We start from the raw sequence: 56893 nt of genomic DNA on the forward strand, positions 1-56893 counted from the left end.
GCGCACTTCGCTGATTAAGAGTTTCTTCCGCATGTCAGATACAAAGTATATTTTGGCAAGTTCAAAAATAGACTGCCAATACTTTCGGAACGATTAATATTCAGGGCCTTATCGAGGATCGACACCAATGGTACCCACGCTGGATCCTGGTGTACCGCGAAACGCTGCAGTGCCGGACCAAATCCGGGGTCACCGCTAAAGTGCAGATTGCTAAGCTGCTGCTCTTCAATTAGCCATTGCGCTACCGAGCGGTTTCCCACATAGGCGTCCACCTCACCCCAAGAGAGTTTTTTCAGCGCCTCCAGCGTATTGGAAACAGGCAATAACTCAATCTGCGGATGGCCTTGCAGTTGCTTCATGGTGGAGAAGCCATTCTCAATGGCGACTTTGCGCCCATAGAGATCCTCAATGGTGTGAATTGCCTGCTCATCCTTGCGTGTGACTATGGCCTTCATCACCGTAAAAAACTCACTGGTAAACCAGAGATCCCTGGCGCGCTCCTCTGTTTGTACAATCGACATGCCGAGTTTGAGTTCACCCGAGCTGACCCTGGCCAGCATCTGCTTGAAGGTGGGGCCAGGATGAACCCGAAACTCAACCTTGAGACGTTCGCCAATCAGTTCGAGGTAGTCATGGGCAATACCGCTGTGCAGCCCCTGCTGATTCATGAAGTCAATTGGCGGCCAGGCCCCATCCACTCCAATCTCGATCACAGGATGCCGATCCAGCCAGGCGCGTTCTTCCGCGTTCAGTGTCAGCTGCGGCATCGATATCCTGCCGCTGTCCCGCCCCGCCCCCCAGCGATCGGCGATCACCTGAAACTCCTGGGGGCTGATCTGCTTCAGTCCCGCATCAATCAGATCCAACAACTGCGCATTGCCCTCACGCACAGCACCACGATAGTCGCGAGAATAGAAGGGCCGATCTGAGAGACGGCGAAATGGGTTCGGCTCACCTGTCTTTGCGAAAAAATGACTTAGATTGGCGGCGGGGGAGATAAACGCCTTCACCCGGCCCTCAAGGGCCGCTTGGTAGAGTGTCTCAAAGTTATCGAAGAGCACCAGTGAGACCCCTTTGAGGTGCTCTCTGGCGTAGCTATGGGTAAATCCTTTGGGCACACCGATGACAAACCCTTCGAGATCCGCCTCCGTTTTCACTCCGAGGATGTTTTTGTGCAGGTAGAAGAAGTATTCGATCCCGATGGTGGGCCGGGTGAACTCATAGAGCTGATCCCGTTGTGCCGAGTAGAACATGCCGGCATGCAGATCGGCCTCGCCACTGCGCACCATCTCCAAAGAGCGCTCCCAGCTAGTCTGTTTGAAGGCTACCGGGATGCCGCTCTTTTGCGACCAGAGCCGCCAGATATCGGGCAGAATGCCGGCGGCCCTGCCGTCAGCATCGGTAAATTTGAAGGGCGGGGTGCCGGCATTGTAGACCACCACCAGCGGTCCGGATGTGGGTGAATCCATCTCTGCGACGGCCCAGGTATATTGGCAAGCCAGCAACCACAATAACGCGGACACCACCCTCCCGATCCAGACCTGGCCAGCCGCTATTGCTGTCATGCCCACTTATACTCGCTGAATCGCACTCTGCACCGTTTCAATCTCTCACAAGCTATTCACTCAAAAATCGTAGTTGAAGATCAGCCGCAGGTCATTCCTTGGTTACCTCAAACAAGCCCGTGTACTCCCCAGCCCAGCTAAAAAAATAATCCGCCAATCACGCAAACAACGCGACTATTGTGTAAACCCGGTTATGCCACTTCAGCCCGTTATCCGACACTCTTATTCGCGTTCATCTGAGTGTTTTGCGGACTGAATCCCTGCCTTTATCGATATTGATGCTCACCCGGATTTCTTCCAAAATAGGCGGGCTTCAACGGCAGAGCTTTTTCGAGTCGCACCGCTTGAGGCGGTAGTTTATCCAAATTGAATTAATCTTCGGTTTCTAAGCTAGAATAGCGGCGATCATCCTATAGATAAGTTCGAGCTGTTGATGCGTTTGCCCTATTTCATACTGTTCTGTCTTGGCCTGAGCTGGCTCCAGACATCCGCTGCGCTGACATTCTCACTGCCACCCGAGGGCGAGGATCTGGTCGGTGAACTCATCGAGCTCAAGACCCGTTACGAGGATACCTTTTCCGATATTGCGCGAGGCCACGACATGGGGTTCCGCGAGGTCAGCCAGGCCAACCCTGGAGTTGATGCCTGGCTACCGGGCGAGGGTACAGAGATCTTTGTCCCACAACTATTTATCCTGCCCGATGTTCCCCGCGAAGGGGTCGTCATCAACCTGGCAGAACTGCGCCTCTACTACTACCCCAAGGATCAGGCGCAGGTAATCACCTATCCGCTCGGCATCGGCCGGGAAGGCTGGGGCACACCGGAGGGCGCTACCCATGTGATCAGGAAACGAGCCCACCCATCCTGGTATGTGCCTGAATCGATCCGTCAGGAGCATCAGCAGATGGGCGATCCTCTGCCTGAAGTCATGCCGCCCGGCCCCGATAATCCGCTCGGGGAGTATGCCGTCTACCTCGGCATGCGCGGCTACCTGCTGCACGGCACCAACAAGCCCTATGGGGTCGGCATGCGAGTCAGCCACGGCTGCATCCGCCTCTATCCAGAGGATATCGAGGAATTTTTTCGGCAGATTCCAGTGAATACGCCGGTGCGGATCATCAATCGTCCTTACAAGGCGGGCTGGCGGGATGGGCAACTCTACGTCGAGGCGCACCCCCCACTCAATGAACAGATAAAAGTGGAAGGGCGAAACCACACCGGCCTGGTGACGGCGATGATCACCAAGCTAGGAGAGGACCGGAGACAGCCTGACTGGGACATCCTGCAGACCATCGCAAGAGATCAAACCGGCATCCCGGAGATCGTGCCACTCAGCGAGCTGCCCGGCGACAACTGATCTGCTGCAACTGCGTTGTTTCTATCGGGCAAGAGAAAACCCCGGAGCCTGATGACATCCGGGGTTCTTTCGCTCCGTTTCACCCCACGGGGGTCAGCGGAAATAGCGGCCTTATTTTGCCATCGCCTTCTCAGACATGCGGCTGCAGCGCTCGCTGCACTTACGCGCCTCAGCAGCAGCCTCATTTGCCGTAGCCATCGCCTTGTCCGCAGTCCCCTGGGCCGATGCAGCATCCAGCTCAGCTGTCTTGGCAGCCTTATATGCAGCATCTGCAGCATTCTGAGCAGCCTGTGCCTCCTTCCGCACCTCCTCAATCTGAGCGGTGGTTGCACAACCGGCCAGCAGGCCCAGGCTCAGAATCATGGCGGAGGCTTTCAGCATCTTGGTGGTTTTCATCTCTTTCTATCTCTCTTTTTCCGTGGAAAAACTGGGCGTTCGGTCACAAATCTTGATCCAAAAACCCAATAATTTCAATGCCAGATCGTAAATCTTTTTTAACTTGCATTAGATCTGCAGATCTATCAGGACTCACCAAATCACAGTACGTCCCGAACCTCGTGGATCACTCGCGCCAGTGACCTGGCCACTACGGCGATCCCAATAAAGCGCCTGCATATTGCCATACTCACGCTCCAGGCGGTGAAGTATATGGCCCATACTCTGCAATTCAGTCACAGTTTTGTCGTCAAACGCACCAGCCTCATACTCTACCCGATCCGGCAGGTACTGATGATGAAATCGCGGCTGGCGAACCCATTGCGCAATCGGCTGACCATCGGCCAGCTCCAGAATCGCCAGCAGCACCATACTGATGATGCGCGAGCCTCCAGGCGTACCCAGCATTGCCACGCCAGCATCACTCTCAACAAAGGTGGGTGACATGCTCGACAACATCCGTTTGCCTGGCGCGATGGCGTTCGCTTCACCGCCGACCAGGCCATAGACGTTGGGCACTCCGGGGCGGGCCGAAAAGTCGTCCATCTCATCGTTGAGCAACACTCCAGTGCCGGCCGGCACAAAGGCCGCACCAAACGGATAGTTGATGCTGAGGGTCGCCGCGACCCGGTTGCCCTCCCGGTCGATGATCGAAAAATGGGTGGTATCAGCGCCCTCGGTAGCCTTTGAAACCGGCTGCGGGGTACTTGGCGTAGCACGCTCAAGCTGAATATCCCGCGCCAGCCCGGCGGCATACCAGGGGTGAGTCAGCGCCTGTAGCGGCATATCGACAAAGTCCGGGTCGCCCAGATAGTCGGCGCGATCCCGGTAGGCCCGGCGCATCGCCTCGATCATCAGATGGACCCGCTGCACCCGAGGCAGGTCGTCGATCTGAAATCCCTCGAGGATATTGAGCATGGTCACCAGCACCACCCCTCCAGATGAGGGCGGTGCCGCACTGATGATCTTGAGCTCACCATAACGGCCGCGGATCGGCTCGCGCTCGACCACCTGATATTGCTGCAGATCCTGCAGGCTCCAGATGCCACCCGCGTCGCGCACCCCTTTGACTAAACGCTGGGCGAGTTCGCCCGCATAGAAACCATCTCGGCCTTTGTCGGCCAACAGCTGCAGGGTGCTGGCCAGGTCAGGCTGGCGGATCAGCTCACCCTCGGCCGGGATCTCCCAGTCGTGCAGAAACTGCCCAGCCGCCGCCGGTGAGCTGCGCAGGGCATCCAGACGCCACTCAGCCATGCGCCGATAGTGCCGGTCCACCGGAAACCCATTCCGCGCCAGACGGATCGCCGGCGCCAGCGATCGGCTCAGTGGCAGGCGGCCATAGTGTTCGGCCAGATGAACCAATGCCGCGGGCTCGCCGGGAATCCCCGCCGCCAGCGCCCCGTCGATGGAACGCCCCGGCACTACCTCGCCTGCCTCATCCAGGAAGAGATCCCGGTGGGCCGCCAGCGGCGCCCGCTCGCGCCCATCCAGCATCACCTGCCGGCCATCGCTGGCCCGCTGCAGCAGCCAGAAGCCGCCCCCGCCGAGACCAGAACTATAGGGTTCCACCACCGCCAGCGCAGCACTCACCGCAACCGCAGCATCGAAGGCATTGCCGCCAGCTTCGATAACCTCACGCCCCGCCTCGGTGGCAAGCGGGTGGGCGCTGGCAATGCCCGCCGCGTTGGGGGCGGCTCCCTGCACACTGCCACTGACCAGCAGTAAAAAGAAAAGGCCCCACATGGAGGCCTTCCTGCAGAAGATCATGAGCCAACTAATGCCAATCACTCTTCGCCAGTGATCCGCTGATATTTGGCATAGAGCTCTTCCTGGGTCTCTTCGTGCTCCGGATCTTTCGGAATACAATCTACCGGGCAGACCTCGACACATTGGGAGGTATCATAATGACCGACGCATTCGGTACAGAGATCGGGGTCGATCTCGTAAATCTCGTCACCCTGGGTGATCGCACCATTGGGACATTCGGGCTCACAAACGTCACAGTTGATACATTCATCGGTGATTATCAACGCCATTATCACTTCTCCTCATTCAAAGACATCTGCCCGATTCTAGCAGCCTGCCAAACACTAAATAAAACCCATCAAACAGGGAAACCACCTTGCCCTGCCTGAAATCATTCCACGGTATTGAAACGCCGCTCCAGCGCCGTCTGTACTGCCGGCGGCACAAACTCGGAGGTATCGCCACCCAGGACCGCAATCTCCTTCACCAGGCTCGACGAGATGAAGGCGCACTGTTCCGCCGGGGTGAGAAACATCGTCTCCAGGGTCGGCGCGAGGCGCCGATTCATACTCGCCAGCTGGAATTCATATTCAAAGTCCGACACCGCACGCAACCCCCGCAGGATCACGTCGCCCCCTTGAGCCTGCACGAATTCCACCAGCAGGTTGTTGAACGGCTTCACCTCCACATTGGCACAATCCGCGAACACCGTTTCGGCCAACTCAACCCGCTGTGCCAGATCAAAGGCCGGATGTTTGCCGATATTGACTGCAACCGCAAGGATCACCTTGTCAAATAGTTTCGAGGCCCGCTCCACCAGATCACAGTGGCCATTGGTAATCGGATCGAAAGTTCCAGGATAGACGGCGATCGGCATCGATTTGAGTACTCAATTGGGGGCAATGATAGTAACAGAATTGTTTTACCGGAATGACATATATCATCCGCCATCCTGCCGAGGGCGGGCCAGCCCGAAACAGACTTGGCCGGCACGCTTCTCCCGCAGCAGTTCCCAGCCGTCGGGCGGTGCGAGCCCACGCCCAGCATCATCCTCCAGATAGATCCTCGCCCCCTCAGCCAGCCAGCCATTTTCACTCAACAGCCGGCAACACTCCGACAGCAACTGCGCGCCAAAGGGGGGATCAAGAAACACAATATCGAAGGGGGTAGCTGCACCACGCAGCCAAGCCAGGGCATCAGCGCGCATCACCGAGACGACCTCGCCGAGCCGCAACAGCTGCCGGCTCTGCTCCAGCTGGGCAACCGCCTGGGGTGCGCTGTCGAGCATCACCACCTGGCTGGCGCCACGGGAGGCCGCCTCCAGCCCCAGCGCGCCGCTGCCGGCAAACAGATCAAGACAGCGCGCCCCGGGAATCAGCGGCTGCAGCCAGCTAAACAGGGTCTCGCGCACCCGATCCCCGGTCGGCCGCAAGCCAGGCAGATCGGCAAACGGGAGCCTGCGTCCCCGATGCAAACCGCCGATGATGCGCACCTGATTGGCGGCAGAACGCCCCCGCGCCCTCATCTGACACAGATCGCAAATAACATTACGAGCCCTGCCGTCCTACCCGTACCGTGACCAGGCGATCGGGGTGGATGCGACGACGAAACGCATCGCGCACCTGCCTGACGGTAACCGCTTCAACCTTGGCAGTGACGCTGTCGAGATAGTCGAGCGGCAGATCGTAGAAGCCGATCACCGCCAGATACTCAACGATCTTGCTGTTGGAGGCGATGCGCAGCGGGAAGCCACCGGTAATGTTCTGCTTCGCCGCCTTCAGCTCCGCCGCCGTGGGGCCCTCTGACACATAGCGCTTGAGGGTATCGAGCAACACCTGCTGCGCCTGATCCGCCTGAACGTTCTTGGTCTGTAGACCGAGCTGGAAGATGCCGCTCTGGCGCATCGGCAGGAAGTAACTGTAGACGCTGTAGGAGAGACCGCGCTTCTCACGCACCTCCTCGCTGAGAATCGAGACCAGCCCGCTGCCACCCAGCACATGATTACCCACATAGAGGGCGAAGTAGTCGGGATCGCCCCGCTTCATGCCCGGCTGCCCCAGGTAGATATGACTCTGGGAAGAGGGAAACTCGATCGACTCCAGCTGCACCTGGCCGATCGGCGCCACCTCGGGCAGCGCCGGCGCGGGCTCGCCTTCGGTCAGACCGGCGGTGACCTGCTCGGCGATCTGTTCCGCCTGCGCTCGGTCCACCGCACCGACGATGGCGACCACCGCATTGCGCGCCACATAGAGCCGCCGATAGGTCGCCAGCAGATCCGCTCGGGTCAGCGCCTTCACCGAGGCCTGACTACCCTCCACCGGATGGGCATAGGGGTGATCGCCAAACACCAGCCGGTAGAGCGCCTTCTTGCCGATAGCCCCCGGCGACTGCTCATCCGCCAGCAGGCTCGCCAGGGTCGCCTGGCGCTCCCGTTCCAGATCTTCCGGCTCGAAACGCGGATTTGCAACCACCGCCGCCAGGGTCTCCAGCCCGGTGGCGAGGGGCTTGGCGTCGGTCAGACTGCGCAAGGCCACCCAGGCCATGTCGCGCAGCGAGCCCACTACCAGCTCCGCCCCCACGTTCTCCAGCCGCTCGGCGATCTGATCGGCGCTCCACTCACCGGCGCCCTCCCCCATCAGGGTATTGGTCAGGCTGGTGACCCCTGGCTTGCCGCCATCCCGCGCACTGCCGGCATCAAACACCAGTCGCACATCCACCATCGGCAGCTCCGGTGCCGCCACAAACAACACCCGGGCACCCTTGCTGGTGTGCCAGCTCTGGATCGTCGGCCCGGCCTGCAACTGGGCTACGAACAGCAGCAGCGACAAAACTAGCCAGAATTTTCTCTTCATTCCATTCACGCTTCGACTCCTCGTTTAACCACCGTGACGCCCGCCAGCAGCCGCCCGCGGGCGGCGCTGCTTGCCATCCAGCGGCAGCGGATCGAGCACCGCCACGCTGAGGTTGTCGTCAATCAGATATTTCTGCGCCACCTGCTGCACCTGCTCGGCGGTGACCTCCTTGAGGCGAGCCACATACTCATCCCCGAGCCGCCAGTCGAGCCCTACCGTCTCCAGCTGACCCAGCAGCATCGCCTGGTAGAAAATCGAATCCTGCTCGTAGACCTTGCCGGCGATCAACTGGTTGCGCACCCGCTCCAGCTCCGCCTCGCTGACCCGCTCACTCTTGAAACGCTCCACCTCGGCACGCAGTTGCTGCTCCAAGGTCTCCAGCGAACCGTCCGGGGTCGGCGTGGCATCCAGCATCAACATGCCGGAGAGTCGACTGAAGGCGCTGTAGCTGGCATCCACCGAGGCTGCCACCTTGCTGCCGCGCACCAGATTGCGCTCCAACCGGGCGCTCGAGCCGCCATCCAGCACATGCGCGAGCATCTCCAGCGCGTAGGCCTCCCAGGCACCTTCGGCGCTTGCCAGCACCGGTGTCTTGTAGCCCATCAGAATGTAGGGCTGGCGCGCCGGCGCCTTCACCTGCAGCCGTTTGATGCCGCGCTGGGGCGGCTCGCTGCGCGGCTTGAGGGGGCGGATTTGCTCCGGCTTGAGCGGGCCAAAGTGTTGCTCAGCCAGGGCGAAGATCGCTTCTGGCTGCACATCGCCGACCACCACCAGGGTGGCGTTGTTGGGTGCATACCACTGACGGTACCAGGCGTGTAGATCATCGATCTGCATCGTCTCCAAATCGCTCATCCAGCCGATCACCGGAATCCGGTAGGGGGAGACCTGATAGGCGGTGGCCTTGAACTGCTCGTAGGTGAGTGACTGCGGCTTGTCCTCGGTGCGCATGCGCCGCTCCTCCTTGACCACCTCGACCTCCTTGAGGAACTCCGCCTCCGGCAGGGTTAGGTTGCGCATCCGGTCTGCCTCCAGCTCGAATGCCACCGGCAGGCGGTCACTGGCCAGGGTCTGGAAATAGGCGGTGTAGTCGCGCCCGGTAAAGGCGTTCTCCTGCCCGCCATTGGCGGCGATGATGCGCGAGAACTCCCCCGGCGGATGTCTCTCGGTACCCTTGAACATCATGTGTTCCAACACATGGGAGACGCCGGTGATGCCGCCATGCTCATAACTAGAGCCGACCTTGTACCAGACCTGGGTAACGGCGATGGGGGCACGGTGATCCTCCTTGACGATCACCTTCATGCCGTTCTCCAACAACCGTTCGTGAACCTCTGCCTGCAGCGGCGCCACGACCAGGCTGCCGGCAAAAAAACCAATCAACAAGGCTCTCTTCATCTTCTCTCCCGAATGTCTGCCCGGTAGATAAAACCTCGGACGCGGCAGGAAAAAGCCCCCCCACTGCGCTACTCGAACCGGAGAAGAAGGGGCAAAACCCCTTCTCAACATTCTGTTAAAAAACCAAATTCCTGTTTTACTTGCCCCCACGGGCTTGTAAAAATAGCCGATCAACGGGCGGGAACCCGGTGCCGCGGCATTGTTTCAGAGGCAATCTGGAATGTCCAAGCGGCAGCAGACTGTATAGAGTCTGTCACTGGCGCCGAGTTCCATATGGAGCCTCTGGATGGGTCTGGGCGAGCAGAATGTGGCCCGCAAGACTCCCGTCCATGATTTATTCAGAGGCTCCCAAACAGTAGCGGGAACGGTTTATGTTTGGATTCGGAAAGAAAAAAGCTGAGGCGCAAAGCACCGAAGCAGTCGTGGAACAGCGCGAAAAGGGGCTCTTTTCCCGCCTCAAGGAGCGCCTCTCCCGCACCCGCAGCAACCTGAGCGATGGCCTCGCCAACCTACTGTTGGGGCGCAAGGAGATCGACGATGAGCTGCTGGAGGAGCTGGAGACCCTGCTGCTCACCGCCGACGTCGGCGTCGACGCCACCAGTCGCATCATCGATGACCTCGCCGGGCGGGTAAAGCGCAAAGAGCTGAGCGACCCCGAAGCACTCAGCCGCATTCTCAAGCAGCAGCTGCTGGCGATCCTTGAATCCTGCGCGACCCCACCACCGCTCCCCCCCCCGGGCCGGCCGCTGGTAGTGCTGATGGTCGGCATCAACGGCGCCGGTAAGACCACCACCATCGGCAAACTGACGCGGCGTCTGAAACACGAAGGCCAAGAGGTGATGCTGGCGGCGGGCGACACCTTCCGCGCCGCCGCAGTGGAGCAGCTGCAGAGCTGGGGCGAGCGCAATCAAGTACCGGTGGTGGCGCAACATACCGGCGCCGACTCCGCCTCGGTGATCTTCGACGCCCTGCAGGCCGCCACCGCTCGCAACATCGATGTACTGATCGCCGACACCGCTGGGCGACTGCACACCAAGACCAACCTGATGGATGAGCTGGCAAAGATCGCCCGGGTGCTGAAAAAGATCGACCCTGAAGCCCCCCACGAGGTACTACTGGTGGTGGACGCCGGCACTGGCCAGAACGCGGTCAACCAGGCGCTGCAGTTCAACCAGACTGTGAACCTCAGTGGGGTGGTGATCACCAAGCTCGACGGCACCGCCAAGGGCGGCGTGATCTTCGCCATCGCCGACAAACTCAAGCTGCCGATCCGCTTCATCGGCGTCGGCGAGTCGGTGGAGGATCTGCGCGAGTTCAACCCGCAAGAGTTTGTCGACGCGCTCTTCGAGCGGTAGGCGGATGAGGAGCCTCTTCGCATGGCGATGATCCACTTCGACAACGTTACTAAACGCTACCCCGGCGGTCACGATGGCCTCAACAACGTCACCCTGCGGGTCGAGGATGGCGAGATGGTCTTCCTCACCGGCCACTCCGGCGCCGGCAAGAGCACCCTGCTAAAACTGATCGGTCTGCTGGAGCGCTCTAGCCGCGGCCAGGTGCACGTCAACGGACGCAATCTAAACCGGCTGCGCTCACGCCACATCCCCTACCACCGGCGCGAGGTCGGCATGATCTTCCAGGATCATCGCCTGCTGCCCGACCGTACCGTATTCGACAATGTGGCGCTGCCGCTAATCGTCACCGGTCTCGGTCACAAGGAGATCGGCCGCCGGGTGCGCGCCGCGCTGGACAAGGTCGGGCTGCTGCGCAAGGAGCGAGCGGCCCCGGTCACCCTCTCCGGCGGCGAGCAACAGCGGGTCGGCATCGCCCGCGCGGTGGTCAGCAAACCGCCGCTGCTGCTGGCCGACGAGCCCACCGGCAACCTCGATCCGGAGCTCTCACGGGAGATCATGGATCTGTTCACCCAGTTCAACCAGGTCGGCGTCACGCTGATGATCGCGACCCATGATCTCGACCTGATCGCGCGCATGGGGCGCCGTATCCTGACCCTCAGCAACGGCCATCTGACCCGCGACAACCGCCGGGAGCTGTACTGATGGCCCGCCCCCGCAATCTGCAGTTCAAGCGTCGCAGCCGCCTGCGCCTAGACACTTGGCTGCTGCGCCATCTGCAGGTGGCGATCAGCTCGCTCGGACGCTTGCTGCACGCCCCTCTCGCCACCCTGATGACCTCGGCGGTAATCGGCATCGCACTGGCGTTGCCGATCGGCCTGCATGTGCTGCTGAACAACCTGGAGGCGCTCAGCGGCAACTGGGAGAGCGGCGCCAGCATCTCCCTGTTCCTCAAGCAGGAGATCAGCGACCAACAGGCGCGCACGCTGCAGCAGCGGCTGGCACGCCACTCGCGGATCGCCGAAATCCGCTTTGTCTCCAAGGCCCAAGCACTGGCGGAGTTTCGCCGCCTGAGCGGCTTCGACGAGGCACTCGACACGCTGGGCGGCAACCCACTGCCGGCGTTGCTGATCATCCAACCAAACATCGACCAAGCCACCGCAGAGCGCGCCCAGCGGCTGCTGCAGGAGTTGAAAAAGCTGCCTGAGGCCGACATCGTTCAGCTCGATATGCAGTGGGTCAGGCGACTGCAGGCGATCACCGAAATTGCCCAGCGCGGGGTGCTGGTACTGGCCGGCCTGCTCGGTATGGCGGTGCTGCTGATCATCGGCAACACCATCCGGCTGGAGATCCAGAACCGTCACGGCGAGATCGAGATCAGCAAACTGATTGGCGCCACCAACGCCTTCATCCGCCGCCCGTTTCTCTATACCGGACTCTGGTACGGGCTGTTTGGCGGCATCATCGCCTGGCTGCTGGTCGCCAGTTCCATCGGCCTGCTGAGCAGCCCGGTGGCAGAGCTGGCACTGCTCTACGAAACCGCCTTCAGCCTTTCCTCAATCGACTCGCTGATGGTGTTGAATATCTTCAGCGGTAGCGCCCTGTTGGGGCTGCTCGGCTCCTGGGTCGCGGTGGGACGCCACCTCAGCGCCATCGAACCGACTTAGTCCACGTAGTTCAGATCCTTACGCGGGAACCCTTTTGCCTCCTGTTGGTCTTATTCATCAGAAATTGGCACTCTCCCGACATGAGTGCTAACATGATTTAGCAGTAAACTACTGGGGTATTAGATGACTAAGGAACTCACCATTCCCATCGCTCTGCCGACCGGCAGTTTCGACGCCTATGTCGGCGCAGCCTATCAGCTGCCGATGCTGAGCGCAGAGGAAGAGCGCTCGCTGGCGCTGCAGCTGCGCGACCAGCAGGACCTGCAGGCTGCCCGCATGTTGGTGATGTCCCACATCCGCTTTGTCATCCGTATCGCCCGCGGCTACTCCGGCTACGGCCTGGCATTGCCCGATCTGGTACAGGAAGGCACGGTCGGCCTGATGAAGGCGGTAAAACGCTTCGACCCGGATGTGGGCGTGCGTTTGGTCTCCTTCGCCGTGCACTGGATCAAAGCGGAGATCCACGAGTTCATCCTGCGCAACTGGCGCATCGTCAAGGTCGCCACCACCAAGGCACAGCGCAAGCTCTTCTTCAATCTGCGCAGCAGCAAGAAGCGGCTCGGCTGGTTCTCCCGGGAAGAGGTCGAGGGTGTGGCCGAAGATCTGGGGGTAAAACCAGAGACTGTGCTACAGATGGAAGCGCGTCTCGCAGCCCGGGACCTTGCCTTCGATGGCCCAAACAGCGATGACGAAGATGCACCCGCCACACCGGCGGGATTCTTGCCGGATCACAGCATGGAGCCCTCGGCTCAGCTGGAGTCGACAGACAGCGCCGCTCATCTACAAGAGCAGTTGGGCACAGCCCTCGAATCACTGGACGAACGCAGCCGGGAGATTCTGCAGGCACGCTGGCTGAGCGAAAAGAAGGCGACCCTGCATGAGTTGGCCAAACGCTTTGGCGTCTCTGCTGAGCGCATACGCCAGATCGAAAAGGCTGCGATGAAGAAGCTCAAGGGGCAGATCGCTGCCTGAGCCAAGCTCTTCCCCCGAAAAGTAAAAGGCGGCCGGTGGCCGCCTTTTTCGCATCACAAGAATTGTTACTTGGACGTGTAGCTGAACTTCTGCCCACCGACACTCGCCTCATACATCAAACCACCTTTAGCGATGGTAAACACCGCCACCCCATTCTTGTAGTCGGCATCAGCGGAGACGCCTGCCTTCACCGCCACGGCCGAGGCCTGGGCTCCCAGCTCATAGTTGCCCTGCTTGAAGTCATCCAGCGTTTTTTTATCCTTGAAGAAGATGACCTCCCGATAGGCCTGGCCACCGAGCTGAAAACCAATGGTCAGCTGGGTCACAGAGGTATTGCCAATCGGCTTGCCCTGCTCGTAGACCACACCCTTGCCATAGGCACCCCCCAGGCCGAAACCACCCTTACCCACGGTAGGAAAGACCGCGTAGCCTCGCGCCTGATCAAAAAACGCCTGCAGATCCGGATCGGCCTTTTTGAATTCGGCGATCGCCTCATTCGCTTTTTTGACATCATTCGCATCCCAGGCCTGCAGCAGCTGTGAAAAGATCACCAAAAATAGCGCCAAAACCAGGCTGAATGGCTGCTTGAGTTTCATAGAAACACCTCCGCATCATTGATTATTGCTATCAGTAGACAGCATAGGTGAGATAACGCTTAAAGATGGACCCCGGTAGTCGGGCAGAGATGAGGAAAGTTTAAGGGGCCTCTGATTGCAGCAGCCAATACCCCGTTCCTTCGCGACACTGGTGACCGTCTCTCTGATATAGCTGGCACGGGAATCGTAATAACTTGCCAGGGCCTCTCTCCTCCCTAAAATGAGCGGGCATTCTGGCGCTTGCCCCCTTCAGGATAGAGCCCTTTACGGAGGCGGCGGGCGATTAAATCAGTGTTTTCTGGGCAAGGTAAGCTTGGGCCTTGTCAGAGCGTCAGGCACGCCGAAACTGCGGCTGCATCAGGTTGTGCCAGAAACGGCACCTCACCGACACAAGGGGCAGGCATCAGCGCCTTGAGACTCTGCAGATTTTCTTGCTGAATGAGCATGTCCGGGTCTACATGGTTGGCCACCCAGCCTACCAACTCCACCCCGGTGGCGAGAATCGCCTCGGCGCTCAGCAACGCATGGTTGATGCAGCCCAGGCGCAGCCCGACCACCAGGATCACCGGCAGCTGCAGCGCTTGGGGCAAATCAGAAACCGACAGACCAGCCTCCAGTGGCACACGCCACCCCCCCACCCCCTCAACCACCGTGCAATCACCCTGCGCTGCCAGCCATTGATAGGCCTGAAGGATCGTCTCGAGCCTGATCGAAACACCCGCCTGCTGCGCCGCCAGATGGGGTGCGATCGGTGGCTCAAAGGCATAGGGATTGACCCACTCATAGGGGACCGCGGTACTGGATTCGGCACGAATCCGGCTGGCATCCTCATTGCGCAAGCCTGCGGGAGTTGGCACGGCACCCGATGCCACCGGCTTCATCCCCAGCGTGCGGCAGCCGCAATCTTTCATCTGCCGCATCAAACCAAGGGTGATCTCAGTCTTGCCGCACCCGGTATCGGTGCCGGTAACAAAAAAGCCCCGCCGCATCATCGCAGGCCTTGTCGAAACATATCCAAAGAAATACTGGTGACCCCATCTTCTGTGCGTTGTTTCGGGGCCCAGGCGGAACCGTAGACCACCTCATAGGTGGCAGGCAGTCGTCCATCCCGGCGAAACGCCTCATAGGCCTGATACATCGCCTGCAGGCGTCCCTTACCGGTCAGCCCCTTATGACGCCCCCGGGTCACATTGTGCGCGCCGAGGGTCTTGAGATCCCGCATCAGCCCCGCCACCGCCTCATAGGTGAGGGTGACTCGCTCCACATCCACCACCGGGTCAGCAAAACCAGCGGACACTAGCGCATCGCCCACCTGATGCATCTCGGGGAAGGGGCTGACGTGGGGCATGCCATCCACCTGGGCCCAGCTATGGCGCAGCTCATGCAAGGTGTCGGGGCCAAAGGTGGAGAACATCAGCAGGCCATCGGGACGCAGTACCCGCAGCAACTCGCGGAAGGTGGCATTGAGATCATTGCACCACTGCAGCGCGGCGTTGGAATAGATCAGATCGACACTGGCATCCGCCAGCGGCAGCTGTTCCGCATCACCGCAGAGACAGCGCGGCTTTCGAAACAGTGGTCCGCGCCGGCGTGCCTGCTGCAACATCGGCAGGGCAAAATCGAGCGCGATCACCTGCGCCTTACGGTAGCGGGCCGCCAGCTTCGCCGTCGCCTCGCCAGTACCGGCACCGACATCAAGGATTACCGCCGGCTGATGGCGAATGTAGTCGAGCCGTTCGAGCATGCGCTGCGCAGTCTCCCGCTGCAGAACCGCCACCTCATCGTAGCGCGCCGCGGCACGGGCAAACGAGCGTCTCGCCTGATTCTTGTCTATCATCGGGGTCTCCGCAAACACCTTCACCGAACCGCCTTCAACAGCGCTTGCAACAGGCTCAGGGTCGCATCGGGATGGGAGAGAAATGGCGCATGGGCCGCGCCTGAAATTACCCCGACAGCGGCACCAGGCAGCAACTCAGCCAGCCCCTGCGCCGCAGCCTCGGGCACCAGGGTGTCGCGCTCGCCAAACAGCCAACCGTTCGGCACCTCCAACGCGGCCAGCTCTGCACGCAGATCGACCGACTTAAGCAGCGCCAGCCCCGCCTGCAGCGCCTCAGGATGAGGATCGGGCAACTCAGCCAGCCGGCTGCGCAGCAGACGCAGCTGCTCCCGTGACGCTTCACTGCCGCGCACCTGCAGGGCGAGAAAACGCTCCAGGGTCTTGCGGTGGTCACGCTGCAGGTTGGCGATGAACTGATCGAGGGTGCGAGGCTCCATCGCACAGGGCCACGCCTCAGCGGCGGCAAAGCGCGGCGTGGCAGCGATCCCAAGCAACGAAACAACCCGCTCCGGCGCATCCAACGCCGCCCTCAGCGCCAGCTGACCACCCAGCGACCAACCACACCAGATGGCCCGCGGCGGGGCCACCGCCAACACCGCATCGACCCAATCGGCCAGCGCGCTGCGACCACCCCAAGGGCTCTGCCCATGCCCCGGCAAATCAACCAAGCTGACCCGGTAGCTGACGGCCAGGCGCTCGGCGAATCCAGACCAGACCGCGCGGTTCATCCCCCAGCCGTGCAGCAGCAGCAGATCGGGACCACTGCCCAGCTGTTCGACATGCAGCCGCATCACAAACCCTCCGGGCGCAACTGCGCCAGTGCATCCAACAGCCGGTCGAGCTGCTCATCGGTGTGCGCAGCGGAGAGGGTCACGCGCAGCCGCGCGCTGCCCTCGGGCACGGTGGGCGGGCGGATCGCGCTGAGCAGAATCCCTGCTGTTTCTAGCTGCCGGCTCCAGGCCAGGGCAGTGGCTGCCGCGCCGGCGACGATCGGCTGGATCGGTGTCTGCGACGCCATCAACGGCAGACCCAACTGCTGCGCCCCTTGGCGAAAGCGGGCGATCAGTGCAACCAACCGCTGGCGTCGCCAAGGCTCACGCTGCACGATCCGTAGCGCGGCGCGGGTCGCCTCGGCCATCGCCGGCGGGGAGGCGGTTGTATAGACGTAGGGGCGGGCCTGCTGGATCAGAGTCTCGATCAGGCTCTCACTGCCGGCGACAAAGGCGCCAAAGCTGCCCAGGCCCTTGCCCAGAGTGCCCATCAGGATCGGCACCTCTGCCGCATCCAGGCCGAACTGTTCCAGGCTGCCGCTGCCATGTTCACCCAGCACACCGAGACCGTGGGCATCATCCACCATCAGCCAGGCATCGTGCGCCTTTGCCAGCCGGGCCAGCGCCCCCAGAGGCGCCAGATCACCGTCCATGCTGAACACCCCATCGGTGGCGATCAGTCTGCGTCCGCTCTGAGTATCGGCCAGCAGCCGCTCCAGCACGGCCAGATCGGCATGGGGATAGCGCCTGAGCCTAGCCCGACTCAGTAGGCCGCCGTCGATCAGCGAGGCGTGGTTGAGGCGATCCTGGAAGATCGTGTCGCCACGATCGGTGAGGGCGGCAAGTACCCCCAGGTTGGCCATGTAACCGGTGGAGAAGAGCAGTGCCCGCTCACGCCCGGTGAACTCGGCCAGCTCCTCCTCCAGGGCATGGTGGGCAGCACTGTGGCCGCTGATCAGGTGCGCCGCGCCACTGCCGGCACCCCAGCGGTCGATACCGGCGTGCATCGCCGCCTTCAGCTCCGGATGGTTGGCCAGCCCCAGATAGTCGTTGGAACAGAACGCCAGCATCGACCGGCCATCCAGCTGCAGTTCAGGCTGCTGTGGGCTCTGCAGCAGACGGCGGCTGCGATAGAGGCCATCGCGACGACGCTGCTGGAGCCGCTTGTCGAGGCTTTTCTCGGTCATCCGCTCATAACCCACCACCGATTCGCGCTGCGAGTAGCGCTCCTACCACTGCCATCACCTATGCCGACTTGCGGCACGGCCCCTTGGCCGCCTTCACCATGCTCTCTACGCTCACCTCCATCGTAAGGCCGAGGCGGTCGAACAGCTGCCGGTCGGCATCCGTCTCAGGATTATCGGTGGTCAGCAGGCGCTCACCATAGAAGATCGAATTGGCGCCAGCCAGGAAACAGAGCGCCTGGGCCTCATCGCTCATCTCAGCGCGTCCGGCGGAGAGGCGCACGTAGGATTCGGGCATTAGCAGGCGCGCCACCGCAATGGTGCGGATGAACTCCAGATGATCGATGCCCTCCGCGTTATAGAGCGGGGTGCCCTCCACCGGCACCAGCATGTTGATCGGCACCGATTCGGGGTGACGTGGCAGGTTCGCCAGCTCCTGCAGCATGCGCGCCCGGTCACGACGCGACTCGCCCATGCCGAGGATGCCGCCGGAGCAAACGTTGATGCCGGCATTGCGCACATGGGCTAGGGTATCGAGGCGATCCTCAAAGGTGCGAGTGGTGATCACCTCGCCGTAGAACTCGGGGGAGGTATCAAGATTATGATTGTAGTAGTCGAGTCCCGCCTCGCTCAGCCGCTTGGCCTGGGCCTCGGTCAACATGCCGAGGGTGATACAGGTCTCCATGCCCATCCCGTGCACCGCCTCGACCATCTCGATCACCCGCTCCAGATTCTTGTCGGTGGGATTGCGCCAGGCCGCCCCCATGCAGAAGCGGCTGGCGCCTTTCGCCTTGGCCGCCGAGGCGGCCTCGACCACCTCACCCACCGGCAACAGCCGCTCGGGCTCCACATCGGTATTGTATTTGGCGCTCTGGGAGCAGTAGCCACAATCCTCGGAGCAGGCGCCAGTCTTGATGCTGAGCAGACTGCTGACCTGCACCTGATTCGGATCGAAGTGGGCCCGGTGCAGAGTCTGAGCGCGGAACAGCAGGTCGTTGAAGGGGAGATCCAGCAGCGCTTCGATCTCCTCGATGCGCCAGTCATGACGTAGAATGGTGTCGTTCATATCAGCCTGCCCAGGGAAAATGGATTCAAACCCCGGCATGTTAAAGATCACAGCCCACCTGTCAACCAAGAATGGACACCATGGTTTACAATTGGATAGATCTCATACAAGAGACCTTCTTCCCCTCCCGCTGCCTGCTCTGTGGCGGGAAGGCCCGGCATGGACGGGATCTATGCGACGCCTGTGATTCTGCACTTTTCCACAACCTCAGCCCCTGCCACCGCTGCGCCCTGCCTCTCCCCCCTGGCACCCCGGCAGGATCGATCTGTGGCCACTGCATCAGCAAGCCGCCACCCCTCGAGCACTGCTACGCACCACTGATCTACGACAATGCCCTCTCCCATCTGGTAACCGGCCTGAAGTTCCACAATAAACTGCAGCATGCACAACTGTTTGCCTGGCTGCTGTGTCGTTATCTGTGCGAACAGCAGGCAGCGATGCCAGATTTGCTGCTACCGGTGCCGCTGCACCCCGATCGCCAGCGCCAACGCGGCTATAACCAGGCGCTGGAGATCGCCCGCCCCATCGCCCGGCGGTTCGGGCTGAAGCTGGCCAGCCATCAGGTAGAGCGACTGCGTGACACCCACGCCCAAGCCGACCTGGATAAAAAGAAACGCCAACAGAACATGCGCGGCGCATTTCGCGTCAGCGACGGGATCGAAATGCAGCACATCGCCCTGCTCGATGATGTGGTCACCACCGGCAGCACCGTGTCGGAGCTCGCCCGCACTCTGCAACGCGCCGGCGCCGAGCGGGTTGATGTCTGGGCCGTCGCCCGCACACCCCAGGCCCTCTAGTGCTTGAAAGTTGGCACACCTTTGGGGACACTGCCGACCATGAGCCTGCTAATAATTATCAGTTGCCTGATCGCCGAGCGTTTTCTGCTGCAGCAGCAGGAGTTGCGCGACCCACATTGGTTTGCCCGCTATAGCAGCTGGTATCAGGAGCAGGAGCTATCATCCAAGCTCACCCAGGGCTTTGGCGGTGTCATTGGCCTGCTGCTGCCACCTCTACTGCTGGTGGCGCTACTACAGGCACTGCTCGATGGCATGTTGTTTGACCTGCCCAGCCTGCTGTTTGCCGGCGCACTGCTGCTGTTCTGCTTCGGTCCACAGGATTTGGACCAGCAGGCCAGCCGCTTTGTCGAAGCCCGCGAGCGGGGCAACGAGGACCAGGCGCGGGTAATCGCCCGCCAGCTCATCGGCGACGAACCGCCGACCCAGGAGCCGGCCTACTCCCAGGCAGTAACCGAAGGCATCCTCAGCCAAGCCAACAGCCGACTGTTCGCTGTGATCTTCTGGTTCCTGCTGCTTGGCCCGCTGGGCGCCATACTCTACCGTGTTGCCAGCTTGCTGCCCTCCAGCCACCTGGCCGATGAGAGCCTCGACTTCTACCACGCCAGCCGCGACCTGCTGGGCCTGCTCGACTGGCTGCCGGTACGCATCACCGCATTCTCCTACGCAATTGCCGGGAGCTTTGAGGATGCGCTATTCGCCTGGCGCAACTATTCCGAGAACAGCAGCGGTGGCCTGCTGGTGGCCACCGGCAGCGGCGCACTGCGCATGAGCAACGTGTTAGAGCAGGCCGAGGTCTCAAGCAATGACGGCCTCTATCTGATAGAGGCGGCAATGAGCCTGGTATGGCGCGCACTGATCAGCTGGATCCTGCTGCTGGCGCTACTCACCCTCGCCGGCTGGATCTGAGTCATGCCGGAGAAGACCACCCTAGACCTGCTGCGCCACGGTGAGCCCCGCGGCGGGCGCCGCTACCGCGGCCAGATCGACGATCCGCTGAGCGAACGGGGCTGGCAACAGATGTGGCATGCTGCCTCCGGCGACACCCCCTGGCAACGCATCATCACCTCACCGCTACGCCGCTGCAGCGAGTTTGCCCAGCAACTAAGCGAACGGCTGGCGATCCCCATGGAACATGACGAGCGCCTGATGGAGGTCGGCTTTGGCAGTTGGGAGGGCCACAGCAGCAGCGAACTGCGCACCCAATTAGCGGAGAAGATGAGGCACTTCTACCACGACCCGGTCTACCACCGGCCAGACGGCGCCGAGTCCCTGGAGGGCTTCAGTAGGCGGGTCAACGCGGCAGTAACAGAGACCCTCGAACAGCACCCAGGCAAGCATCTGCTGATCGTCGCTCACGCCGGCGTAATCCGCACCGTCATCGCCCGCACCCTACGCGCACCGCTGTTCGCGATGTACCGGATGTCGATCCCCACCGCCTCGATCAGCCGCATCCAGATTACGGCGGAGCGGCCGCCTACGGTGATGTTTCAAGGGCGACGCAAGCTCTGATCTTCAGCGGCATGCTGACGCACATACTCAAACATCACCACCGAGGCGGCCACCGCCACGTTGAGGCTCTCCACCTGACCGAACTGGGGGATCGAGAGGCAGCCGATATCCGGGTACTCCTCAGGCTCGAAGCTGTGGCCAAACTCCTCGTGGCCGAGTACAAAGGCGCACTTTTGCGGCAGCGGGGTGTCGATCAGTGAATCACCACAGCCTGCGTCGAGGGTAATCAACTGATAGCCCCGCCGCTTCAGCTCGGCATGGCTCTCCTTAAATCGCTCAAAAAAGCGTGCCGGCACCTTTTTGAAAGAGCCCTTGGCCGGCGAGGGATCGAAGGGGCCGATATTCACCAGATGGATCTCATGGGCGCCAAACGCCTCGGCGCTGCGGAAGATCTTCGCCACATTGAAACCCGCCTTCATATGATCGAGCACGATGATGAAGTCGTGCGGACCTGGCTGGGCCAGCAGGTTGCGGTTCTTCTGCTTGATGTAGCGGGCGAGCGCCTGATCGCGTGATTCGCGCCGTTCCCGTTTGCTTTTTCGCTGACGTAACATGGCTCGCCATGATACGTTCTGCCCGGATGTTAGCAAATAACAAAGCCGCCCCGGCCTGTTCCGAGTGAACACAAACATGCCCAGCTACCAGACACTCTTCACCTATTTCAGCCTGAGCTGGGCACTAATCGCCATCGCCCTGCTGCTGATCGCCTGGCGGGCCGTCAGAGCGGGCAGAATCAGACTGCACCGCAACCTGATGATGACGGTCACTGCCGGTGCCTGGCTGTTTGTCGCACTCTATCTGCTGCGCTACCGCTATCCTGAGCTAAAGGTCGAGGTGCCGCCGGAGTATGTCGGCTGGATCATCTTCCACGGCACCGTTGCGCTGCTGCCGCTGATCGGTGCTGCCCTGCTGATCGCCGCACGCCTGCTGGCAGGACCAGATAGCCACTTCAATCGGCACCACCGGCGCTATGGCCGACTGCTGATCCCGCTCTGGCTGTTCACCCACCTGGGCGGCATGGTTAACATCTACCTCTTCTATCCCACGTCTTAACGATTATCATTGCCAGCTCGATTTCACAGAGAATAACCTTTCAAAATTGCCGAGAGAGGAGCCAAAAATGCCCACATACGACTACTTCTGCGAGACCAACAGCCGCACCGTCGAGGTGAGCCACAAGATGAGTGAACTGCTCAGCACCTGGGGCGAACTCTGCGATAAGGCCAGCATCGAACCCGGCGACACCCCGTTGGATGCACCGGTGAAGAAGCTGCTGAGCGGCCCGGCAGTGATCAGTGGGGCCAGCCGCAACGAGGCGCCGCCCTGCGCCAGCGGTGGCTGCTGCCCCGGCGGCAGTTGCGGGCTGGAGTGATAGGGATGGAGTCAATGCCGGTCAGCCGAATCCGGGTCTGGAGCCGCTGGCTGCGTCTCAGCCACTGGACCATGGCGCTGGCGGTGTTCGGCCTACTCGCCTCTGGCTGGCTGATCGGTCATGCCCCCACGTTGCGCAGCGAGGCGGGGGAGTTCCATTCGATCTTCGCTGCACTATTGATCCCGGCACTGCTGGTACGGATCTATCTGCTCGTCCTTGGCCAAGGCAGCGATCACCTCTCCGACTGCGAACCTGACCGGCACCGCCTGCGGCAAGCCGGGCAGCTACTGCTCTTCTATTTCAGCCTGGGGCGCTTGCCGCTGCCCAAGTGGTACGCGCACAACCCACTGTGGGGGCCGATCTATCTGGCACTCTTCTTCTTTTTGGCGCTGGCGGCACTCAGCGGCCTAGCACTGCAGCGGGAGATCGCCTTCTGGGGCGGGATCAGTCTCCAGCACCTACACCAGCTCAGCTATCTGCTGATCGGCTGGTTTGCCCTGCTGCATATCCCTGCGGTATTCAGTCATGACGCCGCCGGCGAGGGTTCCGACATCTCCAGCATGGTCAGCGGCTTCCGCACCTTTCATGTCGAGCGCCCCGAGCAGGAGGCAGCTGGCAGCACCCAGAGCGTCTCGCTGGAGACACTGCGCCGCTCCCTCCGAAAATAGCCATCGACCTCAGGGGGTCAGTTCCACCACGCCGCTGACGTTCACCTGCACCTGCTGAGTGCCGGCCTGCAGTGGCGGGGCGCTAACCGCATCAGCCGCCATCTCCATCGCCATCATGCGCATCTGCCTCGGCTGGGGGATATTGCCACCACTGGTGATATTGAGTTCCACCAGCCGGTAGCTGGGACGCTGCCACGCCTTGGCGACCAGCGCAGCACGTGCGCGAAAATCGGTCAGCGCCTGTTCGATCAGCTCATCCTGGGCCACCTTACGTGCCGCAGATGAGACCTGATAGCTGATCGACTCCACCGCCAACTGCTTCTGCAGAGTGCCGATCAGATCGCTCAGCTTGGTGCTATCGTTGCTCTCCAGTCGCAGCGACTGGCGCACCCGCCAACCGGTGAGCACCTGCTTCCGGTAGATCGGGTTGGTACGGTAGTCGAGAGTCTGACTCTTCACCCCATCGGCCAACTTTGCCTGGCCGATCGCCCAGCCCATCTTGCGATTCACCTCGTTGGCCAGGGCAGCGGTGTTGGTGCCTTCGGTCTGCACATAGAGCACCGCCACCAGGGTATCGTTGGAGACCTGCTGCTCAGCACTAACCGCCAGCCGGACCCGGTCGTAGAGGGTGGCATCCTCATCGGCCTGAAGTGCCGGAATCGCAGCCAACAATAGCAGGCCGGCCAGCCCATTGAGCAGAATCTTGTTGCGCATCGTCATCTTCCTATCAGTTGTGCAAAAAATAACTATGCACCAAATCCTATTCCACGGCTGGAAAAATCTGTAGGAGCGCCCGCTTGCGGCGCGAATCAATCAGCGCAAAGGGTGTTCGCGGCGCAGGCGACACTCCTACAGGCTCTGGTGTTCTGAAACAGGAGCATAGAGAGAGGTGCGAGGTTCGTCCAACCGGAGTCGCTCAGGCGTTAGAAGGCAGCGGCTCAGTTTGAGCGTTTCGACGCCAGGAACAGCGAGTCGAAGATCAGCACCACCACCCCGACAGTGATCGCGGAGTCGGCAATATTGAAGGCGGGCCAGTACCACTGCTGGTAGTGGAGATGGATAAAGTCGATCACCTGACCGTAGAAGATTCGATCGACCACATTACCGATCGCACCGCCGATCACCAGCGACAGGGCCACCGCAACCCAGCGTTCCCCCCTGCCCAGGCGCCGCACCCAGAACACCAGATAGCTGGTCACCGCCAGCGCCAGGCCGATAAAAAACCAGCGCTGCCAGCCCCCCTGATCGCTGAGAAAGCTGAACGCCGCGCCCTTATTGTACATCAGGGTGAGATCGAAAAACGGCAGCAGATAGACCGGCTGATGCAGGTTGAGAAAAGCCTCAGCCAGCTGTTTGCTCAGCTGATCGAAAACGATTACAACCAATGCGAGCCAGAGCCAGCGCTGCATCCTCTCCCTCCCCATTCAGGCAAAGCGGCGAGCTTCGCCTTCGCCCACGACATTCTCCACGCAGCGGCCACAGAGCTCCGGGTGTTCGCTGTTGGCGCCAACATCCTCGCGGTGGTGCCAGCAGCGGGGGCACTTGTCGTAAACCGAGGCAGTGACGCGAACCGCCAGCCCCTCCAACTCGCTGGAGGCAGCATCATCGGGCAGATCGGCCATCGCATGCACCCTGGCGTCGGAGGTGATCAGCACGAAGCGCAGCTCGTCGCCCAGCTTGTCGAGCGAGGCCTTTAGCTGATCGTCACAGTAGAGGTCGATCTCCGCATCCAGGGAGGCGTTACCATCGGCGCGGAACGGCTCCAGCGCCTTGCCCACCGCATTGCGCGCCGCGATCACCTGGCCCCAGAAGGCGTGGTCGAAACTGTCACCGGCATCCAGCGCAAACAGCCCCTCATACCAACCCTCGAGGAACACGCTCTCGCCGCGCTCGCCGCGCTCGCCGGGCATGTGCGCCCAGACCTCGTCGGCGGTGAAGCTGAGGATCGGCGCCAGCCAGCGCACCATCGCCTCAACGATGTGATACATGGCAGTCTGGCAAGAGCGGCGCGGTAGGCTATCTGCCTGAGTGGTGTACTGGCGGTCCTTGATCACGTCGAGATAGAAACCGCCCAGCTCGGTGACACAAAAGTTGAGTATCTTCTGGTAGATCAGGTGGAACTGGTAGCCTTTGTAGGCATCAGCAATCTCCTGCTGCAGCTGCAGGGTGCGGTCCACCGCCCAGCGGTCGAGCTCGATCATCTCACCCGAAGCGACCATATGCTGTGCCGGGTCGAAGCCGTTGAGGTTGGAGAGCAGAAATCGCGTGGTGTTGCGAATGCGCCGGTAGGCGTCGGCGGTGCGCTTGAGGGTCTCGTCGGAGACGCTCATCTCGTTGCGGTAGTCGGTGGCCGCCACCCACAGACGGATGATGTCGGCACCGAGGTTCTTGGTCACCTTCTGCGGTGCCATCACGTTGCCCTTCGACTTGGACATCTTCTCGCCCTTCTCGTCGACGGTAAAACCGTGGGTCAGCACCTGTTTAAAGGGGGCGCAACCGTTCATCGCCACCGAGGTCAGCAGGGAGGACTGAAACCAGCCGCGGTGCTGATCTGAACCCTCCAGATAGAGGTCGGCGGGGTAACTCAGATAGTCGCGGGCCTGCAGCACGCACTGGTGGGTCACGCCGGAGTCGAACCAGACATCCAGCGAGTCGGTGACCTTGGTGTAGTCACCGGCTTGATCGCCCAGCAGCTCTTTGGCGTCGAGCTCGAACCAGGCCTCGAAGCCGCGCTCTTCGACCCGCTTGGCGACCTCTTTCACCAATTCGGCGGAGTCGGGGTGGAGCTCGTTTGTCTCCTTGTGGATGAACAGGGTGATTGGCACGCCCCAGGTGCGCTGGCGCGAGATGCACCAGTCGGGACGGTTCGCCACCATGCCCTGAATGCGTGCCTTGCCCCAGTCGGGCAGCCACTCGACCTGCTCGATCTCGCGCATCGCCGATGCGCGCAGCCCGGCCTGGTCCATGCTGATGAACCACTGCGGAGTGGCCCTGAAGATGATTGGTGTCTTGTGACGCCAGCAGTGCGGATAGCTGTGGTTGAGCCGCTCCTCGCGCACCAGTGCACCGCGCGCCTTGAGGACCTCGATTACCTTCTCGTTGGCGGAGAAGACGTGCTGCCCAGCGAACAGTTCGGTGCCTTCGACAAAGCAACCGTTGTTGCCCACCGGATTGTCCACCGGCAGCCCGTAGCGCTGACCCACTACATAGTCGTCGAGGCCGTGGCCGGGGGCGGTATGCACCGCGCCGGTACCCGCCTCGAGGGTAACGTGCTCGCCGAGGATCACCGGCACCTGGCGATCATAGAATGGGTGCTGCAGTTTCAGCCCTTCGAAGGCCTCGCCCTTGGCGTAGCCAAGCACATGATATTTTTCGATGCCGTAGCGGTCCATCACATCCTTCAGCATGGCATCGGCGATCACCATGCGCTCGTTGCCGAGCGGTCCGTCGCACTGCACCACCGCGTACTCCAGGCTCGGGTTAAGAGCCACCGCCTGGTTGGCGGGCAGAGTCCAGGGGGTGGTGGTCCAGATCACCATGTTGATCGGCCCCTCGCCCAAGCCGTCTGGCACATGGTGGCAGCGATCAAACAGGGCCGGCTCTTCGAGCACGCGGAAGCGCACGTCGATGGCGAAGGAATCCTTGTTCTGATACTCCACCTCTGCCTCGGCCAGCGCCGAGCCGCAATCGGTGCACCAGTGCACCGGCTTGGAGCCCTTGTGTACGTGCCCCTGCTCGACGATGCGGCCCAGTGAGCGCACGATATCCGCCTCGAATCGATGATCCATGGTGAGGTAGGGATTGTCCCACTCGCCGAGCACGCCAAGCCGTTTGAAGTCCTCGCGCTGGCCATCTACCTGTTTGGCGGCGTATTCGCGGCACGCCTTGCGGAACTGGCTGCTGGTCACCTTGCCGCCGGGCTTGCCGATCTTCTTCTCCACCTGCAGCTCGATGGGCAGGCCGTGGCAGTCCCAACCAGGCACGTAGGGGGCATCGAAGCCGTCCAGGGTGCGGCTCTTGATGATGATGTCCTTAAGGATCTTGTTGACCGCATGGCCGATGTGGATATTGCCGTTGGCGTAGGGGGGGCCATCGTGGAGGATGAACTTGGGCCGGCCAGCTGCGGTCTCACGGATCTTTGCGTAGAGCTTCCTCTCTTCCCACTGCTTGAGCATCTGCGGCTCACGCTGGGCCAGATTGCCGCGCATGGGAAAGGCGGTTTTGGGGAGATTGAGAGTCTGCTTGTAGTCGATCACGGAGGGATGCCTGCCCGATAATAAACAAAAGAGCCGTATTGAACCGCAAACCCGGCCGGGGCGTAAAGCCCTGATCTATAGCAGGTGGACTAGCAGTCGCCCGCGAACCGGCTCAGGCCGGCTGCGACTGGGGGACATTGAGCCACTCTCTGCCCAGCCGCGCATCCTCCAGGATCTGCGCCCGCAGCTCCTCAAAGGAGCCGAACTTCTTCTCGTCGCGCAGCTTGTGCGCAAACTCCACCTGCAGATGCTCACCGTAGACGACACGGTTGAAATCGAACAGATGGACTTCCAACAGATAGCGGGGGTCGCCACACACCGTCGGGCGGGTACCGATATTGGCGACACCGGGCAGCACCCCCTCCGCCAGACCATGCACCCGCACCGCGAACACCCCACGCAACGGGCTAACGTGGCGGTGCAAATCGACATTCATGGTGGGAAAACCGATGGTGCGGCCGCGCTTGTCACCGTGCGCCACCCGGCCGCAGATGCGGTAGGGTCGACCCAGGCAGGCAGCGGCGCGATCTAGATCACCGCGGCTGAGCAACTCGCGGATACGGGTACTGCTGACCCGGTCGGCATCCAGCTTGAAGGTGTTCATATTCTCCACCTCGAAACCATGCTCGCTACCCATCGCCTGCAGCAGATGGAAATCCCCCGTGCGACCAAGGCCGAAGCGGAAGTCATCGCCCACTGAGAGAAAGCGCACACCAAGCCCCTGGATCAGCAGCTCGATAACAAACTCCCGCGCCGGCATGGTGGAGAATTTGCGGTTGAACTCGAGGATCACCACCCGCTCGATGCCGGCCTCATACATCGCCTGCAGTTTTTCACGCAGTCGGGTGAGGCGCGCCGGGGCGGCATCCGGGGTGAAAAACTCCCGCGGCTGGGGCTCGAAGGTAATCACTGTAGCCGGCAGACCAAACTCTGCTCCCTTCTCCCGCAGGTGGCGCAACACCGACTGATGCCCGAGATGGACCCCATCAAAGTTGCCAATGGTTGCCACACAGCCGTGATGGTGTGCCCGGATGTTGTGTAAGCCACGAATTACCTGCATAAAAACCGCTCCCCATTGCGAACGGTAATTATAGGCATTGCGTGGAATTTGGGAATCCTTGGGAACGCCGTTCGCGGCACAAACGGCGTCCCTATCGAAAAATCAGCTCCACTCCCGAAACGAAGCCAGCCTATTTTGCATAGCGATCGTGATTGAACACCATGTCACCGCCCGGGGCGCCGGTGTGGCAAGCGATACAGCCCTTCGGCATACCCTCGGCGACACGCCCTGCCAGCGACATCCCCTTAGGGTTCTTCAGCACGCTGCCGTTAGGGGCATACTTGACCCAGAACCAGTCTTTGTTGTCCGGATCGTAGCCGGTGCGTTTGAACATCACGGTGACCGCCTTGAGGAACTTGTTCGGTTCGTTGGCCACCGCCTGCTTGCTGACCCCCTTGCCGCCGTAGTTACGTTTGATGATCACCACCCCCTCATCAGAACCGACCCGGGCGGTAGCGTCGATAGTGTCGAGGATCGCGCCATGGGGGTGCATGCCGGTGTAGGGGGTCGACATGATCGCACCCTCCCCCACCAGACCAGAGGCACTCAGGTTGTGCCAGAGCTTACCGGCGTAGTCGACATCATCCTTACCGCCAAACGGTGCGGCTGAGAGCGCCGAGGCAAACAGCATCGAAGAAAAGGCCAGTGCAACGGTTTTCTTATTCATCATGATCAGATCTCCTGGTCGTTGTTGTCGCCAGATTGGCGTGGAATTAATACTGCCCTCGGCAAGGCCCGAGAACGCATAAAGAACAGTGTGTGTTGGGGATAGACGAGGGGGACGGCCACCGGTTCGCCTATCAGGCGAGCGCGACTGATCAGCCGGCCGTCACCAGTGTCGATTTCAAACAGATGTCCCGCATCACCGACAACCAGCAGACGTTCATCATGCAGCGCTGCCGGCAGGGTGAGGCGTTCGCCGAGGGATCGCCGCCACAATGACTCACCAGTTGCTGCATCAAGTGCGTCGATCCGGCCATCCAATCCGCTCAGCAGGATCCGCTCCCCGTTCACCAGCAGGCCAGACTTCAGACTGGCGAAGCGCCGCGTCCAACGCAGCTCTCCCTGGGCGGAGTAGACCTTCACCTCGCCGGCGAAGGTAGTGACAACAACAGAGCCGGAGTCGAGCGCTCGCGGACTATAGATCAGCTCCTGTCCGAGCGGGCGCTGCCAGCGCAGCTCGCCACTGCGGCGATCCACCGCCCAGAGCAAACCTTCGCTGCCGCCGGTAATCAGCAATTCACCGAACACAGCAGGCGGGTAGACCCATCCATCGAAGCGGCGCTGCCACAAGCGCTCACCATCCACCAGCCGCAGCGCCACCAGTGTGCCGTCTTCCCCGGACAGGTAGGCGACCCCCTCATCCAGGCTGGGTGAAAATAGGGTTGTCTCGCTCTGCCAACGCCAGCGGGTCTTGCCGCTGGCAAGATCGAGTGCCTGCAGGCCCTGCCCCCCGCTCAACAGCACCAGGCCATCGGCAACCACTGGCTCCAGGGTCTGCTCACCCTGCAGCGCCGACCAGCGCAGTCGCAGGGTTACCGGATCGTAAACCGCCAGCCCCTGATCAGAGACCAGCAGATGCTCGTTCAAAAGCAGGGGGTTTTCCGCATATTCCACAGCGGCAGCGGGGTGTGTGGTCAGTAGAAGCACCACACCGATCAGAAAAGTCTTGTACATATCCTGCGCCCCGCCTGGCATGAGTTGAGGGTGCCATCGCACCCCATTCAAAACTCAATACGCAGCAAAGCAGGCAGCGGATTCAAGAAAGGGAAAAGATTTAGTCACTATTCAGCAGTTCCATGAAAAGGGAGGCTGAATAGTTATAAAAAAACGGAAGTAGAGTCGGCGCTCTTTCGCGTCGGTTATTCCATCCGAGGGATGGTGATGAGGGCAACAGTGCCGGTTCGGAAGGCAGGCTGCAGGTTAACCTCCCAATCGTTGGCGTCGGCCAGCTGGCGCACGATGGCCAGTCCCAAACCGCTGCCTCCTGTGGTGGTGCTACGGGATTTTTCCAGACGATAGAACGGACGAAAAACGGACTCCCGCTGATCTGCCGGGATACCCGACCCCTGATCCTGAATCCTGATTGTGAGCAGGCTATCGTCACATTCCAATTCGACCTTGACCGGTTTTGCATCACCGTAACGGATCGCATTCTCCAGCAGATTGGTGACGACGCGACGCAGCGCCAGTGGATTCAGTTTTCTCATGCAGGATCCGTTGCCCACCCATTCGATCTCTTTACCACCTGAACGTGCAGCCTGGATGATGCCGTCCAATACGTTGGTGATATCCGTCTGCACCTGCTCCTGCTTTTCAAGTTCCAAGCTGATCTGCATGGTTTCACTGATCAACCGGTTTATCGTGGCGAGATCCCGTTTGATTCCCGCCATCAGTTCCGCGTCACCACCTTCATCAGGCAGCATCTCCAGGGCCAGTTGCACCTGGGTGAGCGGAGTGCGGAGATCGTGGGAGATTCCGGCCAGCAGCAGTGTTCTGTTGGCCAGCAACTCTTTCACCTGCTGGCTCATGCGATTGAATGTCTGCGTCAGAACCTGCAACTCCTCCGGCCCTTCTTCCCTTACCGGTTCCGGCCAACTGCCTTTTCCAATCATCCGTGCCGAGTGGGAGACGCGTTCGAGGGGGATGGTGAGCCGTCGCGCCAGGAGCGCTGCGGTAAAAAAGGTCAGGACCGTGCCGGCGCAGAACAGAAGCAACAATGCCAATGGCGGTTGAATCCCGATACGTGAGCGGAGAAATCCCAGACGCAGCTTTTGGCTATAGTCCGGTATCTCGGCCCAGATCCACTCATTGCCTTTGGCATCACGGCTTGTCTTGAGGCGCACCTCATCACCAACGCGCCGGGCGAGCGCCTGCCTGAGAAAATAGAAATAGGGTAAGAAGTCGGTGTTGTCGGGAAGGGGGGTATCTGTAACCACCAGGGTCAGGTCATGATTTTGTTTCAGAATCTTGCGAAACGCCGGGCGTTCCTGCTCCGGCAGCCTTTCCCAGCGCTGCATGGCGTGCACCATCACCGCCGCCAAGTCGTCGGTGGCACGTTTTCCCAAGGGGACCAACACGTAGAAGGCCAATACACTCAGAGTCAGCAGCTGAAATCCGACAGAGACCAACGCAATGGTGGCCAAGGTTCTACCGAACAGGCTGTGAAATCGAAACAGCCCCATCACTCGCCGTTGCGTGAGAACAGGTAGCCGGCACCCCAAACCGTGCGCAAATAGATAGGTTCAGAGGGATTGGGTTCGATCTTCCGCCGTAGCCGGTTAACGCAGACGTCAATGCTTCTGTCGAGGTGAGAGCGCTCGTAGCCCTTGGTGATCTCCATCAGCATATCCCGGCTGAGCACCCGATCTGAATGTTCGAGGAAGACCCGTAACAGGGTGAATTCACCATGGGTCAGGGGAATCTCATCCCCCTCCCGGGTGAGGCGGTATTTTTCCACGTCGAGGGCAAAGGGGCCGAATTCAAGAACGGACTTTTCTACCGCCGCCATGGGTTGATCTGCGTGTTTCATGCGGCGCAGGACAGCGCGAATCCGGGCCAGCAACTCTCGCGGATTGAAGGGTTTGGAAAGATAGTCGTCCGCACCAACCTCGAGGCCGATGATTCTGTCCATCTCCTCGCCCCGAGCCGAGATGATAATGATGGGTTGATTGCCCTGGCTGCGCAGATTACGGGCCAGCGACAAGCCATCCTCTCCCGGCAGCATCAGATCAAGGATGATCAAATCGACGTGGTGCGTTTTGAGGTGGCGGGTCATCGCGGCCCCGTCTTCCACCGCAGCCACCTGATACCCCTCATTGGTCAGATATCGCTGCAACAGCGATCGAAGTTCAGCTTCGTCATCCACGACGAGAAGGCGATGACTGGCTTCTTTATTGGCCATGCCGCGAGTATCTAGCCGATGAAATGTTTCTGAAACAACTCGTTACACCCTGTTACCGAACGGTTAACGCCGCGGAAAATAACCCCAGCATACTGCGCTTGTTGCTCCGATGCGGCACTGCCAGCAACACCGAACATAACTGAAATTCAGACATCATTGGGGGAAGAAAACATGCGATCTGCTCGTAACGAGAATAACACATTTCAAATCCACTCACTGCGTCGGGGATTGGGGCTTCTTGGGGTCTCCATCTCGATGTTGTTGTGCGCCGGAGTGGTGGTTGCCGACAAGCAACAGCCGAAGGCAGCCGACATGCAACAGCTCCAACAGATGATGAAAAAACAGATTGGACTGATGAAGCCAGAGTTGCAGAAGCGGGTCAAGGCGCTCTCACCCAAAACCAAAAAGATGCTCCTTTCTATCTATGCACAGCACTCCCGGCATAGCGACAAAGTCACGCTGCGCCAGGTGATGCACGAAGTGCTTTCCGACTACCAGAGTATGGCGGCCGGCATCATGACCGACAACGCAGAGCAAGCGGCCGATAGCGCCAGGCGTCTTGCCAATCACCGTATCCCCAGGGGTGGCCTACTGCCTTACATGAGTCTGGAGATGATCAACGATGACAGCCTGGCGGCTCTCGATGGTTTCAATGCCAGCGTGGAAGGTACCGCAAAGCGTCTTGCTGATGCGGCCGAGCAGGGGGACATGGGGAAGGCCGCCTCTTACATGGATGACATTACTGGGGGCTGCGTGGGTTGTCACGCCATGTTTCGCGGCATCCCGGGCCAGTCAGACCTGTTGCGCTGATATCGATCATGAGTAGAAAACAGAATATCCGGAGGAGTCCACAATGTTGATAAAGAGAAGAAAAAACACCCTGGCAATTGCGCTACTTGGCAGCCTGCCGATGGCTGCGAACGCGACCAATGGGGATCAGGTACTGGGCATAACCGCGACTCAGTGGGGCATGGGTGGCGCCGTGGTTGCAGCGCCGCAGGATACCGGCACCGTACTCACCAATCCGGCGGGAATTGCCGAACTCGGCATCGAAGAGGTCAGGTTCGATCTGAGCCCTGGGTTTCTCAATCCTCCCAGAGAGGTCAATGGCAACGAGAGTGATTCCAACCTCTTCTTCATGCCGTCTGGAACCGCTGCGTTCAAAGTCAACGATCGGCTTTATTTTGGCCTGGGCATGGCGGCCATCTCGGGGTTTGGCGTTGACTTCCCGGATGCCTTTCCATTGCCCAACGATCAGCAGTTCGTGACCACCAAGGGCTTTTTCAAGTTGGCGCCGACGGTTGCGTACAAGGTCAGCGACAAGCTCTCTCTCGGTGGCTCCATCAATATTGGCTACCAGAGTCTAGCCCTGAGCAATCCCTCGTTTACCTTCTCGCAAAATCAGAAATTTGGTTTTGGAGTGTCATTGGGGGCGGTCTACCATATCAATGACAAGATGCAACTTGGTGCGTCCTGGATAAGCAAAACGAACGTAAGTGAACACGAATTCAACACCGCCGCCGGCAAGTTTGAACTCGACATGGATATGCCCCAGTCCTTTGCGCTGGGCTTTGCCTTCCACCCTCTCGACGGCATGCTGATCGAACTGGATGCCAAATGGATCAACTTCAGCGACACCATGGGATCGGTGAATATCAGTCACCCTGCCGGTTACACCCCGGGAGATTTCGGATTGACAGTGCCGACGGCACTGAACTTCGGGTGGGATGACCAACTGGTCCTAGCCCTGGGCGTGCAGAAAGAGATAAACCCAAAGACGACAGTGCGGTTTGGCATCAACTATGCGGAGGCACCCTTTGATGAAGAGGATGTGGACAACAATCTCGGTTCCGTGGCGATTCCGGAACTGCACATCTCTCTGGGTATGACACGCAAACTCAGCGACCGGATCTCCGGTTCGCTCTCCTATACCTACGCCTTTGAAAATGAGTTGACGTCCAATACCGGCTCCGGCAATACCATATCCATCCAGCAGAACATCGTCTACCTGCAGTTGAGCTACGCGCTTTGATCCGATTCCATACTAAGAGAAGTACATGATGACTATTGATAGAATTGTCCGTCTGATGGCGGGAATGATGATCCTGCTGAGTCTGGCCCTGACTCACTATATCCATCCCTACTGGGCGTTTTTGACGCTTTTTGTCGGGGCCAACCTGATGCAGAGCGGTTTCACCAATATCTGTCCGCTCTCCAGCATCCTGAAAAAGCTGGGGGTGTCGGAAGAAACACCCTGTTCAAGCTGACAACCTGAAACCAAAATTCGGAGCGCCCTACGGGGCGCTCCGAATCGATGAGAGACAACCATTCTTTAAAGAGCTGCAAGCAGAAGCCGCAGGCAGCTCTTGATCGTAAAGTAAATCTGGGGCTACCCCCAAAAGGAGAGATTCACCCATGTGTAAGACTTGCTGGACCATTACTGCTCTGCTGTTAGTTGCGATACTGGGCATGGCCTACAAATTCATCATCCAGGGTAGTGTTGAACAGGCCAGCGACGGGCGATTGAGCCTGCAGCTAGAAACCACCGAAAGGGATCTGGTACTGGGGGAGATGCGCGCTTTCCTGGTGGCCGTGCAACAGATCAATGAAGGCATCGTCCAGGATGACATGAAAAAGGTTGCCGATGCTGCACGCAAAGTGGGGCGCGCAGCGCAGGAGGCGGTGCCAGGTTCTTTGATGGGAAAACTGCCCCTCGAGTTCAAGAAGCTCGGATTCGATACGCATACCAAATTCGATTCTCTGGCCCTGGATGCTGAGCAGTTCGGTGACAAAGAACAGACCCTGGGCGCACTGGTCGAACTGATGCAAAACTGCATCGCCTGTCATGCGGGGTACCGCATCGATGTGGTTTCCGACTAGCGTCTGTCCAGAAACGGCGATATAGAATCACAAATCGTTTTTAAGACTCTAGCCCCCCCCCAGGCCTGTGGTGTGGGGGGCTCCTAGAGCGAGCGGAAGTGGTGCAGTCGAATACCGGAGATGTAGAGCACGACGAAGTAGAGCACTCCCCCGCTAGCGATAAAGAAGGTGAGATGAACGATCCGGGTCCAAGTGCCTTGGCCGAGCCAAAGGTCGAGACTACCGACCCCCCACAGCAGCAGCGCGCCCATGGCGAAGGCTGCCATCGAGGCGCGCAGCCAGATCCCGGGCCAGCCGGGACGGGGTGTATAGATGCTCTGCTCCCGCAATCCACGGTAGAGCAGCCAGGCATTCAGCGAAGAGGATATCGTGGTCGCCAGCGCCAGCCCGGCGTGATCCAGCGGAAACACCAGCAACAGATTGAAGAGCATATTCGCCGCCATCGCTAAGATCCCGATCCGCACCGGGGTGCGGGTATCCTGGCGGGCGTAGAACCCCGGCGCGAGGATCTTGATCAGCATGATCGCCATCAGCCCCGGCGCGTAGGCCATCAGGCTGTAGCTCGACATCAGCACATCCTGTGCGGTAAACGCCTCTGAATGAAACAGGGTGGCCAGGGTCGGCCCGGCCAGCACAAATAGCCCGACGGCAGCGGGCACCCCCAACAACACGGTCACCCGCAGCGCCCAGTCGAGGGTGTCGGAGAACTCCTGCGGGGACTTCTCTGCATGCTTGCGTGACAGGTTCGGCAGGATCACGGTACCCAACGCCACCCCCAGGATACCCACCGGAAACTCCATCAGGCGGTCAGAGTAGTAGAGCCAGGAGATGCTGCCACTGACCAGAAACGAGGCGATCAGGGTATCCAGCAGCAGGTTGAGCTGGCTCACCGAGACCCCAAACAGCGCCGGTACCATCAGCTTCATCACCCGGATCACGCCGCGATCGTGGAATGCCACTCTTGGCCGCGGGATCATCCGGATCTGGTAGAGGAAGGGCAGCTGGAACATGAACTGCACACCGCCAGCCAGCAGCACAGCCCAGGCCAGCGCGACAATCGGCTGATCCATCATCGGCGATAGCCAGAGCGCACATCCAATCAGCGAGAGATTCAGCAGCACCGGAGTGAAGGCTGGCGCACCAAAACGGTGATGGGCATTCAGCACTCCACCGGCGAAGGCGGTCAAGGAGATAAAAAAGAGATAGGGGAAGGTGAGATGCAGCATCTCCACCGCCAACTCGTACTTGCCATCACCGTCACTGAGAAAACCGGGGGCAAAGATCATCACCAGCAGCGGTGCGGCCACCACACCAAGCAGGGTAGTTAGCAGCAGCACCACGCCAAGGGTGCCGGCCATCATGTCGACAAACGCCTTCAGCTCCTGCTCCGAGCGCTGACTTCGATACTCCGTCAGGACCGGTACAAAGGCGAGCGAAAACGCACCTTCGGCAAACAGACGGCGCAGAAAGTTGGGTATCTTGAACGCGACAAAGAAAGCATCGGTGGTCGCATCCGCACCAAACATGCGAGCCAGCACCAGATCCCGGACAAACCCCAGTATCCGGGAGATCATAGTGTTACTGCCTACCGTGGCAAAAGGTTTGAGAAACGAAGCCAGAACCCCATCCTTTGTTTGGTGGTAACTATCTCAGTGCGCCCCCATTCAGGGCGCACACACCGAATAGCCACGCTTATTTTAATATTCAAAGTGGACTAAGGATTATATGTGCAAATTTGGACAAGTTAAGTTAGAAATCCAGGAACCGGGCAGTAGCTCCAGCTAGAGTTGACAGAGAGCGCATTGTTTAGGATAATTCGCGCCCTTTCAGACACAGGATTTCCAGGAGACCAAAGTTGGCAAACTCAGCTCAAGCCCGTAAGCGCGCTCGTCAGGCAGACAAACGTCATCTGCGCAACCAGTCCCGCCGCAGCACCATGCGCACCGCAGTTAAGAAGGTTGTGAAACTGATCGCCAGCGGTGACAAAGAGGGCGCCAGCGAAGCCTACAAGACCGCAGTACCGCTAATCGACAGCACTGCCGGCCAGGGCCTGATCTCGAAAAACAAGGCAGCCCGCCATAAGAGCCGCCTCAACGCACAGATCAAGGCGCTGTAAGCCGAAAAGCGAATGCTCCTGTGAAAAAAACCGGCCCAGTGCCGGTTTTTTTATGCTCAGCAGAGAAGAAAACTAAACCAGCACCAGATTGTCACGATGGATCAGCTCAGGCTCATCCACATAGCCGAGTATCTCTTCAATACGCCGGCTCGGCTGTCCCATGATGCGGCGCGCCTCCTGGGCGTTATAGTTTGCCAGCCCGCGCGCCACCTCTCCGCCATGACGATCTACGCAGACCACCGCCTCGCCACGCTGGAACTCACCATCCACCAGAGTGACCCCCACCGCCAACAGGCTGCAACCCTGTTCACGCAACACCCTTACCGCACCATCATCCAGCGTCAGCCGGCCACGCACCTGCAACTGCCCTGCGAGCCAGCGCTTGCGCGCCGCCTGTGGCTCCTGAGCAGGGATCAGCAAAGTACCGCTCATCTCCCCGGAGGCAAGACCATCAAGCACACCGGGGTGAGCGCCTGAGGCGATGATGGTGGCGGTGCCAGAGCGCGCCGCCAGACGCGCCGCCCTCACCTTGGTCACCATGCCGCCGCGCCCCAGCCCGCCAGCACTGCCGCTGGCCACCTGATCCAGTAGCGGATCGTCGACCCGCGCTTCACGGATCAGCTGCGCCTGTGGATTGCCACGTGGATCGGCATCGAACAACCCTTCCTGATCGGTCAGCAGCACCAGCAGGTCGGCCTCGACCAGGTTCGCCGCCAACGCCGCCAGGGTGTCATTATCGCCAAATCGCAGCTCTTCGGTGGCGACGGTGTCGTTTTCGTTGATCACCGGCACCACACCCAGATCGATCAGGGTACGCAGGGTGCTGAGGGCGTTCAGGTAGCGCATGCGGTCGGCGAGGTCATCCCGGGTCAGCAGGATCTGTGCGGTGTGCAGGCCGTGTTTCTGGAAACAGGCCTCGTAGGCACGGATCAGCCCCATCTGACCGATGGCGGCGGCGGCCTGCAGCTCATTCAGGCTGTGCGGACGGCGACTCCAGCCCATCCGGCTCATACCCTCGGCCACCGCACCGGAGGAGACCAGCACGATCTCATGGCCCGCTTGCCTGAGCCGCGCCATCTGCTCCACCCAAGGGGAGAGTACCGCGCGGGAGAGCCCCTTGCCGCCGGATGTCAGCAGAGCGCTACCGATCTTGACCACCCAGCGGCGTGTCTGGGGCAGGCTGTCGCGTGAGATTACCATCGATGATCCTGTGTCTGCCGCGCTCTGTCAGCCCTGTAACGGGTCCCAAGCCGCCTCAGGCTCCTCTTCGTCAGCGCAGCGCTCCTCTTGCCAGACCGCCTCCAGCCGGGCCATCAGATCAGCCACCAACTGCTGCGCGCCCTCCCCGCTCACCGCGGAGATACCATACACCGGCCCCTGCCAGCCAAGCGCATCGACAATCGCCGTGAGCCGCTCACTGTATGCCTCGGGAGACAGCAGATCACGCTTGTTGAGCACCAGCCAGCGCTCGCGGCCGGCCAGTTCATCCGAGTAGCACGCCAGCTCCTGCTCGATGCGCCGCACCGCCTGTACCGGGTCATCCGACTCATCCAGCGGCGCCATATCGACCAGATGCAGCAGCAGACGGGTGCGCGAGAGGTGCTTGAGAAACTGGATGCCGAGCCCGGCTCCTTCCGCCGCGCCCTCGATCACACCGGGGATATCAGCCACCACGAAGCTGCGCTCGCGCGCCAGACTGACCACCCCAAGGTTGGGATAGAGGGTGGTGAAGGGGTAACCCGCCACCTTCGGGCGAGCACTGGAGATCTTGCGGATCAGGCTCGACTTGCCGGCGTTGGGCATTCCCAGCAAGCCTACATCGGCAAGCAGGATCAGCTCCAACTGCAGTTCGCGCCGCTCCCCCAGGGTACCATGAGTGAACTGGCGTGGGGTGCGGTTGGTGCTGCTCTTGAAGTGGATATTACCAATGCCGCGGGTACCTCCCTGGGCCACCAGCAGGGTCTGATGATGCTCCAACAGTTCGCCGATCAACTCGCCGGTCTCCTCATCCCGCACCCGAGTCCCTACCGGCACCTTGACATAGCGATCCTCACCGCTGCGGCCGGTGCGCTCGCGCCCCATGCCGTTCTGCCCGCGTTGCGCCCGGTGGTGGCGCTGGGTACGGAAGTCGACCAGGGTATTGAGACCGCTGTCGGCAATCAGGTAGACGCTGCCACCGTTACCGCCATCGCCACCATCCGGGCCACCCCTGGGAATATATTTCTCACGCCGAAAGCTGGCGGAACCATTGCCACCATCCCCGGCTTCGACCTTGATCTTGGCCTCATCGACGAACTTCATACTCTCCCCCCGATTGCCCCAGGCTCCCCAGAACGCAAAAGGCCCCGTCAAAGACGAGGCCCCTGGATAGCCGGATACGGACGATCTCAGTCGGCAACCACACTCACAAACTTGCGATTGTGTGGCCCCTTGACCTCGAACACCACCTTTCCGTCAGCCTTGGCAAACAGGGTGTGATCCCTGCCAACACCAACATTCACGCCGCCGTGAAAGCGGGTGCCGCGCTGACGCACCAGGATGCAGCCAGCTTTGGTGTCCTGGCCACCAAAGACCTTCACGCCCAGGCGTTTAGATTCTGAATCGCGGCCGTTACGTGTACTACCGCCTGCTTTTTTATGTGCCATTGCTCTAGCCTCCTCAGCCTGCGCTGATACCGGTAACCTGCAGTTCGGTGTACCACTGCCGGTGACCCTGCCGTTTCATATGATGCTTGCGGCGCCGGAACTTGATGATCTTGACCTTCTTGCCACGACCGTGGGACTTAACGGTGACGGTTACCTTGCCGCCATCAACGTAGGGCGCACCCACTTTGATATCTTCACCGTCCGCGACCATTAGAACCTTGTCCAATTCGACGGAAGCGCCCTCGTCAGCACTCAGCTTCTCAACCTTGATAGTGTCGCCTTCCGCCACACGATACTGCTTGCCGCCGGTCTGAATTACCGCATACATAGCTCATCATCCCCAAAAAAACCGTTGACTCTGCGCAGAACACCGCGCGGAAAGAGGCGGGATTCTATATGCTTGCAAGAAAAGAGTCAACACAGCGTTATACACACTGCCTGACGAAGAGAAATGGAGCCGGCGAGAGGACTTGAACCCCCGACCAGCTGATTACAAATCAGCTGCTCTACCAACTGAGCTACGCCGGCAAGGGGGCGATTGTAGGACTTTATCTATAGGCTGGCAATCGCGTCACGAAAGCACACTCACCCGGCCTGCACTCAACCAGTGACAAGACGACGCAGCGGGTCGAACTTCTCGCGCAGAGTCGTCGAACGCAGCGTCTCCAGCAATTCTCCCAGTTTGAAGGGATGGTGCTGCTCATAGGCCACCCCCAGTTGCGGCATCTCAGCAAGTCCAGACTCACGGGCGTGTTCGACGAAGCCTTTGTTCTTCCAGAAAAAGGCGCCGGGCATGGTAGTGGGGATAACCAGCACATAAAAGAGCGCCCGGCCGATGACAGAGACGATCAGGGCCAACAGCGCCAGGAGGATGAATGCCCAGGCACTATCGCTGTCGAGCAGGCCGATGCCTAGGGACAGCATCAGTGCCACGGCCAACAGGCCGTTGCGCAGCCAGTAAGGATAACCGTAGGTCGTGGTCTGTTCATAGAAGGAGGCGGCGCCCTCGCTCTCCTGGGCCTGCAGATCCCGCGCATGGTAGAGCAACCCAATGCCCTCCAGTGCCAGCCCCGTTCCCGCCACCATGGCAAGCAGTCGCCCCAGTTCTGGGGGTAACTGATTGGACGCCAGGGCCACCAGCGCCAGCAGCAGAGAACCCAGCGTCAGGGCAGTGCCGGCAAAAGTCGCCGCGGTATACCAATGATCCCAAAATGGGCGGGAGGGAATCCGGTAGAGCTTATACATAAAGTATCCACCGATCCCGGCTCCCAACAGGCCGATTACCGCAAACAGATCCTGCACAATCCCGGGAAAGGGGCTGTCGAAGAGCAGATCGGAGACGGCAAAGAAGGTAAAACCCGCCAACCCGGCAAAAAAGAGCGAAACACCGGCAATCTCACGGCTCACCGGAGAGAAGCGCAGATTGTAGAAGCCGCGATAGAAACGGTGGGGTTTGCCCAGGTGCATAGTGAGCTTGAACAGGCCGACGCCCATCAGCGCCAGCATCACCAGGACAGCGGGCAGGAGAGCGCCGCCCGCTGTGAAGGCGACCATCGGTTGCAAACCCACCCAAGCCCCCAGGGTCAGCAACAGGAAGGCGCCCATCACCGTCTGTGCGCTGAGGGTGAAGGCGATATGGGCGTTCTCATGGGAGCCGAGCAGCGTGCTCAGGTTCCATTCCCGTTTAAAACCGTGCTTCGGATCGACCACCGGATGGAAGCTGCCACTGGCATCATCACGGTGGTATTTCACCGCCGTGCTGTCCACCCGCGCCATCTCCCGCTGGGTGGTACAGGTCTGTTGGAAGCGGATGTTGGGGTGGGTGATATCGGTGCGCGGGAAGCCAGGGATCTCACTCTTCGCCTGATCGCGCCCCTCAGGGATATTCTCGATCACGCCGAAGTCGAGGGCCTTGCCCAGGCAGGCGGTGACACAGGCGGGCTTGAGGCCCACTTCGAGCCGGTCCACGCACATATTGCACTTGCTCACCTGGCCCTTGACCGGGTCGAGCTGGGGCGCGTTGTAGGGGCAGACCCAGGTGCAGTAGCCGCAACCGAAGCAAATGTCCGGATCCTGCAGCACCGCGCCGTATTCGGCGAACTTGGTGTAGGCGCGGGTGGGGCACCCCTTCAGGCAGACAGGGTCATCGCAATGGTTGCAGGCCATGGAGATGTTGAGGCGCTGATAGGCCGGGTAGGTGCCGCCCTCCACGAAACCCACCGAGCGGAAGGCGATGTGCGCCGGGTTGTCGTTCTTCTCGCTGCAGGCCGCCTCGCAGGCGTGACAGGCGATGCAGTTGTCGGCGTTGAAGTAGAAGCCGTGCTGCTTGTAACGGTTGGGATTGTCACCGATCCCATCACCACCGTTGATGTTGAGGCTCTGACCATGGAGCGAATCACCCGCCCTGGCCTTCTCGATCGGCGTGCCGTAGCGGTTGGTTTCCTGGCTTGTCGGGTCGTTGAGCCGGGCGTAGTCGGGTTCGTTTTCTCGTGCTTCAAACATAGTCATTTCTCATGGATAACCCGGGATCGGGGTCAAACCACCCATCTTTGATGCATGATGCCGACAGGCTTACGCGGTTTGACTCCGGCCCCTGAGCCTTAAAACTTGCGCATCTCTTTACTCAACCGGGCCGCGCCCAACTGGTCGGCAATACGTTCGATGCGCACGGCGGACTGCTTGTAGGCGGGCTGGCGAGAGTGCGGATCCAACAAACCCAAGGTCAGGCGGTTGGCGCAGTCGTGGAAATGGAAGGGCAGGAAGACCATGTTCTTCGGCACCCGCTGGGTGGGCTGGGCCATCACCACCGCATCGGAACGGCGTGACACCAGGCGGACATACTCTCCCCGCTGAATGCCCAACTCCGTCGCCAGATCCGGGTTGATCTCGATGAACGGGATCGGGCTGTACTTATTATTGTTGCCGATCTTGCCGGTCTTGGTACGGCCGTGCCAATGCTCGATCAGGCGCCCGGTGTTAAGCCAGACAGGGAACTTCTCGTCCGGCACCTCGTTGTTATCGATGAAGGGCAGCGGGATCAGCTTCGCCTTGCCGTCCGGGTGGCGGAAGGTCCCATCTTCGGTGTAGAGGCGCTTGCCCCCCTTGGGCGGCACCTCGCCCCTCTCCACCTGCTCATGGGTGTAGGGCCACTGGATACCACGATTTTTTTCGATCAGCTCGTGGTTCATACCGGAGATGTCGGCAAGCCGCCCCTTGGAGAGCTCACCCATCTCCAGGAAAATGTCGGGTGCCCGCTCAGGAAAGTTAACCTTGCCGTCGCGATTGAAACGCTCGGCCATGCGGTTGAAGATCCAGAGGTCAGGTTTGGCCTGTCCCGGCGCTGGGCTGATTGGCTTAACCAGGTTGATGCGTCGCTCGGTGTTGGTCATCACGCCTTCCTTTTCCGCCCAGGTGCCGGCAGGCAGGTAGACGTGGGCATACTGAGCGCTCTCGGTGTCCTCGTAGCAGTCCTGCACGGCGCAGAACTCCAGCTTCTCCATCGCCTTGCGGATGCGCGAGGTGTTAGGCAGGGACGACATGGGATTGGTGGCGATCAGCCACAGCCCTTTGATCTGGCCCGACTCGATGGCGTGGTAGATGTCGGTCTGGAACAGGCCGCGTTTCTTGGGAAAGAACTCGGGGTCCACGTTCCAGAATTTAGCAATCTCTTCACGATGCTCGGGGATTTCCAGATAGCGGTAGTTGGGCAGTCCGGAGCAGGAGGACCACTCCCGGGTGCCCATGGCATTACACTGGCCGGTGATGGAGAGGCTGGTGCCGCCGGGCTTGCCGATGTTGCCGGTGAGCAGCGCCAGGTTGTTGATCCCCACGACTCCATCAGAACCGTGGGTGGACTGATTGATGCCCATGGTCCAGATCTGCATCGCCGCACCGGCGTTGGCAAACAGCCGGGCGACGTGGCGGATGGTGTCCTCGTCGATGCCGCAGATCTTCGATGCCGTTACCGGGTCATAATTGGCCACTTCTGCCCGAAGTTCTTCGATGCCGTTGGTATTAGCCTCGATATAACGTTTGTCTTCCAAGACTTCGTCCAGGATCACATGCATCATCGCATTCTGCAGCACCACATCGGTGCCGGGGGTAATCGGCAAATGCATGTGGGCGTTCTGCGCCAGCATGGTGACCCGCGGGTCCACCACGATCAGAGGAAAGCCGCGCCGCTCCTGCGCCTCTTTCATGCGCCAGTAGATGATCGGGTGCTGTTCCGGCAGGTTGGAACCCCAGGCGATCAGGCAGTCGGTCTGCTCAAAGTCATCGTAGCAACCCGGTGGGCCGTCGGAGCCGAAGGAGCGCTTGTAGCCGGAGACCGCCGAGGCCATGCAGAGGGTGGTATTACCATCGTAGTTATTGGTACCGATCAGGCCACGGGTGAGCTTACCCAGGGTGTAGAACTCCTCGGTGAGCATCTGTCCGGTAGAGATGATGGCGAAGGCGTCGCGGCCATACTGCGCCTGGATGCGGCGGATCTCATCGTGGCTTTTATCCAGGGCCGTATCCCAGTCGGTGGGCTGCCAGGGCTGGTGCCACTGCTCGCGTATCTTGGGTTCCAGGCCGCGGCCGGCGGAGTCGAATACTTCATGCTCGAAGATGCCCTTCAAGCACAACTTACCGCGGTTGACGTCGGCCTCCGCCACGCCTCGGGAGGCGACCGGTTTGCCCTCGGTATTCAGCCCCACCTCAATGGAGCAGCCGGTGGAACAGTAGCCGCAGGCGGCGTACTTCCACTCGACCACCCCCTTGTCGGCAATCGTGATCGGATTTTTCTTTGTCCTGCCAAACAGCATGATGTCTCCTCACTTCATAGGGCGAGCTGTGCCCGCCATAAGAGACTCGTGACGACCGCTTGTCGGGCACAGCCCGACCTGGCATTCATGCAGCGGCCTCTGACGGTTGTAGTTGCAGATAGACCAGGCCATCCTCAACCCGCACCGGGAAGACATTGGCACAGCCCTCATCCGGCCCCAGCGCCTCACCACTGGTCAGATCGATCCGCCAGTTGTGCAGCGGACAGGTGACGGAGGTGCCGTGCATGATGCCTTGCGACAGAGGGCCGTTCTTGTGCGGACAGGCATCGCGGATCGCATAGACCTGATCCTCACTCCCCCGGAACACAGCGATATCCATGTCACGGGTCTTGATCATGCGGGAGCCGAGCACCGGGATCTGCGCCAGCTCTACTACTTCAGTCCATTTGCTCATCGTCTTGCTCCTTACACTGCCAGTTGGATAGGGGTGAATTCGTTGGCCTGAGCACCATCGGCCCGCGCCTTCCAGGGATCGACCTGGGCATAGCGTTGGCTCAGTTTGAAGCGTTGGTAGAGGGTCTTGCGTCCCACCTCGTCTTCCAGGATGCGCTGCTTGATATAGCCCAGTCCCACGCGCTCGACCCAAGGGGCGGTACGTTCCAGATAGTGGGCCTGTTCGCGATAGAGCTGGGTGAAGGCGCCGCAGTACTCCAGCACCTCCTCTTCAGTCTTCACCCGGCACAGCAAGTCGGTGACGCGCACCTTGATACCGCCGTTGCCGCCGATGTGCAGCTCATAGCCGGAATCGACACAGACCACGCCGAAGTCCTTGATGGTGGCCTCGGCGCAGTTGCGCGGACAGCCGGAGACCGCCAGCTTGAACTTATGTGGCATCCAGGAGCCCCAGGTGAGCTCCTCCAGCTTGACACCCAGACCAGTGGAGTCCTGGGTGCCGAAGCGACACCAGGTCTTGCCGGCGCAGGTCTTCACCGTGCGCATCGCCTTGCCGTAGGCGTGGCCGGAGACAAAGCCCGCCTCCGAGAGATCCCGCCAGATCGCCGGCAGATCCTCTTTTTTTATGCCGAACAGGTCGATGCGCTGGCCACCGGTGACCTTCATCTCCGGCACCTCGAACTTGTCGCAGACATCGGCGATGGCGCGTAGATCCTTGGGGGTACAGAGGCCCCCAAACATCCGTGGCACCACCGAGTAGGTGCCGTCCTTCTGGATGTTGCCGTGGGCGCGCTCGTTGATGAAGCGTGACTGAAGGTCATCCTGGTATTCGTCGGGCCAGTTGGCCAGCAGGTAGTAGTTGAGGGCGGGACGGCAGCTAGCGCAGCCGTCCGGGGTTTTCCAATTGAGGTAGTCGAACAGCTGGCGCATCGACTTGAGTTGTTCTTTCTGGATCGCCTCCATCACCTCATCGTGACTCAGCTCCGTACAGCTGCACATCGCCTGCTTGTTCGGTGAGGCGTCGTAGCCTTCGCCGACGGTGCTGGCCAGTATCGCCTCCACCAGGCCGGTACAGGAGCCGCAGGAGGCGGAGGCCTTGGTATGGGCGCGCACCTCTTCGAGGGTGAACAGACCCTTGGTGCTGATGGCATTGACGATGTCGCCTTTACAGACGCCATTACAGCCACAGATCTCCGCGTCGTCGGAGAGCATCGCCACGCGAGTCTCATCGCCGTGACCCGCATCGCCTAGGTCATGTTGGCCGAACAGGATGGTGCTGCGGAGGCTGGAGATGTCGGTGGCCTCACGCAGTAGCTGGAAGTACCAGGTGCCATCCATGGTATCGCCATACATCACCGCGCCCTTGATCCGGTTGTCGCGAATCACCAGCTTCTTGTAGACGCCCTGGGCCGCATCCTGCAGCACCAGGGTCTCGTCACCCTCCTCCTCGTTGAACTCACCCACGGAGAAGAGGTCGATGCCAGTCACCTTCAGCTTGGTGGAGGTGACGGAACCTTCGTAACGGCCATAGCCGAGTTGAGCCAGATGGTTGGCGCAGACCTTGGCCTGCTCAAACAGAGGCGCCACCAGGCCGTAGCAATTGCCCCGGTGTTGTACGCACTCTCCCACTGAGTAGATTTTCGGATCAAAGGTCTGCATGGTGTCGTTGACCACGATGCCGCGCTCACAGTGGATGCCCGCCTGCTGCGCCAGCTCGATGTTGGGGCGGATACCCACCGCCATCACCACCAGGTCGGCCTCGACAGCAGAGCCATCGGCAAACTTCACGCCGGTGACCCGCTCGTCACCAAGGATCGCCTCGGTCTGCGCCTCCATCAGGAACTTCAGGCCCTTCTGCTCCAGGGATGCCTTCAGCAGGTTGGCCGCCGGCTTGTCAAGCTGGCGCTCCATCAGGGTATCCATCAGATGCACCACGGTGACATCCATACCGTTCTTCATCAGACCATTGGCTGCTTCCAGACCCAGCAAGCCGCCGCCGATCACGACTGCCTTTTCATGGCTGGCGGCGATTTCCAACATGATCTCTACATCTTTGATGTCGCGGAAACCGATCACCCCATGCAGGTCGGCGCCGGGCACAGGGATGATGAAGGGAGTGGAGCCGGTGGCGATCAGCAAACGATCGTAGGCGACCGACTTGCCCGATGCGCTCTTCACCTGACGCGCGACCCGGTCGATCTCCACCACCGGATCACCGGCGTGCAGGGTGATGCCGTTCTCGGTGTACCACTCACGGTTGTTGAGGACGATCTCGTCGAACATCTTCTCACCGGCCAATACCGGCGAGAGCATAATGCGGTTGTAGTTGGGGTGAGGTTCGTCACCGAATACGCTGATCTCGTATCTGCCCGCCTCTTCGAGTTTGAGCAACTCTTCCAGGGTGCGGATACCGGCCATACCGTTACCGATTAAAACCAACTTCTCTTTCATCTTTACCCTCTACATCTGGTCCTGAAGCGGAACATCACCGCTCTGCCTTCAGATCCTCTAAGCAAAGGCCATGCCAGAATCGAATATCGAGGTTTATCTCCTTATTTATCGGGCAACATCGATGCAATAGGAAAGCCAGCACAGAGTTGCCCCACCCATCCACGCACCACCCTGGTGCACTTACTGCCTTGTCTGCCCTGCAAAAAACCCTGGTGTTTTTGGTGAAGGGGCGGCGTCAAATTTGACTCCACCCTCTATAGAAAAGTCGGTGCCATTCGGGGCTGGGCGCGCTGTTCAAAAATAGAACATCACTGCTCCACCACGCACCGATTTCGAACTTCACAATAGGGCCTGGGTCGATAGAGACTCTATAATTTCCCGTACAGTTCAATAAGATATGATGGTGGCATGGATTTCGCGTATGAATAATATGTTTATCCAAGTAGCGTAGGACTTCACTCATGTCGGAAAGCAAGCTCAACCTTTTTTCTTTCACGGGAAAGGTAAAGACTCTCCATCTCACCTGGTTCGCCTTCTTCCTGACCTTCGTGGTCTGGTTCAACCACGCGCCGCTGATGGCCGCGATCCAAGAGGCCTTCGACCTGACCACGCAGGAAGTGAAGGCGCTATTGATCATCAACGTAGCGCTGACCATCCCGGCGCGGATCGTGATCGGTATGCTGGTGGACCGACTCGGCCCACGGATCATCTTCTCCTCACTGCTCCTCTCCTCCAGCTTCATCTGTTTCTGGTTCGCCATCGCGGACTCCTATACCGCTCTGCTGGCCAGCCGCTTTGTCCTGGGCTTCGTCGGTGCGGGCTTTGTCATCGGTATCCGCATGATCGGTGAGTGGTTTCCCGCCAAGCAGGTCGGTGTTGCTGAAGGTATCTATGGCGGCTGGGGTAACTTCGGTTCCGCCGCTGCAGCCATGATCCTGCCCACTCTGGCCCTGATGTTTGGTGGTGACGATGGCTGGCGCTATGCCGTCGCCGCCACCGGCGCGATCACCCTGGCCTACTCTTTCATCTACTACCGGTTAGCACGCAACACGCCGAAAGGCTCCACCTACTTCAAGCCGAAGAAGACCGGCGCCATGGAGGTGACCAGCAAGGGCGACTTTTTCTTCTATCTGCTGATGAATATCCCCATGTATGCGGCCCTGGCGGTGCTAACCTGGAAGCTGGGCCCGGACAACCTGAAGATCCTCGGCGCCAGCGCCGCCAACGCCATCTATATCGGCCTAGCTGCCCTTTATGCCTATCAGACCTCCCAGGTATGGCGCATCAACAAGCATGTCTTTAAGGAGGAGGTGCCGGAGATCCACCGCTACAAATTCAAGCAGGTGGCAATCCTCGATCTAGCCTACTTCGTGACCTTCGGTTCTGAGTTGGCGGTAGTCTCCATGCTGCCTCTCTTCTTTAAGGAGACTTTTGACCTGAGCATAGTGCAGGCAGGTCTGCTGGCATCTGGCTTTGCTTTTATGAATCTGGTGGCGCGTCCCAGTGGCGGCCTGTTCAGTGACAAGTTCGGTCGTCGCAAGATGCTCAGCCTGCTCATCACCGGCCTGGCCATCGGCTACTTCATTCTGGGTCAGATCACCTCAGGTTGGCCGCTTGCACTGGCAGTGATCGCCACCATGGCCTGCTCCTTCTTCGTCCAGGCAGGTGAAGGCGCGGTGTTCGCCATGGTACCCCTGGTCAAGCGCCGCATGACGGGACAGGTAGCCGGTATGGCCGGCGCCTACGGCAACGTGGGTGCGGTCACCTTCCTTACCATCTTCTCCTTTGTCTCACCCCAGATTTTCTTCCTGGTGATTGCTGGCGCAGCTGTCGTCTGCCTGCTGGCGGTTCAGTTCCTGGATGAACCCCAAGGCCACACCGCCGAGGTGATGGAGGACGGTAGCGTGCAGATGATCGAGGTGAGTTAAGCTGAAACGACTCAAACCATTGGGGGCTGAGGGGTCGGAGTCAAACCGCCTCCCAGCCCCCGCAACCCCACCGACCTCTTGCGGTTTGACTCCGCCCCCGGAAGTTAAAGTTAAGCGATGAGCACCAAACTCGAAATCGACTACGCTTTCCGCAGTGAGGCCGGTGTCAAACAGAATAATGATGACACCTGCAACGTCTGCATCCCCGAGGACAATCTGCTGCTGAGCAAGGGGATTGCCGCCGCCATCGCCGACGGGGTGAGCTCCAGCGAAGGTGGCGGGCGGGCCAGTCAGATCTGTGTCTCCGGGTTTCTCTCCGACTACTTCAGCACCCCCGAGTCGTGGAGCGTCAAGACCTCTGCCGGCAAGGTGCTGGGGGCGCTCAATCGCTGGCTCTACAGCCAAGGGCAGTCCGACTATGATTCGGCACGGGGCATGCTGACCACTTTCAGCGGCCTGGTACTCAAGTCGACCACCGCCCACATCTGCATATCGGTGACTCCCGTATCTATCGCTATCACAATGGCGACCTGGAGCAGATCACCCGCGACCATCGGGCCTGGGTCTCCAAGGAGAAAGAGTTCCTCTCCCGCGCCATGGGCGCCGACCCACACATCGACATCGACTACCATGCAGTCGCCGTGGATGAAGGCGACAGCTTTATCTTCACCAGCGACGGCATCCACGATTTCCTCACCCGCCGGGAGCTGCTGAAGATTCTCAACAGCAATAATTACAATCTGCAGGCCTGCGCCAATGCGCTGGTAGAGACAGCGCTGGAGAACGGCAGCACCGACAACGCCAGCTGCCAAATCATTCACCTGTTGAAACTCCCGCAGGAGACTGAGGCCGACATCTTCCAGCGGGTCTCAGATCTGCCATTTCCACCCGACCTTCAACCCGGCATGAAGATCGATGGCTACGAGATTCTGCGTGAGATGCACGCCAGCAAACGCAGCGAGGTGTTTCTCGCGCTGGATCTCGAATCAGGCGATAAGGTCGTACTGAAGACCCCGTCGGTCAACTATCGGGATGATGCAGACTACCTGGAGGGTTTTCTGCTTGAGGAGTGGGTGGGCCGACGTATCCGCAATGCCCATATCCTGCGCATTCTCGAACCCCGCAACCGCCGTTTCCTCTACAACATCAGTGAATACGTGGAGGGGCGCAGCCTAGGCCAATGGATCCAGGACAATGGCCCGGCGGACCTGCACCAGACCCGCGCCCTGGCGGAGCAAATCATCGACGGCCTGAGGGCGCTGCACCGTATGGAGATGTTTCATCAGGATCTGAAGCCGGACAACATCCTGATCGATAGCCACGGCACCGTGAAGCTGATCGACTTCGGCTCCACCCGGGTCGCAGGCATGGAGGAGATCGAGAGTGAGATCGACCACAGCGCGCCCCAAGGCACCCTCGATTATGCAGCGCCAGAATGTCTGCGCGGTGAGTCCTGCACCCATGCATCGGACCTCTACTCCCTCGGCGTCATCCTGTATGAGATGCTGACCGGGAAACTGCCCTATGGTGAGAACGACAGCCCCCATCTAAAACAGAGACTAAACTACCGTCCCGCGCGCCGTTACAATCCTGAGATCCCCGCCTGGGTGGATGCTGCACTTGAACGGGCGGTGCACCCACTTGCTTCAAAGCGCCACGAAACATTGTCAGAATTGCAACACGATCTGGCGCATCCCAACCCCATCTATCGTGAACAGGCAGAACTGCCGCTGCTGGAACGCAATCCTCTGCTCTTTTGGCAGACCCTTGCCGGATTGCTGCTGCTCATCAATCTACTGCTGCTCTATCTACTGATCAAACCTTGAGAGAGTTCACACAGCGGCAACCCAACAATATTTACCCGGCAAAATGGAGATAGGGCCTGTGGCCGCCGCGTGGCATCGATTGAAATCAAGGACAAGGATTATGTCGGGCACAGCCCAACCTATACATGTGCCTATTTAATTGCAGGGCCAACAGGGATCATTGTCCTGTTCCAACGGAGGATCTATTCTTTGAAAGGCCCAAAAGAATAACAGGCTCTTAAACAATGCGGCTCCAGTCAAAACTACTACTCTCTTTCGGTTCGGTGCTGATCGCTGCTTTTATCCTGGTAGAGATCATCGGCTACCAGCAGACCCACGAGAAGATGCTTGCGGGGCTGCGCCAGGATGCACGGGAGATCCGGGCTATCCTGATGGCCACCCGCCGGGTCTATCAGCATCAATTCGTCGACAGCGGCCTGCCACTGAACGAGAAGACCCTCGGCTTTCTGCCCGCCCACGCCTTGAGGCGGATCTCGGATGACTTTCGCAACTGGAGCAGCAGCGGGCTGAGCTTCAACAATGTCTCTGACCGCCCCCGCAACCCGAAGAACCAGGCGGATGCGATCGAGCTGGAGGCAATGGACTGGTTCCGCGACCACCCCAAACAGAAAGAGCGCCTGATCCCCTTCACGGACCAACAGGGTCAATCCTACTACCACTTCTCAAGCCCTATCTGGATCGAGGAGTACTGTCTGAAGTGCCATGGCGACAAAGACGCGGCGCCGGAGACCATCCGCGAGACCTACGCCACATCGTACAACTACCAACTGGGTGATCTGCGCGACCTGATGAGCATCAAGCTGCCTGCCCACTTCATCGAGGATGAGGTGCTGGCCCAACGCCTCAACGAGATGTGGGGCCACCTGCTCGCCTTTGCCCTGGCCTTTGGCTTCGGCGCCTGGCTGCTGCGCAGGCTGGTCATCCAGCGACTGACATTGCTCCAGTCGGCGGTGGGCGATCTCGCCAAAGGTGATTATGCCACCCGGGTGCCGGTTCAGGGACGGGACGAGTTATGTGAACTCGCCTCAGCCTTCAACACGATGGCAGAACAGCGCCAACAGGCCGAGTCATTGCGCCAGGAGAGCGAGCAACAGGTCCGGGATCTGCTCGATTCCACCGCCGAAGCAATCTACGGTGTGGACAATGAAGGGCGTTGCACCTTGACCAATCCGGCCTGTCTCCAGATGCTGGGGTATCCGGATGCCGGCGAGCTAATCGGCAAGGCGTTACATCCCCTGATCCATCACACCAAGGCGGACGGCACCCCGCATCCACTGGATGAGTGCCTTATCGACAAGGCCTGGCGTGATGGCCAGGCGACCCACACCGCCGAAGATATCTTCTGGCGCTCGGACGGCAGCAGTTTTCCGGTGGAGTTCTCCGCCTATCCGATCCGGCGTGACGGCGAGGTGGTGGGGGCGGTAGTGACCTTTCTCGATATCACCGAGCGGCTGCAGAATGAAGAGAGCCTACGCCGCGCCCAGAAGATGGAGGCGGTTGGCCAACTCACCGGCGGCATCGCCCACGACTTCAACAACCTGCTGGGCATCATGCTCGGCAATCTCGATTTCCTGCAACGCCTGGTGGCGGATGACGAGAAAGCCAGCAAACGGGTGCAGACCACCACCAAAGCAGCCCTGCGTGCGACGGACCTAACTAAACAACTACTCGGATTCTCAAGGCGCGAGTCGAAAAACATCACCGCCACCGACCTGAACCAGGTCATCCGGGGGATGAAGAATCTGATCGCCCGTTCGGTCACCCCGGAGGTAGAGGTGGAGGTCCAGCTGGCGGAGGGGCTCTGGCTGACCGAGATCGACCGGGGCGACCTGCAGGACGCCCTACTGAACCTGGTCCTCAATGCGCGGGACGCCATGCCCAACGGCGGCAAACTGACAATCGAGACCGCCAACCGGGTGCTCGATGCCATCTATGAAGAGCAGAATCCCATCGCCGATCAGGGCGACTATGTACAACTGGCCGTGAGCGACAATGGCAGCGGCATCCCCGCCGAGGCACTGGAGCATATCTTCGAGCCCTTCTTCACCACCAAACCTGAAGGTAAAGGCACCGGCCTGGGCATGAGCATGGTGTATGGTTTTACACAGCGCTCCAAAGGCTATATCAAAGCCTACTCCGAACCCGGCATCGGCACCACCGTCCGGCTCTATCTGCCCCGCTCAGGCGATCAGGTTCAGGAATCCACCCGTCCTACCGATAAAAAGACAGGATTGCCGAGGGGAAATGAGGTCATTCTGATCGTGGATGATGAAGCGGATCTTCTGGAGCTTGCCAAAGATCACCTTGAAACACTCGGTTACCACACAATTGTTGCGGAGAATGGCAAACAGGCGCTGCAAAAGCTGGCTGAAGCCGAACACATCGACCTGCTGTTCAGCGATGTGGTGATGCCAGGCGGCATCAACGGCTATGAACTGGCAGAGCAGGCAACAACCAAAAGGCCGGAGCTGAAGGTGCTGCTCACATCGGGTTTTACCAAGAAGGCGATAGCCAAAAATGGGCAGGCACAATTTTCCGCCACCCTGTTGAACAAACCCTACAGCAAGGCGGAACTAGCTTGGCGGGTACGGGAAACACTGGATGGTTGATCGGTTCGAATGCACCACAAACAGAGACACGACAGAAGTCATACGCAAGTGACAAAGACAAGCCACTCACCACTGCGCACAATCGTGATCGTGACCCTGATCGTGGTGGCTGCCATGGCCATCCTCGCCGCCTCATCAGGCGTTGCGCTCAGAATCGCAAACAAGAGCGCGCCCCTGATCGACGCCAGCATGGAGGTCAAATATGAGCTGAGTCTTTTTCATCTCTGGTTCGAGGAACTGGTCCAACAGGATCCGACTGTGGACAGGGAACAAGTCTGGCAACACCTCAACCAGGCACGCTGGTATGCCAATACCATGCTGCAGGGAGGAGAAAGCTCACATGTAAAGTTTCAGGCCCTCGATGACCCAGCCCTCCGCTCCATGATCCGCAACACACTGGATCAGATAGACCAGTTAGAATCGGTCGGGCTGGCGCGCCTTAAACGGGCTCAAAGCAGTCTGGCCGGGTCAAATCAGGACCAGCTCTTCGATAAGGTTTTCGCCGAGGCTCTCAAGATTGCCGATGATGTCGAGACGGCGGTTTATCGGAATATGGCCACCCAGATCAGACAGTTTGAACGTCTGGTCTATATCCTGGGGGCGGTGGTTATGCTGGTTGGACTGGCGGGCGGAATCCTGTTTTTCCTCATCGAGCGGCGGCGCAGATCCGACTACACCCTGCTGCAGGAGAGCGAAGCGCGTTTCCGCCGGCTGTTCGAAAACACAGCCGCCATCTCGGTTCAGGGGTATGACAGGAACCGTCGGGTCATCTATTGGAATCCCGCCAGCGAAACGCTCTATGGCTTTACGGCAGACGAGGCCATCGGCCAGCAACTGGAAGACCTCATCATTCCCGGCGAGATGCGCGAAGGGATGATAGCTGCTATCGACGCCTGGATGGACGACGGGACTGAAATCCCCTCGTCGGAGATGACCATGCGCAGAGCCGATGGATCGCCGGTACAGGTCTTCTCAAACCATGTCATGCTCCGGACCCATAACAATGAACCGGAGATGTACTGTATCGATATCGACCTGACCGAGCGCAAGCGGGCCGAGGCTCAGGCCCGTCAACACGAACTGGTATTGAATTCCGTATTCCAGGCTCTGCCTGACCTGTTCTTCCTGATGGACCAGGACGGCACCATACGAGACTACCGCGCCCCGCAGGCTGCTGATCTGTATGTACCGCCGGAAACCTTTCTTGGCAAGCGCATGCAGGATGTACTGCCACCAACGATAGCCGCCCAATTCAACGAGAACAGGGCCGTGGTGAGCGAACGCGGAGGTCTGACCACGTACGAATATACCTTGGAACTGCCGCATGGTCTCAGGCTGTTCGAGGCCCGGCTCAGCCAGTTGCCCGACAGCCCACAACTCATCGCCGTGATACGTGATATCACCGAGCGAAGGAGGGCGGAGGAGGCACTAGCCAAATCGGCCCAGGAGTGGACCCATGCCATGGACTTCTTCGAGGATGCCATCTACCTCATTGATCTCGATGACAAGCTGGTGCGAGCCAACCAGGCCTTTTACAAACTGACAGGACTTACCCCCGAGCTAGCAATCGGGATGGACATCACCTCGATCATCCACCCCCAGGGGGAAGCGGAGCCCTGCCCTGTCTGTGAGGCAAGAATCGCACGGAGCGACAAGTACATCACCATGGAGGCGCACCATCCCCATAACCCCACCGGCCGTCCCATCGAGGTGATGGTGCGCACTATCCGGGACGACACGGGCTCCCCCCTGGGTGTGCTCATGGGCATGCACGATCTGACTCGCGCCCGGCAGGCTCAGCAGGCCCTGCGCGAGAGCGAGGAGCGCTATCGCACGATCTTTGAAGGCGCGCCCGAGGGTGTCTGGTTGATCGGGCCTGACCATCGAACCCTTGAGGTGAATCAGCGCTTGTGCGAAATGCTGGGTTATCGAGCGGACGAGATGATTGGAAGAACACCCCTGGATTTCGCTGATGAAGAGAATCAGAAGATTTTCAGGGGACAGGCAGCAAAAATAGAGACAACCGACAGACGCAACTATGAGGTCGAGCTGCGTCACAGAGATGGCCACAACATCCCGGCCCATTTCAACGCCATCACCTTACACACAGACAAAGGCGGTGTTTTGGCGTCAGTGGCATTTGTTACTGATCTGACGGAGCAGAAAATAACGGAACAGGCCCTGCGCCGTGCCCAGAAGATGGACGCCATCGGTCAGCTCACTGGCGGCATCGCCCACGACTTCAATAATCTGCTCGGCATCATTATCGGCAATCTCGACTTCCTCAAACGCCTGTTGCCGGAAGACGACAAATCCCTCAAGCGGGTGGAGTCTGCATCAAAGGCCGCCCTGCGCGCCGCCGATCTGACCCGACAACTGCTGGGCTTTTCACGCAAGCAGGCTCAGGAGGCTCGTCCCACCAACATCAACCAGGTGATACGGGACATGGACAGCCTGATCGCTCGCTCAGTTACCCCAGAGGTGGAGGTGGAACTCCAGCTGGCTGATCAGCCTTGGCTGACCCGCATCGATCCCGGTGATCTCGAAGATGCCCTGCTGAACCTGATCCTCAACGCCCGGGACGCCATGCCACAGGGTGGCAAACTCACCATTGAGACCGCCAACCAGAGACTGGACAAAACCTATGCCGGGTTAAACCCAGCAATCACTCCCGGCGACTATCTGCAACTGGCGGTGAGCGATACCGGTAGCGGCATTCCAAAAGAGATCCTCGAGCAGATCTTCGAACCCTTTTTCACCACCAAACCATCAGATAAAGGCACTGGCCTGGGCCTGAGCATGGTGTACGGATTTGCCCGACGATCCAACGGTTACGTCAAGGCCTATTCCGAACCTGGG

53 protein-coding genes and 1 tRNA gene (1 of these 54 only partly in view) are annotated in these 56893 nt (G+C 59.9%); 21 read left to right on the forward strand and 33 right to left on the reverse strand.

Going from position 1 to position 56893, the window contains the following annotated elements:
• Positions 1 to 14 precede the first annotated feature (14 nt).
• Positions 15 to 1469: a transporter substrate-binding domain-containing protein gene (locus tag Ga0074115_RS09700; RefSeq protein WP_060528463.1), complete on the reverse strand. Its 1455-nt coding sequence runs from the start codon at positions 1467 to 1469 to the stop codon at positions 15 to 17.
• 529 nt (positions 1470 to 1998) lie between these two features.
• On the opposite strand from Ga0074115_RS09700, the gene Ga0074115_RS09705 reads away from it, so the two are divergent.
• Positions 1999 to 2922: a L,D-transpeptidase family protein gene (locus Ga0074115_RS09705; protein ID WP_057956429.1), complete on the forward strand. Its 924-nt coding sequence runs from the start codon at positions 1999 to 2001 to the stop codon at positions 2920 to 2922.
• Between the two features lie 111 nt (positions 2923 to 3033).
• Here the strand turns inward: Ga0074115_RS09705 and Ga0074115_RS09710 are convergent, their stop codons facing one another.
• From Ga0074115_RS09710 to Ga0074115_RS09740, 7 genes are all read right to left on the reverse strand, one after another.
• Positions 3034 to 3318 (reverse strand): Lpp/OprI family alanine-zipper lipoprotein, encoded by a 285-nt coding sequence (locus Ga0074115_RS09710; protein ID WP_005958585.1) that lies wholly within the window; start codon positions 3316 to 3318, stop codon positions 3034 to 3036.
• Positions 3319 to 3450: 132 nt separating this feature from the next.
• Positions 3451 to 5100, reverse strand: coding sequence for a gamma-glutamyltransferase (ggt, locus tag Ga0074115_RS09715; protein WP_057956430.1), 1650 nt, complete (start codon positions 5098 to 5100; stop codon positions 3451 to 3453).
• 41 nt (positions 5101 to 5141) lie between these two features.
• Positions 5142 to 5393 carry a YfhL family 4Fe-4S dicluster ferredoxin gene (locus Ga0074115_RS09720; RefSeq protein WP_006473569.1) on the reverse strand — a complete coding sequence of 84 codons (252 nt, stop codon included), beginning with the start codon at positions 5391 to 5393 and terminating at the stop codon, positions 5142 to 5144.
• A gap of 101 nt (positions 5394 to 5494) precedes the next feature.
• The gene (gene coaD, locus Ga0074115_RS09725; RefSeq protein WP_005958582.1) at positions 5495 to 5980 is read right to left on the reverse strand and encodes a pantetheine-phosphate adenylyltransferase; all 486 of its coding nucleotides are present in this window, start codon (positions 5978 to 5980) and stop codon (positions 5495 to 5497) included.
• 63 nt (positions 5981 to 6043) lie between these two features.
• Positions 6044 to 6628: a 16S rRNA (guanine(966)-N(2))-methyltransferase RsmD gene (gene rsmD, locus Ga0074115_RS09730; protein ID WP_057956431.1), complete on the reverse strand. Its 585-nt coding sequence runs from the start codon at positions 6626 to 6628 to the stop codon at positions 6044 to 6046.
• A gap of 22 nt (positions 6629 to 6650) precedes the next feature.
• Positions 6651 to 7955, reverse strand: a complete 1305-nt coding sequence (locus tag Ga0074115_RS09735; RefSeq protein WP_060528464.1) for a M16 family metallopeptidase — start codon at positions 7953 to 7955, stop codon at positions 6651 to 6653.
• 24 nt (positions 7956 to 7979) lie between these two features.
• Positions 7980 to 9350, reverse strand: coding sequence for a M16 family metallopeptidase (locus tag Ga0074115_RS09740; protein ID WP_060528465.1), 1371 nt, complete (start codon positions 9348 to 9350; stop codon positions 7980 to 7982).
• A gap of 371 nt (positions 9351 to 9721) precedes the next feature.
• Here Ga0074115_RS09740 and ftsY point away from each other — a divergent pair, with 371 nt between their 5' ends.
• The 4 genes from ftsY (at position 9722) to rpoH (ending at position 13341) form a co-directional block, all read left to right on the forward strand.
• On the forward strand, positions 9722 to 10705 hold the full coding sequence (gene ftsY / locus Ga0074115_RS09745; RefSeq protein WP_057956433.1) for a signal recognition particle-docking protein FtsY: 984 nt from the start codon (positions 9722 to 9724) through the stop codon (positions 10703 to 10705).
• A gap of 27 nt (positions 10706 to 10732) precedes the next feature.
• Positions 10733 to 11407 carry a cell division ATP-binding protein FtsE gene (ftsE, locus tag Ga0074115_RS09750; protein WP_039959456.1) on the forward strand — a complete coding sequence of 225 codons (675 nt, stop codon included), beginning with the start codon at positions 10733 to 10735 and terminating at the stop codon, positions 11405 to 11407.
• Positions 11407 to 12369, forward strand: a complete 963-nt coding sequence (gene ftsX / locus Ga0074115_RS09755) for a permease-like cell division protein FtsX (RefSeq protein ID WP_057956434.1) — start codon at positions 11407 to 11409, stop codon at positions 12367 to 12369. Before ftsE ends, ftsX begins: the two co-directional genes overlap by 1 nt.
• 123 nt (positions 12370 to 12492) lie before the next feature.
• The gene (gene rpoH, locus Ga0074115_RS09760) at positions 12493 to 13341 is read left to right on the forward strand and encodes an RNA polymerase sigma factor RpoH (protein ID WP_057956435.1); all 849 of its coding nucleotides are present in this window, start codon (positions 12493 to 12495) and stop codon (positions 13339 to 13341) included.
• 65 nt (positions 13342 to 13406) lie between these two features.
• Here the strand turns inward: rpoH and Ga0074115_RS09765 are convergent, their stop codons facing one another.
• The 6 genes from Ga0074115_RS09765 to bioB form a co-directional block, all read right to left on the reverse strand.
• The gene (locus tag Ga0074115_RS09765) at positions 13407 to 13937 is read right to left on the reverse strand and encodes a lipid-binding SYLF domain-containing protein (protein WP_057956436.1); all 531 of its coding nucleotides are present in this window, start codon (positions 13935 to 13937) and stop codon (positions 13407 to 13409) included.
• 323 nt (positions 13938 to 14260) lie between these two features.
• The gene (gene bioD / locus Ga0074115_RS09770; protein ID WP_057956446.1) at positions 14261 to 14926 is read right to left on the reverse strand and encodes a dethiobiotin synthase; all 666 of its coding nucleotides are present in this window, start codon (positions 14924 to 14926) and stop codon (positions 14261 to 14263) included.
• Entirely contained in the window at positions 14926 to 15774 is an 849-nt protein-coding gene (gene bioC / locus Ga0074115_RS09775) for a malonyl-ACP O-methyltransferase BioC (RefSeq protein ID WP_057956447.1), read from the reverse strand. Before bioC ends, bioD begins: the two co-directional genes overlap by 1 nt.
• A gap of 20 nt (positions 15775 to 15794) precedes the next feature.
• Positions 15795 to 16565, reverse strand: coding sequence for a pimeloyl-ACP methyl ester esterase BioH (bioH, locus tag Ga0074115_RS09780; protein ID WP_057956437.1), 771 nt, complete (start codon positions 16563 to 16565; stop codon positions 15795 to 15797).
• A complete protein-coding gene (gene bioF / locus Ga0074115_RS09785; RefSeq protein ID WP_057956438.1) occupies positions 16565 to 17731 on the reverse strand; it encodes an 8-amino-7-oxononanoate synthase in 1167 nt (388 codons plus the stop codon). Before bioF ends, bioH begins: the two co-directional genes overlap by 1 nt.
• Before the next feature lie 58 nt (positions 17732 to 17789).
• Complete coding sequence (gene bioB, locus Ga0074115_RS09790) at positions 17790 to 18794, reverse strand: biotin synthase BioB (protein WP_060528466.1); 1005 nt, start codon at positions 18792 to 18794, stop codon at positions 17790 to 17792.
• A gap of 80 nt (positions 18795 to 18874) precedes the next feature.
• Between bioB and Ga0074115_RS09795 the strand changes: the two genes are divergently transcribed.
• The 3 genes from Ga0074115_RS09795 to Ga0074115_RS09805 are packed head-to-tail and all read left to right on the forward strand — an operon-like array spanning position 18875 to position 21100.
• Positions 18875 to 19591 carry a ComF family protein gene (locus Ga0074115_RS09795; RefSeq protein WP_232433027.1) on the forward strand — a complete coding sequence of 239 codons (717 nt, stop codon included), beginning with the start codon at positions 18875 to 18877 and terminating at the stop codon, positions 19589 to 19591.
• A gap of 39 nt (positions 19592 to 19630) precedes the next feature.
• Entirely contained in the window at positions 19631 to 20497 is an 867-nt protein-coding gene (gene ampE, locus Ga0074115_RS09800) for a regulatory signaling modulator protein AmpE (RefSeq protein WP_057956440.1), read from the forward strand.
• Between the two features lie 3 nt (positions 20498 to 20500).
• Positions 20501 to 21100 carry a histidine phosphatase family protein gene (locus tag Ga0074115_RS09805; protein ID WP_057956441.1) on the forward strand — a complete coding sequence of 200 codons (600 nt, stop codon included), beginning with the start codon at positions 20501 to 20503 and terminating at the stop codon, positions 21098 to 21100.
• On the opposite strand, the gene Ga0074115_RS09810 is transcribed toward Ga0074115_RS09805, so the two are convergent.
• A complete protein-coding gene (locus Ga0074115_RS09810) occupies positions 21079 to 21654 on the reverse strand; it encodes a TrmH family RNA methyltransferase (RefSeq protein ID WP_057956442.1) in 576 nt (191 codons plus the stop codon). The genes Ga0074115_RS09805 and Ga0074115_RS09810 overlap by 22 nt on opposite strands.
• Before the next feature lie 76 nt (positions 21655 to 21730).
• Between Ga0074115_RS09810 and Ga0074115_RS09815 the strand changes: the two genes are divergently transcribed.
• From Ga0074115_RS09815 to Ga0074115_RS09825, 3 genes are all read left to right on the forward strand, one after another.
• Positions 21731 to 22153, forward strand: a complete 423-nt coding sequence (locus Ga0074115_RS09815) for a DUF420 domain-containing protein (RefSeq protein WP_057956443.1) — start codon at positions 21731 to 21733, stop codon at positions 22151 to 22153.
• Between the two features lie 67 nt (positions 22154 to 22220).
• Entirely contained in the window at positions 22221 to 22472 is a 252-nt protein-coding gene (locus Ga0074115_RS09820; protein WP_005958563.1) for an FmdB family zinc ribbon protein, read from the forward strand.
• A 14-nt stretch (positions 22473 to 22486) separates the two neighbouring features.
• On the forward strand, positions 22487 to 23140 hold the full coding sequence (locus Ga0074115_RS09825; protein WP_157292728.1) for a cytochrome b/b6 domain-containing protein: 654 nt from the start codon (positions 22487 to 22489) through the stop codon (positions 23138 to 23140).
• A 9-nt stretch (positions 23141 to 23149) separates the two neighbouring features.
• On the opposite strand, the gene Ga0074115_RS09830 is transcribed toward Ga0074115_RS09825, so the two are convergent.
• The 8 genes from Ga0074115_RS09830 to Ga0074115_RS09865 all read right to left on the reverse strand — a co-directional run bounded on the left by Ga0074115_RS09830 (position 23150) and on the right by Ga0074115_RS09865 (position 32360).
• Entirely contained in the window at positions 23150 to 23854 is a 705-nt protein-coding gene (locus Ga0074115_RS09830) for an SIMPL domain-containing protein (RefSeq protein ID WP_232433028.1), read from the reverse strand.
• Between the two features lie 224 nt (positions 23855 to 24078).
• Entirely contained in the window at positions 24079 to 24549 is a 471-nt protein-coding gene (lspA, locus tag Ga0074115_RS09835) for a signal peptidase II (protein WP_006473551.1), read from the reverse strand.
• Between the two features lie 15 nt (positions 24550 to 24564).
• Positions 24565 to 27396, reverse strand: coding sequence for an isoleucine--tRNA ligase (gene ileS, locus Ga0074115_RS09840; RefSeq protein WP_057956070.1), 2832 nt, complete (start codon positions 27394 to 27396; stop codon positions 24565 to 24567).
• 112 nt (positions 27397 to 27508) lie between these two features.
• Positions 27509 to 28456 (reverse strand): bifunctional riboflavin kinase/FAD synthetase, encoded by a 948-nt coding sequence (gene ribF / locus Ga0074115_RS09845; RefSeq protein WP_060528468.1) that lies wholly within the window; start codon positions 28454 to 28456, stop codon positions 27509 to 27511.
• 130 nt (positions 28457 to 28586) lie between these two features.
• A complete protein-coding gene (locus Ga0074115_RS09850; protein ID WP_060528469.1) occupies positions 28587 to 29126 on the reverse strand; it encodes a cytochrome P460 family protein in 540 nt (179 codons plus the stop codon).
• Between the two features lie 2 nt (positions 29127 to 29128).
• Positions 29129 to 30133: an outer membrane protein assembly factor BamB family protein gene (locus Ga0074115_RS09855; RefSeq protein ID WP_060528470.1), complete on the reverse strand. Its 1005-nt coding sequence runs from the start codon at positions 30131 to 30133 to the stop codon at positions 29129 to 29131.
• Positions 30134 to 30318: 185 nt separating this feature from the next.
• Positions 30319 to 31641 carry an ATP-binding protein gene (locus Ga0074115_RS09860; RefSeq protein ID WP_232433029.1) on the reverse strand — a complete coding sequence of 441 codons (1323 nt, stop codon included), beginning with the start codon at positions 31639 to 31641 and terminating at the stop codon, positions 30319 to 30321.
• The gene (locus Ga0074115_RS09865; protein ID WP_057956068.1) at positions 31641 to 32360 is read right to left on the reverse strand and encodes a response regulator; all 720 of its coding nucleotides are present in this window, start codon (positions 32358 to 32360) and stop codon (positions 31641 to 31643) included. Before Ga0074115_RS09865 ends, Ga0074115_RS09860 begins: the two co-directional genes overlap by 1 nt.
• Positions 32361 to 32531: 171 nt before the next feature.
• Between Ga0074115_RS09865 and Ga0074115_RS09870 the strand changes: the two genes are divergently transcribed.
• The 4 genes from Ga0074115_RS09870 (at position 32532) to Ga0074115_RS09885 (ending at position 35240) form a co-directional block, all read left to right on the forward strand.
• A complete protein-coding gene (locus Ga0074115_RS09870) occupies positions 32532 to 33170 on the forward strand; it encodes a hypothetical protein (RefSeq protein ID WP_232433030.1) in 639 nt (212 codons plus the stop codon).
• Positions 33171 to 33270: 100 nt separating this feature from the next.
• Positions 33271 to 34392: an OmpP1/FadL family transporter gene (locus Ga0074115_RS09875; protein WP_057956072.1), complete on the forward strand. Its 1122-nt coding sequence runs from the start codon at positions 33271 to 33273 to the stop codon at positions 34390 to 34392.
• A 28-nt stretch (positions 34393 to 34420) separates the two neighbouring features.
• Positions 34421 to 34627: a YgaP family membrane protein gene (locus tag Ga0074115_RS09880; RefSeq protein ID WP_057956071.1), complete on the forward strand. Its 207-nt coding sequence runs from the start codon at positions 34421 to 34423 to the stop codon at positions 34625 to 34627.
• A 148-nt stretch (positions 34628 to 34775) separates the two neighbouring features.
• Entirely contained in the window at positions 34776 to 35240 is a 465-nt protein-coding gene (locus Ga0074115_RS09885) for a hypothetical protein (RefSeq protein WP_057956067.1), read from the forward strand.
• 83 nt (positions 35241 to 35323) lie between these two features.
• Here Ga0074115_RS09885 and murJ read toward each other — a convergent pair whose 3' ends face one another.
• Positions 35324 to 36859 (reverse strand): murein biosynthesis integral membrane protein MurJ, encoded by a 1536-nt coding sequence (gene murJ, locus Ga0074115_RS09890; RefSeq protein WP_087959762.1) that lies wholly within the window; start codon positions 36857 to 36859, stop codon positions 35324 to 35326.
• Between the two features lie 236 nt (positions 36860 to 37095).
• On the opposite strand from murJ, the gene rpsT reads away from it, so the two are divergent.
• On the forward strand, positions 37096 to 37356 hold the full coding sequence (rpsT, locus tag Ga0074115_RS09895) for a 30S ribosomal protein S20 (RefSeq protein ID WP_005958546.1): 261 nt from the start codon (positions 37096 to 37098) through the stop codon (positions 37354 to 37356).
• A 72-nt stretch (positions 37357 to 37428) separates the two neighbouring features.
• On the opposite strand, the gene proB is transcribed toward rpsT, so the two are convergent.
• The 9 genes from proB to nirB form a co-directional block, all read right to left on the reverse strand.
• Positions 37429 to 38556: a glutamate 5-kinase gene (proB, locus tag Ga0074115_RS09900; RefSeq protein WP_057956066.1), complete on the reverse strand. Its 1128-nt coding sequence runs from the start codon at positions 38554 to 38556 to the stop codon at positions 37429 to 37431.
• Positions 38557 to 38583: 27 nt separating this feature from the next.
• Positions 38584 to 39657 (reverse strand): Obg family GTPase CgtA, encoded by a 1074-nt coding sequence (gene cgtA / locus Ga0074115_RS09905; protein ID WP_057956065.1) that lies wholly within the window; start codon positions 39655 to 39657, stop codon positions 38584 to 38586.
• Between the two features lie 86 nt (positions 39658 to 39743).
• Positions 39744 to 40001 (reverse strand): 50S ribosomal protein L27, encoded by a 258-nt coding sequence (gene rpmA, locus Ga0074115_RS09910; protein ID WP_005958544.1) that lies wholly within the window; start codon positions 39999 to 40001, stop codon positions 39744 to 39746.
• Between the two features lie 13 nt (positions 40002 to 40014).
• Positions 40015 to 40329: a 50S ribosomal protein L21 gene (rplU, locus tag Ga0074115_RS09915; protein WP_005958543.1), complete on the reverse strand. Its 315-nt coding sequence runs from the start codon at positions 40327 to 40329 to the stop codon at positions 40015 to 40017.
• A gap of 124 nt (positions 40330 to 40453) precedes the next feature.
• A tRNA-Thr gene (locus tag Ga0074115_RS09920) sits at positions 40454 to 40529 on the reverse strand.
• Between the two features lie 72 nt (positions 40530 to 40601).
• Positions 40602 to 42503 carry a DmsC/YnfH family molybdoenzyme membrane anchor subunit gene (locus Ga0074115_RS09925; RefSeq protein ID WP_057956064.1) on the reverse strand — a complete coding sequence of 634 codons (1902 nt, stop codon included), beginning with the start codon at positions 42501 to 42503 and terminating at the stop codon, positions 40602 to 40604.
• 98 nt (positions 42504 to 42601) lie between these two features.
• Complete coding sequence (locus tag Ga0074115_RS09930; protein WP_057956063.1) at positions 42602 to 44806, reverse strand: molybdopterin oxidoreductase family protein; 2205 nt, start codon at positions 44804 to 44806, stop codon at positions 42602 to 42604.
• A gap of 85 nt (positions 44807 to 44891) precedes the next feature.
• A complete protein-coding gene (nirD, locus tag Ga0074115_RS09935) occupies positions 44892 to 45221 on the reverse strand; it encodes a nitrite reductase small subunit NirD (RefSeq protein ID WP_057956062.1) in 330 nt (109 codons plus the stop codon).
• 11 nt (positions 45222 to 45232) lie between these two features.
• Positions 45233 to 47671: a nitrite reductase large subunit NirB gene (nirB, locus tag Ga0074115_RS09940; protein WP_060528473.1), complete on the reverse strand. Its 2439-nt coding sequence runs from the start codon at positions 47669 to 47671 to the stop codon at positions 45233 to 45235.
• Between the two features lie 461 nt (positions 47672 to 48132).
• Here nirB and Ga0074115_RS09945 point away from each other — a divergent pair, with 461 nt between their 5' ends.
• The 5 genes from Ga0074115_RS09945 to Ga0074115_RS09960 form a co-directional block, all read left to right on the forward strand.
• Entirely contained in the window at positions 48133 to 49599 is a 1467-nt protein-coding gene (locus tag Ga0074115_RS09945) for a NarK family nitrate/nitrite MFS transporter (RefSeq protein WP_057956658.1), read from the forward strand.
• 117 nt (positions 49600 to 49716) lie between these two features.
• A complete protein-coding gene (locus Ga0074115_RS16800; RefSeq protein ID WP_232433032.1) occupies positions 49717 to 50313 on the forward strand; it encodes a hypothetical protein in 597 nt (198 codons plus the stop codon).
• Entirely contained in the window at positions 50196 to 51425 is a 1230-nt protein-coding gene (locus Ga0074115_RS09950; RefSeq protein WP_232433033.1) for a bifunctional protein-serine/threonine kinase/phosphatase, read from the forward strand. The genes Ga0074115_RS16800 and Ga0074115_RS09950 overlap by 118 nt, the downstream gene beginning before the upstream one ends.
• 224 nt (positions 51426 to 51649) lie before the next feature.
• Entirely contained in the window at positions 51650 to 54034 is a 2385-nt protein-coding gene (locus Ga0074115_RS09955) for a c-type heme family protein (protein WP_057956657.1), read from the forward strand.
• A gap of 48 nt (positions 54035 to 54082) precedes the next feature.
• Positions 54083 to 56893: the 5' portion of a hybrid sensor histidine kinase/response regulator gene (locus Ga0074115_RS09960; protein ID WP_232433034.1), read on the forward strand. 465 nt of this gene lie beyond the right edge of the window; the window shows 2811 of its 3276 coding nt (coding positions 1-2811); the start codon lies at positions 54083 to 54085; its stop codon lies beyond the right edge, outside the window.

Origin of the sequence: endosymbiont of Ridgeia piscesae, assembly GCF_001443665.1 — a bacterium.
Classification (GTDB): Bacteria; Pseudomonadota; Gammaproteobacteria; order Chromatiales; family Chromatiaceae; genus Endoriftia; species Endoriftia persephonae.

Bases quoted from the DNA above. Each gene is read 5' to 3' on its own strand.
- Ga0074115_RS09825 (WP_157292728.1), top strand. From the start codon at position 22,487: ATGCCGGTCAGCCGAATCCGGGTCTGGAGCCGCTGGCTGCGTCTCAGC.
- Ga0074115_RS09795 (WP_232433027.1), top strand. From the start codon at position 18,875: ATGGTTTACAATTGGATAGATCTCATACAAGAGACCTTCTTCCCCTCC.
- Ga0074115_RS09855 (WP_060528470.1), bottom strand. From the start codon at position 30,133: ATGTACAAGACTTTTCTGATCGGTGTGGTGCTTCTACTGACCACACAC.
- Ga0074115_RS09810 (WP_057956442.1), bottom strand. From the start codon at position 21,654: ATGTTACGTCAGCGAAAAAGCAAACGGGAACGGCGCGAATCACGCGAT.
- Ga0074115_RS16800 (WP_232433032.1), top strand. From the start codon at position 49,717: ATGAGCACCAAACTCGAAATCGACTACGCTTTCCGCAGTGAGGCCGGT.
- bioF (WP_057956438.1), bottom strand. From the start codon at position 17,731: ATGACCGAGAAAAGCCTCGACAAGCGGCTCCAGCAGCGTCGTCGCGAT.
- Ga0074115_RS09870 (WP_232433030.1), top strand. From the start codon at position 32,532: ATGCGATCTGCTCGTAACGAGAATAACACATTTCAAATCCACTCACTG.
- bioB (WP_060528466.1), bottom strand. From the start codon at position 18,794: ATGAACGACACCATTCTACGTCATGACTGGCGCATCGAGGAGATCGAA.
- Ga0074115_RS09830 (WP_232433028.1), bottom strand. From the start codon at position 23,854: ATGCGCAACAAGATTCTGCTCAATGGGCTGGCCGGCCTGCTATTGTTG.
- Ga0074115_RS09805 (WP_057956441.1), top strand. From the start codon at position 20,501: ATGCCGGAGAAGACCACCCTAGACCTGCTGCGCCACGGTGAGCCCCGC.
- ribF (WP_060528468.1), bottom strand. From the start codon at position 28,456: ATGCAGGTAATTCGTGGCTTACACAACATCCGGGCACACCATCACGGC.
- coaD (WP_005958582.1), bottom strand. From the start codon at position 5,980: ATGCCGATCGCCGTCTATCCTGGAACTTTCGATCCGATTACCAATGGC.
- Ga0074115_RS09875 (WP_057956072.1), top strand. From the start codon at position 33,271: ATGGCTGCGAACGCGACCAATGGGGATCAGGTACTGGGCATAACCGCG.
- cgtA (WP_057956065.1), bottom strand. From the start codon at position 39,657: ATGAAGTTCGTCGATGAGGCCAAGATCAAGGTCGAAGCCGGGGATGGT.
- proB (WP_057956066.1), bottom strand. From the start codon at position 38,556: ATGGTAATCTCACGCGACAGCCTGCCCCAGACACGCCGCTGGGTGGTC.
- rplU (WP_005958543.1), bottom strand. From the start codon at position 40,329: ATGTATGCGGTAATTCAGACCGGCGGCAAGCAGTATCGTGTGGCGGAA.
- bioC (WP_057956447.1), bottom strand. From the start codon at position 15,774: ATGATAGACAAGAATCAGGCGAGACGCTCGTTTGCCCGTGCCGCGGCG.
- Ga0074115_RS09930 (WP_057956063.1), bottom strand. From the start codon at position 44,806: ATGCTGTTTGGCAGGACAAAGAAAAATCCGATCACGATTGCCGACAAG.
- Ga0074115_RS09720 (WP_006473569.1), bottom strand. From the start codon at position 5,393: ATGGCGTTGATAATCACCGATGAATGTATCAACTGTGACGTTTGTGAG.
- Ga0074115_RS09955 (WP_057956657.1), top strand. From the start codon at position 51,650: ATGCGGCTCCAGTCAAAACTACTACTCTCTTTCGGTTCGGTGCTGATC.
- nirB (WP_060528473.1), bottom strand. From the start codon at position 47,671: ATGAAAGAGAAGTTGGTTTTAATCGGTAACGGTATGGCCGGTATCCGC.
- Ga0074115_RS09885 (WP_057956067.1), top strand. From the start codon at position 34,776: ATGTGTAAGACTTGCTGGACCATTACTGCTCTGCTGTTAGTTGCGATA.
- Ga0074115_RS09925 (WP_057956064.1), bottom strand. From the start codon at position 42,503: ATGTTTGAAGCACGAGAAAACGAACCCGACTACGCCCGGCTCAACGAC.
- Ga0074115_RS09705 (WP_057956429.1), top strand. From the start codon at position 1,999: ATGCGTTTGCCCTATTTCATACTGTTCTGTCTTGGCCTGAGCTGGCTC.
- Ga0074115_RS09850 (WP_060528469.1), bottom strand. From the start codon at position 29,126: ATGATGAATAAGAAAACCGTTGCACTGGCCTTTTCTTCGATGCTGTTT.
- rsmD (WP_057956431.1), bottom strand. From the start codon at position 6,628: ATGAGGGCGCGGGGGCGTTCTGCCGCCAATCAGGTGCGCATCATCGGC.
- ggt (WP_057956430.1), bottom strand. From the start codon at position 5,100: ATGTGGGGCCTTTTCTTTTTACTGCTGGTCAGTGGCAGTGTGCAGGGA.
- rpoH (WP_057956435.1), top strand. From the start codon at position 12,493: ATGACTAAGGAACTCACCATTCCCATCGCTCTGCCGACCGGCAGTTTC.
- Ga0074115_RS09710 (WP_005958585.1), bottom strand. From the start codon at position 3,318: ATGAAAACCACCAAGATGCTGAAAGCCTCCGCCATGATTCTGAGCCTG.
- nirD (WP_057956062.1), bottom strand. From the start codon at position 45,221: ATGAGCAAATGGACTGAAGTAGTAGAGCTGGCGCAGATCCCGGTGCTC.
- Ga0074115_RS09735 (WP_060528464.1), bottom strand. From the start codon at position 7,955: ATGAAGAGAAAATTCTGGCTAGTTTTGTCGCTGCTGCTGTTCGTAGCC.
- Ga0074115_RS09945 (WP_057956658.1), top strand. From the start codon at position 48,133: ATGTCGGAAAGCAAGCTCAACCTTTTTTCTTTCACGGGAAAGGTAAAG.
- Ga0074115_RS09740 (WP_060528465.1), bottom strand. From the start codon at position 9,350: ATGAAGAGAGCCTTGTTGATTGGTTTTTTTGCCGGCAGCCTGGTCGTG.
- Ga0074115_RS09860 (WP_232433029.1), bottom strand. From the start codon at position 31,641: ATGGGGCTGTTTCGATTTCACAGCCTGTTCGGTAGAACCTTGGCCACC.
- Ga0074115_RS09880 (WP_057956071.1), top strand. From the start codon at position 34,421: ATGACTATTGATAGAATTGTCCGTCTGATGGCGGGAATGATGATCCTG.
- bioD (WP_057956446.1), bottom strand. From the start codon at position 14,926: ATGCGGCGGGGCTTTTTTGTTACCGGCACCGATACCGGGTGCGGCAAG.
- ftsE (WP_039959456.1), top strand. From the start codon at position 10,733: ATGATCCACTTCGACAACGTTACTAAACGCTACCCCGGCGGTCACGAT.
- Ga0074115_RS09765 (WP_057956436.1), bottom strand. From the start codon at position 13,937: ATGAAACTCAAGCAGCCATTCAGCCTGGTTTTGGCGCTATTTTTGGTG.
- Ga0074115_RS09820 (WP_005958563.1), top strand. From the start codon at position 22,221: ATGCCCACATACGACTACTTCTGCGAGACCAACAGCCGCACCGTCGAG.
- rpmA (WP_005958544.1), bottom strand. From the start codon at position 40,001: ATGGCACATAAAAAAGCAGGCGGTAGTACACGTAACGGCCGCGATTCA.
- ftsY (WP_057956433.1), top strand. From the start codon at position 9,722: ATGTTTGGATTCGGAAAGAAAAAAGCTGAGGCGCAAAGCACCGAAGCA.
- Ga0074115_RS09700 (WP_060528463.1), bottom strand. From the start codon at position 1,469: ATGGATTCACCCACATCCGGACCGCTGGTGGTGGTCTACAATGCCGGC.
- Ga0074115_RS09815 (WP_057956443.1), top strand. From the start codon at position 21,731: ATGCCCAGCTACCAGACACTCTTCACCTATTTCAGCCTGAGCTGGGCA.
- ftsX (WP_057956434.1), top strand. From the start codon at position 11,407: ATGGCCCGCCCCCGCAATCTGCAGTTCAAGCGTCGCAGCCGCCTGCGC.
- ampE (WP_057956440.1), top strand. From the start codon at position 19,631: ATGAGCCTGCTAATAATTATCAGTTGCCTGATCGCCGAGCGTTTTCTG.
- lspA (WP_006473551.1), bottom strand. From the start codon at position 24,549: ATGCAGCGCTGGCTCTGGCTCGCATTGGTTGTAATCGTTTTCGATCAG.
- Ga0074115_RS09865 (WP_057956068.1), bottom strand. From the start codon at position 32,360: ATGGCCAATAAAGAAGCCAGTCATCGCCTTCTCGTCGTGGATGACGAA.
- bioH (WP_057956437.1), bottom strand. From the start codon at position 16,565: ATGCGGCTGCATGTCGAACAGCTGGGCAGTGGTCCCGATCTGCTGCTG.
- Ga0074115_RS09950 (WP_232433033.1), top strand. From the start codon at position 50,196: ATGGGCGCCGACCCACACATCGACATCGACTACCATGCAGTCGCCGTG.